This window comes from Lentzea pudingi (genome assembly GCF_014646255.1).
GTDB classification, from domain to species: Bacteria; Actinomycetota; Actinomycetes; order Mycobacteriales; family Pseudonocardiaceae; genus Lentzea; species Lentzea pudingi.
The window spans coordinates 1-54,965 of sequence record NZ_BMNC01000024.1; the positions used below are offsets into that span (position 1 = coordinate 1).

Genomic DNA, 54,965 nt, shown 5'->3' on the forward strand with positions numbered 1-54,965 from the left:
GGTGTGGCCCGCTCTTGGCTCGGCTCGTGATGGGACCCCACCGCCAACGCAACCCTCGTACGCAACCGGCAGCCGCTCAAAGCAACAGGCGTGCCATCTACCCGCAGGCAGCGCGGGCCCCCTGATCAGATTGCCGGGGGTCTGGGGGCAGAGCCCCCAGGGGAAGCACGCAAGGAGACCGGGCCGCCCGCAAGGCGACCACCCGCCAGGCCGCGTACCGCAAGGCAACCACCCACCAGGCCAGCCCACCCACCCCCCGATTACCACCCCCACCCCACACTCACCTACACTGGTCGGGTTGCCTCGGCGAGGGCGAGCTATCCAGCTCAACGTGATCGACGCGGTGGCTCGATGCCGCGCGTGTTGAAGTCATCCGCATGCTGCTCGCCACCGCAGGCCACCCCCAAAGCTGAACCGCTGAGAACTTGTGCACCGCCCCGACGTACAAGGCCAGACTTGTAAGGAGTACCCCACCGTGTCCGAGGTCCGTCTCGCCGCTGAGCAGCGCTCTGAATTCGGCAAGGGCGCAGCCCGCCGTACCCGTCGCGCCGGCAAGATCCCCGCGGTGCTCTACGGCCACGGTTCCGACCCGAAGCACCTGGCCCTGCCGGCGCTCGAGTTCGCCCGTGTCATCCGTGAGCACGGCCAGAACGCCGTCCTCACCCTCGCCCTCGGTGGCGAGAGCGAGCTGGCGCTCACCAAGACCGTCACCACGCACCCGATCAAGAACTACATCGAGCACGTCGACCTGCTGCTCGTGAAGCGCGGCGAGAAGGTCACCGTCGAGGTGCCGCTCGTCATCTCGGGCGAGCCCGCGTCGGGCACGCTGCTGACGCAGGACCTCAGCACGATCCAGATCGAGTCGGACGCGATGAACATCCCGGACCAGATCGAGCTGTCGATCGCCGGTGTCGCCGCGGGCACGCAGATCCACGCCAGCGACCTGACGCTGCCGGAAGGCGCCGTCCTGATCACCGACGCCGACGCTCTCGTCGTCGCCGTGAACGAAGCGCCGTCCGCGGCGCAGCTCGAGGGTGACGAGGCTGCTCCGGCGGCTGAGGCCACCGAGGAAAGCTGAGCCCCATCACGTCGGGCCGAAACGACGGCGCGTCGCCTCCTCACAAGGGGGGCGGCGCGCCGTTGCGGTACCTGCGGCCCGCCGACGTCCGGTCGAAGACCTTCCGCCGCAAGAAGCAGGGGTACGACCCGGCGCAGGTGCACGAGTTCCTGCAGATCGTCGCCGACGCGCTCGCGGGCCGGCTCCGGCTGAACCCGGACCACGTGCGCACCGTCAGGTTCGCCTCGGTCCCGAACGGCTACGACCCGCTCAGCGTCGACGGCGTCCTGCACCTGCTGGAGTTCCAGGTCCGCAACGGCATCGTGCCGCCGACGGGCCTGAGCACCGGCGAGGACCTGCACGCGCGCAAGCTCCCGAAGGCCGGCACCGGCTACGATCGCGCCGAAGTCGACGCCTTCATCATCCGTGCCGCGGCCAACCTGGACGGCCGGGGCGCCATGACCTCCACCGAGGTCCGCAACACCCGGTTCAGCACCACGTCCGGCCTGCTGGGCAAGGGCTACCAGGTGCAGGCCGTCGACACGTTGCTGGACGATCTCGAGCAGGAGTTGCGGTTCCGTGGACGCTGACCTCGCCCTCATCGTCGGGCTGGGCAACCCAGGCCCCAGGTACGAGGGCAACCGTCACAACATCGGCTTCCTGGTCCTCGACGAACTGGCCGCCCGCGTCGGCGGCAAGTTCAAGGCCCACAAGTCCGGCGCCGAGATCGTCGAGGGCCGCCTGTCCGGCCACCGCGTCGTCCTCGCGAAGCCGCGCAGCTTCATGAACCTCTCCGGCGGCCCCGTCGCGAGCGCCGTGAAGTTCTTCAAGCCCACCACCATCGTCGTGGTCCACGACGAGCTGGACCTCCCGTTCGCCCAGCTGCGCATGAAGCTCGGCGGCGGCGACAACGGCCACAACGGACTCCGCTCCATCACGAAGTCCCTGGCCACCAAGGACTACCACCGCCTGCGCTTCGGCGTGGACCGCCCGTCAGGCCGCCAGGACCCGGCGGACTACGTCCTGAAGGACTTCTCGACGGTCGAACGCAAGCAGCTCGCCCTGGAGATCGACCGGGCGGCCGACGCGGCCGAGGCCCTCGTCACCAAGGGCCTCGAAGCCGCGCAAAACAGCTTCCACTAGCGGGCACAATGGACGGCATGAGCAACCGAAAGGGCCGTGCCGCCTGAGCGCCGCGGCGGACTGGACGGCTTCAGCGACCGTTTCATCCGCGACATCGTGCGGCTCGAACTGAGCCGCGGCTACCTCTGGCCGACTGCTGTTCAGAGCTCGCTGGAGCACTGGGCCACGTTCGTCCGCCATCCCTACCGCCGTCTGCTGATCGACGACGGTAACGACGGCTGCGGTGGCTGGGAGTGCTGCGGGAACCCGTTGGTGGCCCGCGAACTCCTCGGGTTCGTCGCCCGCGCACTCCCCCGCGGGAGCGCGAGGGAGCTGCGCAAGCGACTCGACGAGCTCGACGCCCTCTACTAGACCAGAGCAGCCGCCGCAGACCTCCGCAGCTTGCCCGAGGGCGTCTTCGGCAACGTCCCAGGCGGCTGCACCACCACGGCGAACGGCCGCAGTCCCACGGCGTCCACGACCCGAGCCGTCACCTGCTTGACCAGATCCTTCTCCGCCTCGGCGTCCCCGGCGAGCTTCGACTCCAGCACCACGGCGAACCGCTCGCGCTGCGTCCCGGCGTCCAGCCGCACCGCGACGGCGTTCCCGGCACGCACGCCCTCCACGGAGCAGGCGGCACGCTCCACATCGGTCGGGTAGATGTTGCGCCCACCCATGATGATGACGTCCTTGCGGCGCCCGCAGACGACCACCTGGCCGTCCTCCACGACGTACCCGACGTCCCCGGTGGACAGCCACCCCTCAGCGTCCTGTGTGGCCAGTGGGCCGTCCACCGTCAGGTATCCGGGAGTGACGGCCTCGCCCCGGATCTGCAACTCGCCGACGTCCCGGACACCCAGGACCTCACCGGAGTCCGACACCACCCGCAGCTCCAGCCCCGGCAGCGGCGGTCCGAGCAACGGGAACGCACGCCCACCCTCGGTGGGCACCGCACGATGCTTGGCCTCCAACGCGTCCGCATCGACCACGTCCACCGACAGTCCGGTGAACAGGGGCGCGAAAGCCACACCCAGAGTGGTCTCCGCCATCCCGTAGGCAGCGAGGATCGACTCCGGCCGCAGCCCGAACCGGGCCCCGGCGTCCACGAACGACCGCACCGCGGCAGGGTCGATCGGCTCGGCGCCGTTCAACGCGAGCCGCAGGGACGACAGGTCGAAGGAATCGGACGAGGAAGCGAGCCGGCGGGCCACGATCGCGTAGGCGAAGTTCGGTGCGGCGGTGATCGTGCCGCGGTGCCGGGTGATCAGGTCGGCCCACAACGTCGGGCGGGACAGGAAGTCGACGGGTGTGACCTTCACCAATTCCAGGCCGAACAGCATCGGCACGGTGAGGAAGCCGACCATCCCCATGTCGTGGAACAGCGGCAGCCACGAAACCATGACGTCCGAGGTGGGATCCAGTGCCGCCGCGATGCGCATGCCCTCGGCGTTCGCCATCAGGTTGCGGTGCGTGATGCGCACGGCTTTCGGATCGGCGGTTGATCCACTCGTCAACTGCAGCAGTGCCGTGGCATCCTCGTCGGTGGGAACAGGAGCAGCGATCGGTTCCGCATCGAGTTCGGAGAGCAGCTTGTAGGGCACTCCGTGCTGGTCCAGGACGGCAGCCAGGGCGTCGAAGGGGCTGCCGAGCAGGACCAGGTGCGAATCGATCATGGCGAGCACCCGCAGCGTGTCCTCGGCCCACTCGGCCAGGTCGGTGCGTGGTGTGGGTTGATGCAACATCGTGACGCTGCCACCACACAGCCATGCGGCCTGCACGGCTGGGGCGATCACGGCTGGTTCGGCGGCGAGCACGGCGATCGCGGTGCCCGGCGCCACGTCGAGCGCACCGGCCATCCGCCGGGCGCGTTCGTGCACCTCGGCCCATGTCCGGCGGACAGGCGCGGCGGGTTCCCCCGTCGTCATGCCCCTGTCTCCACCATTGGAGGCCGTCGCCAGCATCACATCCACGAACTGACTCATGTTCGCGATCGTAGTGGCGCCGTTTGGTCCATCAGGGCGAAACGTTATGCCACGCGAAACGCGATACTCCCCAGTACAGGTACATAGGAGGAGGTCATTGGTGGATCGGGGCGGCCCCGGAGCGCAGCATTCCCTGCCCGCGCATCCGGCACCTCTGCTCTCCGCGCAGGACGTGGCCCTGGTCGCGTTCCACCGTCCCCCGCTGGGTCAGCGCGGGTACGACGCGGCTGAGGTGGACGCGTTTCTCGACCGTGTCGAGGGCACCATGAAGAGCAAGGACATCCTCACGCGCGAGGACGTGCTGGGCGTCAAGTTCAGCACGGCGACCCGAGACCCGGGCTACGACGTGAACGAGGTCAACGTCTTCATGGAACTCGTGGCGGACACGCTGCGGTCCACTCCGCAACGCCAGCAGGCCTCAGCACCCGCCAAGGGCGCGCACGCCACGTCGCAGGCGATGAGACCCGCGGTCCGGCTGTCCCCCGACGACGTGGCCGCTGTGCGCTTCCACAAGCCCAGACCGGGGACCCGCGGGTACCACGAGGGGCAGATCGACGCGTTCCTCGACCGCATCGAGCAGACCCTGCGCGGCAGGGACAACCTGACCGCGCAACAGGTGCAGGACGCCGTGTTCGGCGAGACCGCGCCCGGCACGTTCGGCTACGACGAGGAGGACGTCGACACGTTCCTCGACCTCGTGGTGCTGATGTTCGAGGTCGCGCCACCCCCGCGTGACGCGGGCCCGCCGACCACCGTGCTCCCGCCGCTCCCCCAGCAACAGCAGCGGCCGCAGCAGCGCAGCGCGCAGCCGGACCCACGGCCCCAGCAGCGCCCTCGGCAGTCCCCGCCGCAGAAACGACCGCCGGCGCAGCAGCCCGCGGCGCAGCCGTCCGTCGAGGCGGCGAAGTTCACCGCCGCGGACATCCGCAACATCGCGTTCCACCGCCCTCCCCGTGGCCGCCGCGGCTACCAGGAGTCCCAGGTGGACGCGTTCCTCGACCGCATCGAGGCGACGCTGCTCGGCCAGGACAACCTGACCGGCAAGGACGTCCGCGACGTCAGGTTCTCCCGCCCGCTGATCGGCAGGCGCGGTTACGACGAGACCGAGGTGGACGGCTTCCTCGGCCAGATCGAGCAGCAGCTCTCCGGCCCCGTCCGCAGCAGCATGCCGTCGGTGAAGTCGTGGAAGGACCTGCGCCAGCTGCGGATCCCGCAGGCGGCGTCCGGCCAGCGCGGCTACCGCACCGCGCAGGTCGACCGGATGCTGGAGGAGATCGGCGTCGCGCTCGACGGCATGCTGGGCGCCAGCTCGGACGAGGTCATGAAGGCCCGCTTCAGCTACGCGCTGCTCTCCGGCCAGGGCTACGACACGTCGTTCATCGACGAGCTGTTGCCCCAGCTCGCCGACGAACTGCGCCGCAAGGGCAAGTAGCGCGTCAGCCCTCGACGACCTCGGCCGCGACCATCCACTGGGCCTCCACGTCGGACTCCTCCGCCAGCACGGCGCGGAGCTCGGCGTCGAGCTTCAGCAACCGGCCGGAGTCCGTCGCGGCCTCCGCGAGCGCCGCGTGCAGCTCGGCTTCCTTCTTGTGCAGCACCTCGAGCCTGCGCTCCAGCCGGGCCAGCTCCTTGCGGGCGGCACGCTGGTCGGCGGCGTTGGACGGGGCCTTGTCCGCGGCCGGGGAGGCAGCGCCGGACTCCCTGTCCCGCAGCGAGTCGCGGCGCTTGAGGTACTCCTCGATGCCACCGGGCAGCTCGGTCAGGCCGCCGTCGCCGAACAGCGCGACGACCTTGTCGCACACGCGCTCGACCAGGTACCGGTCGTGCGAGATCACGACGAGCGTGCCGGCCCACGAGTCCAGCAGGTCTTCCAGCTGCTGCAACGTGTCGATGTCCAGGTCGTTCGTCGGCTCGTCGAGCAGCAGGACGTTCGGCTCGGCCATCAGCAGCCGGCACAGCTGCAGCCGGCGCCGTTCGCCACCTGAGAGGTCGGAGACCGGCGTCCACTGCTTCTGCGACGAGAAGCCGAACCGCTCGCCCAGCTGCGACGCCGACATCTCGTACTTGCCGAGCACGACGCGCCGCGCGACCTCCTCGATCGCCTCCAGCACGCGCATCGACCCGTTGAGGTCGAGCAGCTCCTGCGAGAGGTGCGCGATCTTGACCGTCGAGCCCTGGATCCGCTTGCCCGTCTCGGGTTCGCGCTCCCCCGCCAGCAGCTTCAGCAGCGTCGTCTTGCCGGAGCCGTTGACGCCGACGAGACCGATCCGCTCACCGGGACCGATGCGCCACGTCAGGTCGCGCACCAGCACCCGGTCCGGAATGGACAGTGTGGCGTCCTCGACCTCGATGACCGTGCGGCCCAGGCGCTTCTTCGCGAACGCCAGCAGCTCGACGTTGTCGCGCAACGGGGGCACGTCCGCGATCAACGCCTCGGCGGCCTCGATCCGGTAGCGGGGCTTCGAAGTCCGCGCGGGCGCACCGCGGCGCAACCAGGCGAGCTCCTTGCGCGCCAAGTTCTGCCGCTTCTCCTCCAGCACGTCCGCCAGCCGCTGCCGCTCGGCGCGGGCGAAGATCCAGTCGGCGTAGCCGCCCTCGTACTGCTCGACCTTGCCGTTCACCACTTCCCACGTGCGGTTGCAGACGATGTCGAGGAACCACCGGTCGTGGGTGACGACGACGAGCGCGCACTTGCGGGCCAGCAGGTGTTCCGCGAGCCACCGCACACCCTCGACGTCGAGGTGGTTGGTGGGCTCGTCCAGCACGAGCAGTTCGAGGTCCTGGATCAGCGCGGCGGCCAGCACGACGCGGCGCCGTTCACCACCGGACATCCGCGAGACCACGGAGTCGAGGCCCAGCGCGGTGATCCCGAGACCGTCCAAAATGGACCGGACGCGGGCGTCGGACGCCCACTCGTGCTCGGCGTCGAACCCGAGCGGGTCGATGACCGCGTTGCGCACGGTCGAACCCTCCGGCAGTTCGGTCCGCTGCGTCACGACGGCCATCCGCAGGTCGCGCGACCGCGACACCCGGCCGTCGTCGGCGGGCTCCACCCCGGCCAGCACCTCGAGCAGCGTCGTCTTGCCGCCGCCGTTCAGGCCGACGACACCGATGCGGTCGCCCTCGTTGACGCCGAGCGACACGCCGTCGAGCAGCGGCCGGACGCCGAACGACTTCGACACGGACTCCAGGTTGACCAGGTTGGCCATCAAAACCTCACGACTAGTAAGAAACTGCCCCGTGCAGGCTACCCAGGAGCACCAAAGCCCCTGACAGCTACGCGTGCACCTCGGGAGGGGTGGGCTTCGGCTCCTCGGTCGTGATCACGCGCGCTCCGGGCACGGGCCCGTGCGCCACGCGAACCGTCCGGCACACCCCGGCACCGGCGAGCTCGGCGGCCACCTTCACCGCCGCGTCGCCGTCCTCGCACAGGAAGGCCGTCGTGGGGCCGGACCCGGACACGATGCCGGCCAGCGCGCCCGCGTCGACACCCGCGCGGAGCGTGCGGCGCAGGTTCGGGCGCAGCGAGACGGCTGCGGCCTGGAGGTCGTTGCCGAGCAGCAGCGCGAGCTGACGGGGGTCTCCGGAGGACAGGCCCTCGAGCACCGCCTCGACCGCCCCCACGCGGGGCGGATCCCCCTCCGCGCGCAGGCGGTCCAGCTCGTCGAAGACGTCCGGAGTGGACAGTCCGCGGCGGTCGAACGCGAGCACCCAGTGGAACTGGTGGCGGCCCAGCACGGGCACGATCCGCTCGCCGCGGCCGGTGCCGAGCGCGGTGCTGCCGTAGAGGGCGAAGGGGACGTCGGCGCCGAGCTTCCCGGCCAGTTCGGCCAGCTCGTCGCGACTGATCTCCAGGCGCCACAACGACGACAGGCCGACCAGCGTCGCCGCCGCGTCGGCACTGCCGCCCGCCATGCCGCCCGCGACCGGGATGGCCTTGCGGATGACGACGCGGACCTTGGGGTCGTCCGGGTCCTTGCCGACGTGCGCGGCGAGCAGCTGGACCGCGCGCCACGCGAGGTTCGAGGCTCCGGTGGGCACCTGGTCGGCGCCCTCGCCGTAGACCTCGACGCCTGGCTCGTCGGCGACCGCGACCGTGACCTCGTCGACCAGCGACAGCGCCTGGAAGATCGTCACCAGGTCGTGGTAACCGTCCGGGCGCACGTCTCCTACGGCCAGGTGCAGGTTGACCTTGGCCGGGACGCGAACTGTGACCGGGGGAGGAACGACTGCGAGCACCACGTCAGCCTACGGGCGTTCTGGGGTTTCGGACTCCTCCCCCGGTCGGTGTCACGATCAGACCGGGATGACCGAACCGTCGAAGGTCTGCTTGATGTAGTCCTTGACCTGCTGCGACGCGAGAAGCTCCGCCAGGTCCCTGATGCGCTTGTCGTCCTTGAGCTCGGTGCGGGTCACCAGGCCATTGGCGTTGGGGTTGCCCTCGGCCTTCTCCAGCGCGAGCGAGTCGGTGGAGGGCTTGAGGCGCGCGTCGATCGCGTAGTTGCCGTTGATGACGGACGCGTCGGTGTCCTCCAGCGACCGCGGCAGCTGAGCGGCCTCCAGGGGCACGAACTGCAGGTTCTTGGGGTTCTCCGCGAGGTCGCGCACGGTCGGCTGGTCGACGGCCTTGAGCTTGATCAGGCCGTTCGCCTCCAGCAGCTTCAGGCCGCGGGCCTCGTTGGTGGCGTCGTTGGCGACGGCGATCTTGGCGCCGGACGGCAGCTCGTCGAGCTTCTTGACCTTCTTGGAGTAGAGGCCGAGCGGCTCGACGTGGACCGGCTCGACCCACTCGACCTTGGCGCCGCTCTCCTTGGTGAACGTCGCCAGGTACGGGACGGTCTGGAAGTAGTTGGCGTCGAGCGACCCGTCGACCAGCGCCGTGTTCGGCTGCACGTAGTCGGTGAACTCGACGACCTCGATCTTCAGACCCTTTGACGCGGCGAGGTTGTCGGCCACGTACTTGAGGATCTGGGCGTGCGGAACCGGGGAGACGCCGACCTTGAGCGTGTCGGAGGCACTGGCACCGCCCGACGAGCAAGCGGACAGAGCAGTCAAACCGGTCAAAGCAACTGCGATCAGGGCAGCACGAATACGCATGACGTTCCTTTTGAGAATTTTGCTACGGGTCAGACGGAGGCGTGCCGGCGCCGGTCGGACGCACGGGCGGCACGGGTGAAACCGAACTGGATCACGGTGGTGAGCACGGCGAGCCACGCCACGGTGCTCCACAGGATCCGGTCGTTGAAGCGCTGGTAGCCCTCGCGGATCGCCAGGTCGCCGAGGCCACCGCCGCCGATCACGCCCGCCATCGCCGAGTACCCGATGAGGGCGATCACGGTGACGCCGATGGCGTTGATCAGCGCGGGCAGCGACTCGCGGATCAGCACGCCGCGCACGATCCTCAACGTCGAGGCGCCCGTGGTGATCGCGGCCTCGACCACGGTCACGTGCACCTCGGACAGGATGTTCTGCACGAGCCTGCCCACGAACGGGATCGCTCCCACGGCCAGCGGCACGATGACCGCCGTGCTGCCGATGGAGCCACCGACGATGAGGCGCGTGACCGACGTGAGCGCGACGAGCAGCACGATGAACGGCATCGAGCGGCCCAGGTCGGTGACGAAGCCGAGGATCCTGTGCACCGCGGCGTTCGGCCGCAACCCACCCTGGGCGGTGAGCTGCAGCCAGACACCTACGGGAACTCCGAGAACTGTGGCGATGACGGTCGAGACGCCGACCATGTAGAGCGTCTCGCCAGTCGCTTCGAGCAGAAAGCTGAAGACGTCGGACCAGGGTGTTGCAGACCTCACGCAGCTACTCCTTGAGGGCCCTTCAAGGACCTCTGCACAGCGCCGCCGGCTTCGCCGATCCACTCGAGAGCGGAGTCGGAGCGTTCGCCGTTCAGCCCCAGGCGGAAGCGAGCGACCGGGGTCTCCCCCAGGCGCGTCAGGCCACCGCCGACGATGTTGAGTTCGACCCCGAACCGGTGTGCGGCCTCGGGCAGCAGCGCGCCGACCGCGGCGAACCCGACGAGCACGACGTCCGCGACGCGGTCGTAGCTGCTCTCGTTGATCGGGTTCAGGTCGACGGCGGGCAGCAGGGCGCTGCTCGTGCGGCTGATCGGGTTGTTGACGAGGTCGAGGACCTTGCCGTGTTCGACGACGCGGCCCTGCTCCAGCACGGCGACGTCGTCGCAGATCTTCCGGACCACGCCCATGTCGTGCGTGACGATGAGCACGGTCACACCCAGTTCGGCGCGCGCACGGTCGAGCACGGTCAGCACGGAACCGGTGGTCTCCGGGTCCAGGGCGCTGGTGGGCTCGTCGGCGAGGAGCACGGACGGGTTGGCGGCGAGGGCGCGCGCCACGGCGATGCGCTGGCGCTGCCCGCCGGACAGCTGGTCGGGGTACGAGGCGGCCTTGTCGGTGAGCCCGACGAGGTCCAGCAGCTCGCCCACACGGGTGCGGCGCTGCGGTCCGGGCACGCCCGCGGACTCGAGCGGCAGTGCGATGTTGCCGGCCGCCGTGCGCTGACGGAGAAGCGAATCCCCTTGCGGCACAACGCCGATCTGCCTGCGCGCGGCCCGCAGCGCGGAACCGTCGAGGCTGGTGATGTCGGTGCCGTCGACGCGGATCGCCCCGGAGTCGGGACGTTCCAGCAGCGCGACGCAGCGGGCGAGCGTCGACTTGCCGGCACCACTCGGGCCGACCACGCCGAGCACGGTGCCGGCCTCGACGTCGAGGGTCACGCCGTTGAGGGCGCTGACACCCTGAAAGGACTTGGTGAGGTTTTCGACAGTGATCACTTCTGCTCCACGGCTGCGCGCGACGGCACCTCGCCCGCTCGTGGCGGACGTGCGCGGTCGAAGTTCTTGCTCAGGGATGTGCGCCACTCTTCGGACGAGTGCGCGTCAAAGGACTTGGGAAAGGCGCCTTAGACGAGGTGGCGACGACATGCAGCAGACGAGCGACGGCACTGGTCGATGACTCGACGGCGCGTCAGCATTCGCGTGGTACCCATGGTGATCCTCCATCGGTCCTGGCGTTAGCACCTGCCCGCATCGAGCGGGTGGTTGCTGCGACGTCGTAGAGCCAGGTCTCTCAGTCGCTCCGGATGGCAAGTAAGAGTCAACCGGACGGACGTTCGGTTGCGCAAGCCAAAACCCGATTCGTTCGACAGATCACACTGATGGCCGATGGATCCCCGGTCTACTGCTCGGCGATCCGGATGAAGTCGATCACGCTCAACTGCTCGCCCCTGAGCTGGGGATCAACGCCCGCCTTGAGGAGCAGTTCGTCGACCTGTTCCGCGCCGCCCGCCCAGCCCTTGAGGGCCGCCCGCAGCGTCTTGCGGCGCTGCGCGAACGCGGCGTCGACGATCTGGAAGAGCCGCTTGCGGTCCACTGTGGACAGAAGATTCTCGTGGCGCAGGAACCACACCAGGCCCGAGTCGACGTTGGGCGCTGGCCAGAAGACGTTCTTGCCGATCGAGCCGGCCTTCTTCGCCTCGGCGTACCAGGCGAGCTTCACGCTGGGGACGCCGTAGATCTTGTTGCCGGGCTTGGCGGCCATCCGGTCGGCGACCTCCGCCTGGACCATCACCAGACCCTTGCGCAGGCTGGGCAGCTCGGCCAGGAGGTGCAGGACCACGGGGACGGCGACGTTGTACGGCAGGTTCGCGACGATCGCGGTGGGTTGTGCCGGCAGGTCCTCTTGGGTGACTTTCATGGCGTCTTTGAGGACGACGTGGAGCTTGCCCGCGTTCTCCGGGTCCATCTCCGCGACCGTCTGCGGGAGGCGAGCGGCCAGCGGGGGGTCGATCTCGACCGCGACGACCTGCTTGGCGGCGGGGAGCAGCGCGAGGGTCAGGGAACCCAGGCCGGGCCCGACCTCCAGGACGACGTCGTCCTCGGTGAGCTCGGCCGCCGTGACGATCTTGCGGACCGTGTTCGGGTCGTGCACGAAGTTCTGGCCCAGCTTCTTGGTCGGGCGGATGTCCAGCTCGGCGGCTAGACGACGAACTTCGGCAGGTCCCAGCAGGCTCACCGGTGCATTCTCGCACCAGGCGTTCCACAGGGGTCGCAGGGTAGGAAACGGCGAAGGCCGCCCATGGCGAACCACGGGCGGCCTTCGGCGGGGGACGCGGAGAGGTTTACGGCAGGCCGAGCTTCGCGCGGCAGCCCGGCCAGGCGCCGTACGTGCCGCCCGCGCGGTCGCGCAGCTTGGTCGCGGTGGCGATCTGCTGTTCGCGGGTCGCCTGGTGCGGCAGCTGCGCATAGGCGGTGCCACCGTTCGCGGCCCAGGTGCTGGCCGAGAACTGGAGGCCGCCGTAGTAGCCGTTGCCGGTGTTGATGGCCCAGTTGCCGCCCGCTTCACACTTGGCGAGGCGGTCCCAGACTTCACCGTCGGGCAGCGGCTTCGTGCCCACGGTGATCTTCTTGGGCTTCGGCTCCTTGGTGACCTTGGAGCTCAGCTTCTCGCGGCTGATCTCCTTGCCGTTCTTGACCGTCACGCGGTACTGCGAGGTCTGCTCGCCCGGCGCGCCGGGGTCGGTGACGGTCTGCTGGCCCGCGGTCATGTTGGGGTCGTTGGTCTTCTCGACCGGGGGCGCGACCGGCTCGTTCACGTTGATGACCGTGACGCCGGTGCGGGAGATGTAGACCTCGGCGCCGGTCGCGAGCTTCACGTCCGCGCCGGACGCGACGGCGTCCTCGGGGCCCAGGCTGAGGTTCTCCGCCTTGAGCAGCTCGTCGACGGTCAGCGCGGTCGTCCTGACCTCGCGGACCGGGTTCGCGCCGTCGAACAGCTTGATGGTCTTGCTGGTCTTGACCTCGAGGTTCATGCCCTCGAGCGGCACGGCGTGCGAGCCGGGCATCGACATCCACGCGCCCTCGAGCGGCACGCCGAGCTGCTTGGCGGCCTCCTCGACGGTGACGGAGCGGACCCAGTCCTCGCGGGCCTGGCCGTCGACGCTCATCTTGAGCAGGCGGCCGCGGTCGAGGCTGATCTTGCCGCCGTCGGAGATCGGGGCGTTCAGCGACGGCGAGAGGGCGTCGTGCTCACCGACGACGATGCCTTCCTCCGCCAGGACGTCGCCGACCGTGCCCTCGTAGGAGTGCACGGTCTGCATCGCGCCGTCGACCTCGACGGTCAGCGACTTGTCCATCGCCATGGCGGTCACGCCGCCACCGGAGATCGACACGAGGACCGCGGCGACGGTGCCCTTGAGGAAGCGGCGCTTCCACGTCGAGGCGGCCTTGACGAGGACCTGCGGGTCGTTGAGCTCCTCTTCCTCCGACGGGAGGACGAGCGGCGGCATGATCGTCGTCTCGGCGTTGATGAGACGGATCAGCTCGTCGACGTCGACGTTCGCCGTGGCGAGGAGGTCGTCGGCGTCCGGGCCGAGCACCTCGAGCACGTCCGCGGGCGTGATGGTCAGCGCACCGGCGGGGAAGCTCGGGTGGGGATCAGCGACGTCAACCGCCGTGCCGCCGACCGGAGTGAACCAGTCGGTGTCGTCGTTGAAGTCGTAAGGAGCGGCAGTTCTGTCGCTACCAGACAAGGGTCGATACCTCCATTGCGGAAGCTGTGAGGCCACCGCACAGTTGGCGTTGACAAGATCATTCGAGTTGGAGCTCGAAGGTTCCCGGCAACTCCTCCTACGTGGTCTCGCTTCTTCGCGCTTCTGGCTTCGGTCCCGCCCCGACTGCGGGCGTGCTCCGAACCGACAAGGTCGGCTCAGGTGGCACGGTCACGGGACAGTAACGGGGTAGCCGACGTTGCGCAAACACCCCCGCCAATGTTGTGACGTCAGTCACCCCATGGGGGTAGCAACCCTTTGCTCCGTTCGCTCTACGTCGCATTTCAGTGGTCCAGCCCGAACACTCGTTGAGCAGTACGGGTGACAGCGGCACAGAGTTCAGAAAGATCTTCGCCACGCAACGTAGCTAGATCGCGAACTGTGTAATTCACACAATAGGGTTCATTTGGACGTCCACGGAACGGATGGGGCGTCAGGAACGGCGCGTCCGTCTCGACCAGCAGCTGATCTTGCGGCACCAGCTGAGCCGCTTCCCGCAGCGCACGGGCGTTCTTGAACGTCACCGGGCCCGCGAACGACAGCACGTACCCCGCGTCGACGCATCGCCGGGCGAAGTCCGCGTCGCCGGAGAAGCAGTGGAACACCACAGTGGACGGTGCGCCCTCGGAGTCGAGGACCTTCAGGATGTCCTCGTGCGCGTCCCGGTCGTGGATCATCAACGGCTTCCCGACGCGCTTGGAAAGGTCGATGTGCCAACGGAAAGCGTCATGCTGGGCGGCCGGCGGCGAGTAGTCCCAGTAGTAGTCCAGACCGGTCTCGCCGATCGCGACCACGCGGGGCAGCACGGCCAGCCGTTCCAGTTCGGCCTTCTCCTCGTCCCCGAAGGACGACGTGCGCGTCGGGTGCACTGCCACCGCCGCGTAGACCCTCGGGTCCCAAGTGGACGCTTCGGCGGCCCACCGCGCGGCGGCCAGGTCGTCCGCCACGGTGATCACGTGCGAGACGCCGGCGGCCTCCGCCCGGTCGAGCAGGACCGCCACGTCCGCGGCGTTCTCGGCCCCACACGCGTCGAGATGGGTGTGGGCGTCGATCACCGGTGCCGGAAGAGCTTCCGGCACCGGCGGTCGTTCACGCTTGTCCGCCACTACGAGGTGACGATCGGGGCCCACTCGGGCCCGGTCTCGCCCAGCGTCACGTCGAGCTTCGCGAACAGCGGCGACGGCTTCTGCAACGGCCGGCCGACCTCGATCGGCGTGGACTCCCACTTGGCCTGCTCACCGGCGTAGTCACCGGTCAGCACCGGGTACGAGCGCTCGGGGATGTCCAGGTCGTCGACCTCGGTCAGCTGAGGCTGCGCGGCCCACACGCCCGTGCCGCCCAACGCCTCGTGCACCTTCTGCGCCGAGTGCGGCAGGAACGGCGTCATCAGGGTGTTCGCGTCCTGCACGACCTGCAGTGCCGCGTGCAGCACCGAGTCACGGCGGTCCGGGTCGTCCTTGAGCTTCCACGGCTCCTGGTCGGACAGGTACTTGTTCGCCAGGGAGATCACGCGCATGGCCTCGCCAGAGGCCTGCTTGAACCGCGAGCGGCGCAGGTGCGCGCCGACCGTCTCGAACGCCGCCTTGGACTGCGCGAGCAGCTCGTGGTCGGCCGGGGTGAGCGCCGTGGCCTTCGGGATCGCGCCGACGTTCTTGTGCGCCATCGAGATCGAGCGGTTGACCAGGTTGCCCCACTCGTTCGCCAGCTCGAAGTTCGTCCGGCGGACGAACTCCTCCCAGGTGAAGTCGGTGTCCTGGTTCTCGGGACCCGCGACGGAGATGAAGTACCGCAGCGCGTCCGGCCCGAACTCCTCCAGGAAGTCGCCGACGTAGATCACGGTGCCGCGCGAGGTGGAGAACTTCGAGCCGCTCATCGTCAGGTACTCCGACGACACGACCTCGGTCGGCAGGTTCAGCGTGCCGAACCGGCCGGGCTCGCCGCCCTTGTCGCCCGCGCCGTTCTGCCCGAGCAGCAGCGACGGCCAGATCAGCGAGTGGAAGACGATGTTGTCCTTGCCCATGAAGTAGTAGCCCTGGGCGTCGCCCGTCCAGAACTCCTTCCAGGCGTCGGGGTTCCCGGTGCGCCGCGCCCACTCGACGGACGCGCTCAGGTACCCGATCACGGCGTCGAACCACACGTAGAACCGCTTCATCGGCTGGTCGCTCCACCCGTCGAGCGGGATCGGCACACCCCAGTCGAGGTCGCGGGTGATGGCGCGCGGCCGCAGGTCCTTGATCAGGTTCTGCGAGAACTTGAGCACGTTGGGACGCCAGTCCGAGCGCGTGCCCATCCAGCTGCCCAGCGAGTCGATGAACGCGGACAGGTCGAGGAACAGGTGCTCGGTCTCGACGAACTTCGGCGTCTCGCCGTTGATCTTCGAGCGCGGGTTGACGAGCTCGGACGGGTCGAGCTGGTTGCCGCAGTTGTCGCACTGGTCGCCGCGCGCGCCCTCGTAGCCGCAGATCGGGCAGGTGCCCTCTATGTAGCGGTCGGGCAGCGTGCGGCCGGTCGACGGGCTGATGGCGCCCATCTCGGTCTTGGGGACGACGTAGCCGTTCTTCCACAGCGCGGAGAACAGGTCCTGCACCACCTGGTAGTGGTTGCCGGTCGTCGTGCGGGTGAAGAGGTCGTAGGACAGGCCGAGGCCCTGCAGGTCACCGGCGATGACGCGGTTGTACTTGTCGGCGAGCTCGCGGGCGGTGAGCCCTTCCTTCTCGGCCTGCACCTGGATCGGTGTGCCGTGCTCGTCCGTGCCGCTGACCATGAGCACCCGGTGTCCGGACATCCGCATGTAGCGGGAGAAGACGTCGGACGGGACACCGAAACCGGAGACGTGACCGATGTGCCTGGGACCGTTTGCATAAGGCCAGGCCACCGCGGTCAGTACGGAGGCACTCATGGCAATAGCCTACGGAGGCGGTGCCAGGGGGTTTTCACCGAGTGGGAGGTCTGTTTGTCCGCGACCAGAATGCTGGTGCTCGGCGTGGTGAAGCTCGTCGGCGAGGCCCACGGTTACGTGGTGCGCCGCGAGCTGAAGTCGTGGTCGGCGGACAGCTGGGCGAACGTGCAGCCGGGTTCGATCTACCACGCGCTGAAGGCGCTGGCCAAGGACGGACTGCTGGAGCCGGTCGGCACCGAGTCCGGCGAGGGCCCCGCCCGCACCACCTACCGGATCACCGCGGCCGGTGAGCACGAGCTCGACGACCTGCTCGGCCACGCCCTGGCGAACCCGGCCGCCGGCAACGACGAGGTCTCCGCGGGCGTGGCCATGCTCAACCTGCTCCCCCGCAAGCAGGCGGTCGTGCTGCTGAAGAACCGGCTCGCGGGTCTCGAAGGGCAGCTCACCCCGACCCGGCACGGCATCGCGTCCATGCCGGAGATGGGCAAGCCCGCGCACGTCAGCGAACTGTTTCGACTCTGGCTCGTCCACCTCGAAGGCCAGGTGCGCTGGACTCAGGAGCTGATCGAACGCCTAGAGGCCGGTGCGTACGAGCTGAGGGACTAGTCAAACTTGATTAGTTCTCGCTAGCCTCTAGTCAAAGTTGACTAGAGGGGGTCTCACCATGATCAAGGCACGCGGCCTCGCGCGCCGGTTCGACACGAAGGCCGGTCCCGTCGACGCGGTGCGCGGGGTCGACATCGACGTCGCGGAGGGCGAGCTCGTCGGGTTCCTCGGCCCGAACGGCGCCGGCAAGTCCACGACGTTGCGCATCCTCACCACGCTGCTGCAGCCGACCGCCGGCGAGGCGGTCATCGCCGGGCACGACCTGCTGAAGGACCCGGCCGGGGTGCGCCGCAACATCGGTTACGTGGGCCAGAAGAACGGCTCCGGCCAGGACCAGCGGGTCGCCGACGAGCTGGAGTTCCAGGCCCGTTTCTACGGCCTGTCCAAGCACGACGCCCGCAGGAAGGTCGCCGGCCTGCTCGACCGGTTCGACCTGACCGGCCTCGAGAAGCGCGGCGTCGTCACGTTGTCGGGCGGCCAGCAGCGCCGGCTCGACATCGCGATGGGCATGCTGCACGACCCGCGGCTGCTGTTCCTGGACGAACCGTCCACGGCGCTGGACCCGCAGAGCCGCCGCAACCTGTGGGACCACATCAAGCAGCTCAAGACCGACGGCGTCACGGTCTTCCTGACCACGCACTACCTCGACGAGGCCGACTACCTGAGCGACCGGCTGCTGGTCATCGACCACGGCTCGATCGTCGGCGAGGGCTCACCGGACGAGTTGAAGCACCGCGTCTCCGGCGACCTCGTCGTGCTCGGCACACCGCAGGCGTCGATCGTCGCCTCGAAGTTCGAGAACGCCGTGGTCGACGGTGAGAAGGTCAGCTTCCGGATCCCGAACGGCGACCGCGCGTTGCCCGGGCTGCTGCGCGACCTCGACAACATCGGCGTCGAGCTGCACAGCGTCCAGGTGCACCGGCCGACGCTCGACGACGTGTTCCTGACCATGACCGGCCGTTCCCTGCGGGAGGAAGCCAATGCTGCGTGACACATGGCTCGTGTTCTGCCGCGTGATGCTTCCCGTGCTGCGCAACCCCGTCGCGATCGTGTTCGGGATCGCCCAGCCGTTGCTCTACCTCGGCCTGTTCGGACCACTGCTGGGCGAGGGCGGCTGGCAGTGGTTCGTGCCGGGCCTGCTGGTGCAGATGGCGTTGTTCGGCACCGCCTACGCGGGCTTCTCGCTGCTGCCCGAGGTGCGCACGGGCGTGATGGAACGGCTGCGGGTCACCCCGGTCAGCCGAGTCGCGCTGCTCGTCGGGCGGGTCGGCAAGGACGTCGTGCTGCTGGTCGTGCAGAGCCTGCTGATCATGCTGGCCGCGATGCTGTTCGGCTTCCGCGCGTCGCCGGGTCAGATGCTGCTCGGTCTCGGGCTGGTGGCGTTGCTGGGCATCGCGATCGGCTCCGTGTCGTACGCCATCGCGCTGAAGGTGAAGCTGGAGTACGTCTTCGCGTCCGTGCTGTCGGCGTCGATCGTGCCGTTGATGCTCCTGAGCGGCGTGCTGCTGCCGATGTCGAACGGCCCGCAGTGGCTCTACTGGCTGTCGCGGATCAACCCGCTGGCGCACGTCGTCGACGCCGAGCGGTCGATCTTCAACCCCGGCTCAGTGCTCTACGGGCTGATCTCGGTCGCGGCGCTGGTGCTCGTCGGCGTGTTCTACGGCGTGCGCACGTTCAACAAGGAGTCAGCTTGACTTGATCGCCGCGTCGTAGAGCGTCTTCTTGCTGATCCCGGCCGCCTCCGCGACCTCGGCGGCGGCCGACTTCATCCGCTCCCCGTCCGCGACGCGCTGCCGGACCTCGGCCACGAGCGTGTCGAGGTCGGGAGCCTCCTGGACGGGCGCGGGACCGAGCACCACGGTGATCTCGCCGCGTGCGCCCTCCACGGCCCACTCGGCGAGCTCTCCGAGGCTGCCGCGCACGACCTCCTCGTACTTCTTCGTCAGCTCGCGGCACACGGCGGCGCGGCGGTCCGGTCCGAGCACCTCGACGGCGTCCTGCAGGGTGTCCGCGAGCCGGTGAGGGGCCTCGAAGAAGACGACGGTGCGTTGCTCGGTGGTCAAAGGGGCGAACCAGCGCTTGCGCTCACCGGACTTGCGCGGCGGGAAGCCGTCGAACGCGAACCGGTCGCTCGGCAGACCCGACAGGGCGAGCGCCGTCGTCACCGCGGACGGCCCCGGCAGGCACGTGACCGTGATGTCCTGTTCGACACACGCGGCGACGAGCCGGTAGCCGGGATCGGAAACCGACGGCATTCCGGCGTCCGTCACGAGCAGCACGGTCTCGCCGTTGTGCAGCGACTCGAGCAGCCCCGGGAGGCGCCCGACCTCGTTCTGGTCGTAGAAGCTGATCACCCGCCCGGACGGCTTGACCTGCAACGCCATGGCCAGGCTGTGCAGCCGGCGGGTGTCCTCGGCGGCGATCACGTCGGCTGTCCCGAGGGCCTCGATCAGGCGCGCGGAAGCGTCACGGATGTCCCCGAGCGGGGTGGCTGCCAGGACAAGACGGCCTGAACCGGATACAGGACTCACAAGCTTCACCCTACGATCGGCGGCGTGACAGTCCTCGTGCAGCCAGGAGAGGCGCCCGTCGTCGTCGAGGAGCCGCCTACGGATCGTGCGGCGGTACTCGACCCGCCTCCGTCCGGAGACCGCTTGCGCGGGTGGCTCATGACGGCCGTCGTGACGCTGGTCGGTGCCGTCGTGCGCTTCTGGAACGTCGGTTATCCGACGGACAAGGGCACGCCGATCTTCGACGAGAAGCATTACGTGCCGCAGACGGCGCAGGTGCTGCGCAACGGCGGTTACGAGGACAACCCGGGCTACGAGCTGATCGTGCACCCGCCGTTCGCCAAACAGCTGATGGCGATCGGCCAGGAGCTCTTCGGCTACGACGGCATCGGCTGGCGGTTCGCGTCGGCGCTCGCGGGCGCGATCACGATCCTGCTGATCATCCGCATCGCCCGCCGCCTGACCCGCTCAGACCTGCTCGGCGCGCTCGCCGGCATCCTGCTCATCGCCGACGGCGTCTCGCATGTCCAGTCGCGGATGGGCATGCTCGACATCTTCCTCGCGCTGTTCGTGGTGGCCGCGTTCGGCTGTCTGGTCGCGGACCGCGAACAGATGCGGGCGCGACTGGCCGTCGCGGTGCGCGAGGGCTTCATCAACAACTCGGCGTTCGGCCCGTCGATCGGCTTCCGCTGGTGGCGCGTCGGCGCGGGCGTGATGCTCGGTGCGGCGTGCGGCATCAAGTGGTCGGGCATCTGGTACATCGCGGCGTTCGGTCTGCTGACGGTCATCTGGAGCGCGCTGGCCCGCCGGGCCGCGGGCGTCGAGGAGCCGTGGCTGGGCGCGCTGGTGAAGGACGTCCTGCCGTCGCTGGGCGGCCTGGTCGCGATCCCCGTGCTCGTCTACGTCGCGACGTGGTTCCCGTGGATGGCCAGCGAGACCGGCATCGACCGCCACGTGGTCGGCACCAAGATCCAGGACGTCACGTGGATCCCCGACACGCTGCAGTCGCTCTGGTACAACGCGAAGAACGTCTACAAGTTCCACGTCGAGCTGGTCACCTCGGAAACCAACCGGCACCCGTGGGAGTCGAAGCCGTGGACGTGGCCGATGGGCCTGCGCCCGATGCTCTACTACTACGACAACTCCGTCACGGGCTGCGGCGCGGCGTCGTGCCTCGGCGCGATCATGCTCATCGGCACGCCCGCGATGTGGTGGCTCGCGTTCCCGGTGATCGGCTGGGCGATCTTCCGCACGATCGGCCGGATGGACTGGCGCTACGCCGGCGTCCTGGTCGGCTACGCCGCGGGCCTGCTGCCGTGGTTCCTCAACCTCGACCGGCAGATGTACTTCTTCTACGTCACGCCGATGGCGCCGTTCCTGGTGCTGCTGATCGTGCTGGCGATGGGCGAGGTCCTCGGCCGCAGCACCGCCGGTTCCGAACGCCGTGGCACCGGGATGCTGGTCGTGGCGCTGTACGTGGGCATCGTGGTGGCGAACTTCGTGTGGCTGTGGCCCATCCTGAACGGCAACCCGATCACACCGGAGATGTGGCAGCAGCAGCTGTGGCTGCCTAGCTGGCGCTGATCTCCAGCGCTTTCTCCTTGGTCAGGTCACCTTCGAGCCGGAAGGTGACCTGATCTCTTTGCCAGAGCAGGGTCTGCGCGGCTCTCTGCGGCTCCTCGGTGTGCCACTGGCCGTCGCGGTCGATGTAGAAGAACACGTGCGGGTAAGGGATCCAGACCTTGCCGTCGACCTGCTCGACGCCGTCCTGGTGGACGAGCTTGCCGATGGTCGAGCTGATGGTGCCGTCGAACTGGTCGAGTCTCAGGTCCCCGTAGTGCAGGGTCACGAACCGTCCTTCATGGACAGTGATCTTGTCCGGCGTGCCGAGCCCTCCTGGTAGGTGGATCTCGAACGGCATCTGCTTTTTCGCTTCTTCGAGCGAGACGTCGTTGCTGGGCAACGGAGGTGCGACTGTTTGTGGTGCCTCGGTGCGGAACTCGACGCCCGCGAACTCCAGCAGTTGCTGGACGCCCGCCCGGACGGCCGGGGACACCGCGAACGCGATGGCGAACGCGGTGATGGCTGCCACCAGCGCCTTGAGCCACCGCTTCCGGGGTGCGTTGATGCGGGTCAGCACCGCGGCCGTGACGTCCGGCGGCTCCGGCACGTGGAGGTGCCGGCCGAGGTCTCTCAGCGCTTCCGCCTGGTCATCGATCATGGGCCACCTCCTCCAGCATCGGACGCAGTTTGGCGAGGGCTCTGGACAGCCGTGACTTCACGGTTCCCTTGGCGAGGTTCAGGGTCTGCGCGGTCTCGGCCTCGCTCAGGTCCAGCAGGTACCGGCACGTGACAACCTGCCGGTCGTGCTCGGGCAGGCTCTGCACGGCCTTCAGGAGCTTGGCGCGGGAGTCGTCCACGAGCGTGCCGGGATCGTCGTGGTCGACGGTCTCCGTGACGGCCGCGAGCTTCAGCTCCATCAGGTTGCGCCGCCGCCGGCCGCGGTGCAGGTTCTTCGTCTCGTTGGCCACGATCTTGAGCAGCCACGGCTTGAAGTCCAGGCCTTCTTTGAACGTGCCGAGCTTCCGGTAGGCCTTCACGAACGCCTCCTGCACCACGTCACCGGCGTCCGCACCGGCTCCGAGCAGGTATGCCGTCCGGTGCGCGAGCGCGGTGTACCGGACGACCAGCTCGCCATAGGCCGCCTGGTCGCCTGCGATCGCCCGTGCCACCGCTTCGTCCGTGATGCCCTCTCTACACCGGGAACCACACTTCGGTTCCCGGTGTATTCGCGTCATGAGGATTCTGGCCTTGTTGTGCGCTTTCCTGCTGATCAGCGCACCTACTGCTGTCGCGGGCGGCTGGGCGGTCACGTACGTGGACCCCGTGCCGTCGATCCAGCCCGACACGACCCACACCGCCGGCTACTGGGTGCTGCAGCACGGCACCCACCCGTTCTCGGGCGATCTCGGCAAGACCGGCCTGCGGTTCCAGTCCGGCACGGACTCGCACGAGTTCCCCGGCGTCGCGCTGGGCGAACCCGCGCACTACGCCGTGACGTTCTCCCTGCCCGCCGGGACCTACGAGGTGTTCGGGGTGCAGGGGATGTTCCGGGAGCACCCGCTGGGCACGCTGACCGTGCCGGGCACGTTGCTGGTGAAGCCAGTGGACCCGCAAATGGTCCAGGGAACCGGGAACGTGTGGCCGTGGAAGACGATCGCACCGCCGTTGAAGAACCCCGCCGTGTCGGCCTCTCCCGCACCGGCTGCCGTGACGGTGCCGGACCCGCCCCCGGGAAAGCCCTTGCCCGTGTGGCTCGTCGGGCTGGTCGTGGCCGGCGCGGCCGGGGTGTTCCTGCTGCTGCGCAAGCGGTTGAGGCCTGCTGCCCGTAGGTGAGTGGTGAGGCGATCGGCGGAAACCGCCTCACCACTCTTCGCGTGGCATCCCGTGAGATGCCGAGGCTTCCGGGTGGACCACGGCTTAGGTCGTTGAACGGTGAATCACCGTTACGGACCGGTCCGACGTTCACCCGGTTCGCCTAGGCGTCGACCGGTACCTCGTGCGCGACCGGTGCGGCCTCATCGGCGTGAACCTCCTGCTCAGGCACTGCCGGCGGAGCCTGGAGGTCGGGTCCGTCCTGCGACGACGGTGCCGTGGACACGAGCGCCACCGGAACGTCCGCAGGCGGTACGAACGCGGCCTCTGCCCTGATCTTCGGCGGCGTGGCGGCCCACGGCTTGAGGTTCTGCACGATCTCCTCGTAGAACGACGAAACCGCGTTCAGCACGGAGTCGATGAACGAGTTGCGGCCGGTGCCGCGTTTCGATCCCATCTGGACCGAGATCTCGACGCGGAACCCGCGAATCTCCTTGTGCGGATCGGCGATCAGCAACGCGGGATTCACTCGGACGGCGCCCAGCAACTCCGTCGCGCCCGCTCCCCTGCCGTGCGCGACGAACGCTTCCAGCCGAACCGGGTCAGGCGCGTTCTTCAGCTGCCGGAGGAGCCAGTTGATCCGCGTCAACGGACGGCCCTCCCTGGGGCCCTCCACGTCCACACCGCAGATCACCCTGCCTGCCCGCAGATCGGCGGTGACGTGCAGCGTCCCGACCGTGTCGGGAATGCGGATCCCTCCGGAGAGCCTGCCGTCGGCCACCAGTTGCGCGAGTTGACGGGAAAGGCGGACCTGGGGCTCGGCGAGATCCTTGCGGGACAACGCGGGGGTGACGTCCGTGCCGAGGCGCCGGCCGAGCTGCAGTCCGGCGAACCGGAGCAGAGCCTCGAACCGGAGGATCACATCGGGTGCGATCTTGTCGGTCGTCCGCAGCGTGCGAGCCTCCACGGCATCACGCAGCGGCACCCACGACTGGCCCATGTCCTCGAACGCCATCGCTCCTGACCGCGGATGCTCGAGGTACCTGATCAGCTCGCCGAGGATCCACGCCTGCTCAGGGTCGGCCACCCCGCGGTGCTCCTTCTGCATCACGGCCTCGCAGAGCACCTCGCTCCACGACCAGTGGTGGATCGCCACCTTCTTGAGCTTCTTGCGGTCCACCGGGGTCGGGTGCTGACCGGGCAGAGGCGAGATCTCGTTCGAGATCGTGACGACCGCGTCGAACCCGAACTCGCGCGCGATGTCCAGGTAGTTCTCCAACTGCTCCACCTGGAGTTCGTTGGACCCGGTCTTCACCTCGACGAGCGCGGTCCACGACTTCTGCCCGCGGGTCACCCGGATCAGTCCGTCCGGAATCAGCTTGCGGCCGTCCAGCTCGAACGGGACCTCGATGAAGGTCTGCACAGCGGCAGTGGGCGCTCCCAGCGGCTGGGTCAACGCCCGGCCGAACTCGCGCACCGCTGACATGACGGCCAGCAATGCCGACGTCGCCCGCCGCTCTTGTTCTTCAGCGCCGTTGATGCCCGAAGTCGGAATCAGGCGTGCGGCATGCCAGCTCTCTTCAGCGGTCATAGTTCCTCGCATGGCGGCTTTGCGCGGTCAGGAAACAACGCTGTCGTCGCTTTGCCTTTTATGACCGTTAGCCGCCGTGCGAGGGTTCACCCGGTTCGCCTACATCGGCATGTGCCTCGTGGGCGGCGGGGTCGGCTTGCTGATCATCTTCGTGACAGGGCCTTCCTTGCTCATGCCCTGCTGGTCGAGGAACTGCGACAGCTGCCCGCGCACCTGCGCGAGCGACGGCCGGCGCCCCGGCTCCGGGTCCATCGCCGCGAGCAGCAACCGGGCGTGCGCGCTTTTCTGCGGCAGCTTGGTGATCGGTTCTCCCTGTGCGGCGGCCATCAGCGAGGAGATCGGGTTCTCGCGGGAGCCGCGCGGCGGGTGGCCCGTCAACGCGTACGAGACGGTCGCGGCCAGCTGCCACGAGTCCGATGCCGGGGACGCCGTCTCGCCGCGGGCCGTTTCCGGGGCGAGGAAGTCCGGCGTGCCGACCATCATGCCGGTGGCGGTGAGGGTGCTGTCGCCCTTGGAGCGGGCGATGCCGAAGTCGATCAGGTGCGCGGTGCCCTGGTTGTCGACGATCACGTTGGACGGCTTCACGTCGCGGTGCAGAACGCCGCGGTCGTGGGCCGCTGCCAGCGCGTCGGCCATGTTCAGCCACAGGCGGGCGGCGAGCTTGTCGTCGATCAGGCCGTTCTTCAGCACCGTCTCGGACAGCGAGGCGCCCTCGATGTACTCCATGACCAGGGCGAGGCCGTCCGGGTCCTGGACGATGTCGAACACGCGCACGCAGTTCGGGTGGCGGACCGCGGCCAGCGCGCGGGCCTCGCGGAGCATGCGCGCCTCGGTCTCGTTGTCCGGGGCGTGCGCGAGCTTCACCGCGACCGTGCGGTCGAGCTGCTCGTCGACGGCCAGCCAGACCGTGCCGAAGCCGCCGGAACCGAGCTGGCGGACGCGGCGGAACCGGCCGTTGCCGGGGTTCCAGACCTTGCCCGACTTCTGCACGGGCGCGGGCGACTCGGCGTTGGCCGCGCCCGGACCGAACGGCAGCGGGCCCGGCGTGTCCGCGAGCACCGCCGGGTTCGACGGCTGCGGGGCCTGGGGCTGCGGCAGGACCTCGGCGACTCGCGTCGGCGGGTACTGCCGCGGCGGCTGGTTCTGCGGGTGGTTCGACGGCTGCGGCTGCGTCACCGGTCGCATCGGCCGGTTCATCGGCGCCGGCTGGTACTTCGGCACCTGAGCGGGCTGGTACGGCGGTGGGTTCTGCCCCGGGTTCTGGGGCGGCGGCCGATGGGCAGAGGCGTCGATCGGCTTGGTCGGCGCCTTCTTCTGCGGCTGACCAGGCGGAAGCTGGTTGTTCTGGTTCTGCGGCTTGCGCGCCACCGGCTGCGGTGGCGGCGAGTTCTGCGAGTTCCGGTCCTGGGACCGGTCGCGGCCGGGGCGGTTCAGCATGGCGGTAGTCAACCCGAAAATCCGCACCACGAGGGAGCCGATTATCGCAATCGGCAGAAACCCGAGAAGGACGTGACCGACGAGCGTCACGGGGAATGCCGACGTCGTCACCAGAAGTACCAGGAACATCGGCCAGAACACCCGGCGCGGCCAGTTCGGCCCGAGCCGGAACGCCGAACCCGACTGCAGCATCACGAACAGCAGGCACAGCAGCGCGAGCGCCGCGGTGATGCCGGCGGCGGCCAGGAACAGGGGCTGCTCGGTCGGCCGCTGGATCACGCGCAGGATCGACGGCGCCCCGTCGACCAGGTAGCTGCCCTGCGAGAACGAGCCGAAGCAGGTTTCCTGGTCCAGCGAGTCGGCACCGGCGATGCGACGCTGGCCCAGCCCCTGGACGGTGCCGCGCATGATGAGCCACGGCAGCACCAGGCAGCTGGTGACGCCGAGCACGGTGAAGATGGCACCGGTCACGGGTCCGTAGGAGTTGCCGACCACCCGGCGCACCGCGATGGACAGCAGCGCCCCGATCGTCGGGAACAACCCGAGCACCGCACCGAGCGCCGTGGTGGTCCACACCCAGTCACCGGGGCAGACACTGGCACCCACGAAGCCGTGCAGCCACGTGAGCAAGGACTCAGCGAGCCCCACGACTCACACCACCCCTTCCGAGATCACCCCCAGCCTAGGCGACCTGTCACCCTGCGGTGCGTGATCGGTTTGCGGTGGATGCCACAGCAACCATTTCCTTGATCAACGCGTCGTGCTCCGCCCACCGCAGGTTGGGCCTCGTGGTTCTTACACGTCGCGATGGACGGCTTCGTTGACAGAAGTCGTCCGTTCTGCGCGATTCGTTATCGAGGGCAGCACGAACGGACACCTGCCGAACGGGTGGCGAATTCGACGTCAGCCGCCGTTCACCTGGTGATCGACGAAGGTGCGGGAACTGCCGTGACCCGCCGACGCGCTGGACGTCCGCGCGGCCGGATCGGGCGCCACCGGCAGGTCACCGAGGCCGGCGACGAACTCGATGGTCCACAGGTGCCGCGCGGCCGGATCGCGCTCCGTCAAGGAGTCGGACAGGCCGTAGGTGACGACGCGGGTGTGCTGGTCGTGCATCTCGACGGTGGTGTTCGAGCCGAGCAGGCCCTTCTCACCGGGTGCGCAGGCCAGTTCCAGGCGGACGCGGATCCACTGCGGCTCGGTGGCCGGGTCCGCTTCGAGCTCTTCGGAGACCGCGGTGCAGGACGTGCCGTGGGCACGGAAGGTCAGGGCGGCCCGGAAGACGACGAGCTCACCGGCCGTGCAGCCGGTGAGAACGCGTGCTTCTACAGCTGTCTCCGTGCTGGAGACGACAGGACGGGCGGCCGTGCACCGGGCGGCGGGGGCTTCGGTCGACGCCGCTGCACCGCTGGAGGTGACGGCCCCGAGTAATAACGCGGCGACCACAGATCTCATGAGAGAAAACTATTTGTGGACGCCGCGTTGTTCACTGAACTTCACCCCATAGATGGGTGAGCGAGAATCATGCGAAAAACCGTCAGTGGTCGTGATCGTGGTCGTGTTCCGGTGCGAACGGCTGGTAGAGGTAGAACATCGTCACCGGTTCGTCGCCCGCGATCGTCTCGTGGTCGACGCCAGGCGGCACGAACGCGTACGAGCCCGCCGTCGCCTCGACCCCGCCGATGCTCACGGTGCCGTCGATGACCCACGTGTGCTGCGTCGCCGACGGGTGGTTGTGGCCGACGTCGCGCGCGCCCGGCGCCATCTGGATCAGGCCGACGATGGTGTCGCCGTTGGGCGACTTCCACAGCAGCTTGTTCTGCAGCCGTTCGTCGCCGTGCAGCGGGAACGACTTCAGCTGGGCGAGGGCTTCTGCGGACAGGACCGTGACCTTGTCCTGCGGCGCGTCGCTCATGGGTACAGCCTTTCGGGAGCCGAACGAGCTTACGGCCGTTATATAGACGAAAGTGCCGTCCGCATTACGACCGGCGACCCGGAATCGCTCAGTTCAGACGCACTCGACCGCGAGGTCGAGCAGCATGAACGACGAGAGCTTCCCGTCGGTGAAGCGGAAACTCAGCACCCAGTCCTTCTGGTCCGGCACCGGAACCTGGAACGTCCTGTCGTCGATGCCGTTGGCGTTCGGGTAGGCGGCCTTGAACTGGTCGACCGTGGCACCCTTGCCGACGTTTTGCGCTGCCGTCGCACCCGGCGGCGGCAGGATGAACTGGATCGCCTCCCCGAGGAACCGCACGCCCCCGTTGGTCGTGAACAGCTCGGTCCGGTCCGCGGAACGCTTCGTCGACTCCACGGTCAGCTGGACCACCTTGTTGCTCGCCTCGGCGGAGGCCGCGAGCCGCTCGGCCGACGCGGCGTACTCGGCGGCGCCGGCGTTCGCGCCCGGAGCAGGCCCGATCGCCGCTTTGGCTGCGTCGGCGGCCTTCTGCGCCTCGACGATCTGCTGTTCGAGGGCCTCGTCCTCCGCCAATTTCTTTGGGTCCGGCGTGGGCGCGCCCTGGTAGAGGTAGTCCTCGCAGGTACCGAGCTTGCCCGCGCCCGTGGCGGCGAGCTCACCCGTGGCAAGGGCGTCCTTCTTGGACATCCCGGGCTTCAGCCCACCCCAGCCCGTGACGTCGAAGTGCTTCTCCTGCGGTGTCGCCTGCTGCTCTCCCGCACCCGGCGAACACCCCGCCACGACGAGTGCCACCCCCACGACGAACAGCGCTTTCAATCCCCCAAGTTTGTTCACGAGCAGAAGGTATCCGGCGGCGAGGCAAAGACCGACCGCTTTTCGGACACAAAGAAGAGAGCCGGTGGTCATTGACCACCGGCTCTCTTCTTACGTGGAGCTGAGGGGAATCGAACCCCTGACCTTCTCGATGCGAACGAGACGCGCTACCAACTGTGCTACAGCCCCTTGCTGTCTTACGTGGAGAACTATAGCAGTCCCGAGAGGGGGTGTTTCACCGCCCCCACCCATGACCCGCTACGCCCCGACAGCACCTCGGTACCGCAGCGACTCCAGTCCCTCTAACTCGACGAAGACCGGGTCCTCGTCGTCGGAGTCGACCGGGATCGTGCCCGGACGCACGTGGTGCTCGAAGCGCGGCAACGGCGGCAGCGCGGGCCTGTCTTCGACGACCTCGACCCTGGTGGTCTCCGGCTCCTCGGACACCACGGCCACCTGCCGGGGCAGGTCCGCGACGACCGCCGGGGTCTCCTGCTGCTGCGGGCCCGTCGCACGGCGGCGACGCACCTGCTGCAGGCGGGCGAGCCGGCGTGCGCGGATCTCCTCCTCGATCCGCACCTGCCGGCGCAGGTACGTCAGGTACCCGACGAGCAGCAGGTCGATCGCGGCGTGGCCGTACCAGAGCTTCGTGTAGAACACGCCGGCGACGATTCCCGACGCCACCGCGGCGACGAAGAGGAACGCCACCACCCTGCGGCGGAACGCGTACTTGGCCTGGGCGACCAGCGCGGCGGTCTCCGGGTCGTAGCCACCACGGCCACGCCGGAACGGGCGCTCGACGTACTCCTCCTCGTCGAAGAAGTCGTCGTCGATGTCGTGGATGTCGTCGTACTCGGCGTCTGGCATGGCGTCGTACTCCTCCCCCACGCTGCGCGCGCTCTCCTGGCGCTTGCGAGCCAACATGGGGACGAGGACCACCAACCAGGCGATGACCAGCGCAACGATGATCAGCGAACTCGGCATTCCCCGTACACCTCCCCCGGCCCACGCGTGGTGCTGTCAACCACGCTAGTCACAACAGTCACACCTGTCTCGGAGGCTCGCCGACTGCCGTACGTACGAAAGTGTGGTCTATCACCCACTTTTGGGGGAAGGCATTAGATCGAACGGCAGCATCTGTCAGGGAAGACGGGCCTCTCCGCGTGCGACCAAACGGCTCACTAGGCCATCCGGGATCTCTTCGGTGGTGAGCGCGAAGCAGAGGTGGTCGCGCCACTGCCCTGCAACATCCAGATAACGCTTGAAGAGACCTTCCTCGCGGTAGCCGGACTTCGTCAGCACACGGATCGAGGGGCCGTTCTCGGGCCGCACGGTGGCTTCGAGCCGGTGCAGACCGGCCTCGCGGAAGGCGTGGTCCGTGAGCAACGCGACGGCCGCCGTGGCGACGCCGCCGCCCGCCCGGTCAGCGGCTACCCAGTAGCCGATCCACGCGGACAGCAGCGAGCCGCGCACGATGTTGCCGACGGTGATCTGACCTGCGACTTCGCCGTCGACGAGGATCATGAACGGCAGCGAGGTGCCGCGCCGGGCCATGCCGCGCAACGACGACCACTGCGCGGGCCAGGACATCGCCGCGTTGCGCTCTTCCCAGCCCTCCTGGGCCGTGGGTTCCCACTGCTCGAGGTACGCGCGGTCACGGATGCGCAGCCTCGACCACTTACCGCCGTCGAAGAGCCTCGGTCCGCGCAGCTCGACGGTTCCCGCGCGCACCTGGAGAGGCCCCAGCCGGACCGGCCAGCCGGGGTGTCTGCCCAGATCGGCGAAAACGCTCATCCACGCTGCGCTAGGAAGCTGACCAGCACCTCTTCGCCGACGGAGACCTCGGTGACGTCCTCGTCGACCATGATCAGGCAGTTGGCCTCGGCCAGTGACGCGAGCAGGTGCGACCCGGACGTGCCGAGCGGCTGCACCAGGTACTCGCCGTTGTCCGCGTCGCGCAGCAGCTGGCCGCGCAGGAAGCCGCGACGGCCCTTGGTCGACTGCAGCGGCGACAGCAGGCGTGCGCTGACGGCGCGGCGGTACGGGTTCTTCTTGCCCAGCGCGGCCCTGATCAGGGGCCTCACCAGCACCTCGAACACGACGAGCGCGCTCATCGGGTTCGCGGGCAGCAGGAACGTCGGCACGGCGTCCGGGCCGAGCCTGCCGAAGCCCTGGGCGGAGCCGGGGTGCATGCCGACGCGGGTGACGTCCATGTCGCCCAGTTCCGTGATCGCGGCCCTGACCTCGTCACCGATCGCGCCGCCCACGCCGCCGGCGATGACGACGATCTCGGAGAGCAGCAGCCTGCCCTCGATCACCTCGCGCAGCCGGCGCGGGTCGGCGGACATGATGCCGACCCGGCTGACCTCGGCGCCCGCGTCCCGGGCGGCGGCGGCCAGCGCGTACGAGTTCACGTCGTAGACCTGGCCCTGGCCGGGCGTGCGGTCGACGTCGACGAGCTCCTCGCCAAGCGAGATGACGGACACGCGCGGACGTGGGTGCACGAGCACCTTGTTGCGTCCAACGGCGGCCAGCAGACCCACCTGAGCAGCACCGATGGACGCGCCGCGACGCACGGCGACGTCACCGGTCTGCACGTCCTCGCCGGTGCGGCGGACGAACCCGGCGGACGGCACGCTGCGGTTGACCGTCACCTTGGCCTGGTGGCCGTCGGTGTAGCCGAGCGGCACGACCGCGTCGGCCAGGGTCGGCAGCGGGGCGCCGGTCGCGATCCGCACCGCCTGGCCGGGCTGCAGTCTGCGCGGCTGCCGGGAGCCGGCCGGGATCTCCCCCACGACCGGCAGCTGCACCGGGCTCGCGTTCGCACCGGACACGTCGACGCTGCGCACCGCGTAGCCGTCGACGGCGGCCTGGTCGAAGCCGGGCAACGCGCGTTCCGCGACGACCTCCTCCGCGCAGAGCAGGCCCTGCGACTCGGAGATCGCGACTCGCACGGGTGCGGGCCGCACCGCGGCCGCGATCACCCGAGCGAGCTGCTCGTCCACTGACCTCATGTGATTGGTCCTCGCGCTCAGGAGTTGTCGAGGCGTTCCCGCAACCACTCACGCAGATCGGGTCCGTACTCAGGGGTCTCGAGTGCGAAGTCAACCGCAGCCCGCAGGAATCCGGCGGGATTGCCGAGGTCGTGTCGCCCGCCGCGGTGGACGACGACGTGCACGGGGTGACCCTCGTTGATCAGCAGCGCGATGGCGTCGGTGAGCTGCAGCTCGCCGCCGGCACCCGGCGTGATGCGCTTGAGCGCGTCGAAGATCGCCCGGTCGAGGAGGTACCGGCCGGCCGCCGCGAACGTCGACGGCGCGTCCTCCGGCTTCGGCTTCTCGACCATGCCGACGACCTGCTTGACGTCGTCGCTGCCGGTGTCGCGGACGTCGAACACGCCGTACGCGGAGATCTGCTCGCGCGGGATGTCGAACGCCAGCAGGACGCTGCCGCCCTTCTCCTGGCGGACCTCGGCCATCTTCTTGAGGGCACCGGTGGGCAGGATGATGTCGTCGGGCAGGAGCACCGCGACGGCCTCGTCCTCACCGGTCAGGTTGCCCTCGGCGCAGCCGACGGCGTGACCCAGCCCGAGCGCCTGGTCCTGGATCGCGGTCTCGGCCTTGATGAGCCGCGGTGCGCGCTGGATCTTCTCGACCAGGTCGGTCTTGCCCTTGGCGGTCAGGGACTGCTCGAGGTCGGGGTTCTCGTCGAAGTAGTTCGCGACCGACGCCTTGGTCGGCGACGTCACGATGACCAGCTTCTTCGCGCCGGCCTCGGCCGCCTCGCGCGCCACGTACTCGATGGCGGGGGTGTCGACGAGGGGCAGCAGTTCCTTCGGCACGGCTTTGGTCGTGGGGAGGAAACGGGTGCCCAGACCGGCCGCGGGCACGATAGCGGTGTGGAAGGCGCTGCTCATGGGCTGCGATGCTAACGACATACCGGGGGATACCCATCATGACGTCCGATCTTCGTGACCGGAAGGCCACGTTGCGTTCACGGTTGCTGGCCGCCCGGCGGTCTCTGACCACCGAAATCCGCCGCGCCGAAGCTGCCGCGCTGGCCGCGCACGTCGCCGCCCTGGAGGTTTCGGCTGATCAGACGGTCTGCGCTTTCATCCCGGTCGGATCGGAGCCCGGCGACGTCTCCTGGCTCGACGGGCTGCGGTGCCGGGTGCTGCTGCCGATCGTGACGGGCGACTCGCCGCTGGACTGGGCGGTGTACTCCGGGCCCTCGTCGCTGGCTCCTGCCGGGTTCAAGCTGCTGGAGCCGACCGGTCCCCGGCTCGGGGCCTCGGCGATCGCTGGAGCCTCGCTGGTGCTGGTGCCCGCACTGGCGGTGTCGGTGTCCGGCGTGCGGATTGGAAAGGGGCAGGGGCACTACGACCGCTCGTTGCCGCTGGTCAAGGCTTCTTTGGTCGGCGTCGTGCGAGATGCCGAGGTGCTGGCCGACGTGCCTGGAGAGCCTCACGACGTGCGGATGGACGGCGTGTTGACCCCCTCCGTCGGGCTGCGCTGGCTGTGACATTGACCTGGGGTGTTTGCGCTCCGGGAACGTCCTGGGCGAAAATCGTGTTGGCACTCACAACGGTCGAGTGCCAGAGCTAGGAGCAAACCCAGTGCCTACGTACCAGTACGCCTGCACCGCGTGTGAGCACCGGTTCGAGGCGGTGCAGTCGTTCAGCGACTCCTCCCTCACCGAGTGCCCGGAGTGCTCGGGCAAGCTGCGCAAGCTCTTCGGCGCCGTCGGCGTCGTGTTCAAGGGCAGCGGTTTCTACCGCACGGACAGCCGCTCGGGCTCGGCCAAGAGCACGTCGTCGGCCACGACGACCTCCTCTTCGGACACCAAGCCGACCTCTTCGGACTCCAAGTCCTCGTCCTCGTCCTCGGACAAGAAGTCGTCTTCGGACTCCAAGGCCTCGACGAGCGCTCCGGCGGCCGCGGCCTCCTGAAGATCGCGAGTTGTCCACAACTTGGGGCTGAGCCCCCTCTGACATGCCTCCGACCGTCCTACGGTCGGAGGCATGACCCTTTCCACGACCGTCCGGGACCGAGCTCGTTCGCTGTCGCGCCGCCGCCCTTCCGTTGCGTGGCGCCGCTTTCTCGCACTGGGCCTGACACTGCTGGCCCTGTCGACGTTCTTCTGGCCCGACGTTGGTCATCCGGCGGTGGTCGCCTCCCGCGATCTGCCCGCGGGCACGGCGCTGTCCGCTGCCGACCTCCGGCTGGTCTCGTTGGCCTCACCCGTACCGGGGACCTTTCCCGATTCCGGCGCGGTGCTCGGCCGCGCGCTGTCGGCGCCCGCGCGGGCAGGCGTCCCGCTGACGGACTTCGACCTCTCGGCCGTGGGCGAGGACCAGGCGGCGGTGGCCGTCCGGGTGGCTGACCAGGGCCTGGCCGGAGCCGTGCGGCTGGGCGACCGGGTCGACGTGGTGTCGGCGTCCGGTGAGGTGCTCGCGGAGAACGCGGCGGTGCGGGAGACGCACGGCCAAGTAGTCGTCGTCACGTTGCCGAGACTTAATGCAACTCGGGTGGCCGCGATATCACTGGATCATGCGTTAGCCGTTACTCTCCGCTGATGCTGAAGGGATTCAAAGACTTTCTGATGCGCGGAAACGTCGTCGACCTGGCTGTCGCCGTGGTCATCGGCACGGCGTTCACCGCGATCGTCACCGCGTTCACCACGAGCCTCATCAAGCCGCTCATCGCTTCGCTCGGCAGCACCGAGACGAAGGGCTTGGGCTTCTACATCCGCTCCGGCAAGGAGGACACGTACCTCGACTTCAGCAACGTCATCAACGCGGCGATCAACTTCGCGATCGTCGCCGCTGTCGTCTACTTCGTCCTGGTGCTGCCGATCAAGAAGATCCAGGAGCGCCGCAAGAGGGGCGAGGAAGCCGGCCCGGCAGAGCCGACGAACGTCGAGCTGCTCATCGAGATCCGCGACCTGCTCGCGGCTCAGCAGAACAACCAGCCGCAGACCACCGTGGTGGCACCAGACCGCCGCGGCCCCGCAATCTGATCTCCGCCCGTCCCCGCCGAGACGAAGCGCGCAGCGGTCGCTCGACCGCGGTCCAGCGCGCTTTGTCCTGGCACAGCGCGCATCGGGCGGCGGGCAGCGCACGTGGGACCGCGTGTCCGAGGTGGGTGTGGTGGAGCGTCGCGGCTCGACGGCCGTGACACCGGGCACCGACTCGCGTCCTTCGCGGCTCGACAGAGGTAACGCCGGGCGCCAACTCGCGCCTTTCGCGGCTCGGCGGCGGTGACACCGGGCACCGACTCGCCCTTCGCGGCTCGACAGTGGTGACGCTGGGCGCCGCTCGCGCCTTTCGCGGCTCACCGCTGACCCTGGACACACCGGAGCCCGCCCGCAACGCGTCCGGAGCCACACCGCCGGGACCACGCGGACCCGCAGGGCGTCCGAGCCCTGAACTCACCCGGCGGCGAACCACACAGGCCCGGCAGCACCCACCGGCTACGTCAGCAATCTGTGTCAGCCGCCGTGGTGCGGCAGCCTGTCCTCGCGGCATTAGGCCTCGCGGTCGTCCGCAGACCTCCACCGCCGCGCCCAGCAAGCCCGCGTCAGCAATCCCCCATCAGCCGCCGTGGTGCGGCGGCCTGTTGTCGCGGTACCAGGCCTCGCGGTCATCCGCCGACCCTCCACCGCCACCGCGCTCGTCCGATGTCGTCTCCGGGAGCACGTCGCCGAACACCTCCGCCAACCGGCGACGACGCGCAACGGCGTCGTCGTCGGCCGGCTTCGGTGGATCACTCTTCGTCAAGACCGCTCAGCTGCTCGATCACGTAGGGCACCAACGCCGACAACGTCGCCATGCCGTCGCGGACCGCGGAGCGCGACCCGGCGAGGTTGACGACCAGGGTGCTGCCCGAGACGCCGGCGAGGCCGCGCGAGATGCCCGCGTCGACCGCGCCCGCGGCGAGGCCGGAGGCGCGGAGTGCCTCGGCGATGCCGTGGATCGGGCGGTCGAGCACGCCCTGCGTGGCGTCGGGGGTGACGTCGCGCGGGGACACGCCTGTGCCGCCCACGGTGACCACGAGGTCGACGCCACCGATGACGGCCGTGTTGAGAGCGGCCCGGATGTCGACCACCTCACCCTCGACCGCGACGGTGCCGTCGACGATGAAGCCCACTTCTTCCAGGAGTTCGGTGACGAGAGGCCCGGAGTTGTCGTCCTGCTCGCCGTGCGCCACCCGGTCGTCCACGATCACGACCAAAGCGCGGCCAAGGCGCTGCGCGCTGCGTTCCATACCGATCACCGTAGCGGGAGTCTGACTTCGAAGCGGCAGCCAGGACCGTGGTTCTGGACGCCGATGCTCCCGTGGTGGGCGTCGGCGAGGCCTCGCGCGATGGAAAGACCCAGTCCGGCGCCGGACGGATTGCGGGCGGACGAACCGCGGAAGCCCACGTCGAAGACCTGTGGCAGCACGTCATCGGGTATGCCGCCGCACGCGTCGTCCACCCGCACCACGGCTTCGGGTCCGTCCACATCGACCTGGACGGCCACCGTGCCCCCCTCCGGTGTGTGGCGGATGGCGTTCGACACAAGGTTGCGCACGACACGCATCAGCTCCGGATCGGAGCCTCGGACGACCGGCCACGAGCGGGCGTCCGCACGGAGTTCGACGCCCTCGCGCGAGGCGACCGGTCGCGAGGCGGCGACCACGTCGCTGACCACGTCGGCCAGTGCCACGTCGTGCATCGGCAGGTTCAGCGCGCCCGCGGTGATCCGCGAGAGCTGGAACAGGTCGTCCACCAGCTTCGCCAGGTGGTCGGCCTCGTGGGCGATCTGCTTGGCGTAGACGGCGACCTCGCCCGGCTCCGACACGACGCCGTCCTCCAGCGCCTCGGTCATCGCCCGGATCCCGGCCAGCGGCGTCCGCAGGTCGTGGGAGATCCACGCGACCAGTTGCCGCCGGGACGCCTCGGCCTCGCGCTCCCACATCGTCCGCCGTGCGATGGCCCGGCCCAGCATGATCGAGAACGGCACCGTGACCAGCCCGACGACCAGGCACGCCATGAGCGTGGCGTTGAGCATCGGCGTGAACATGAACCCGCTGACCACGAGCACCCCGGCGATGGTCGCCACCACCGGCACGATGACCATGACGGTCATCGCGGTGGTCAGCGACACGCGGCTCAGCCGGTCGAACACGGGTCGTACCGGTAGCCGACGCCCCAGACGGTGCTGAGGCGGCGGGGCTTCGCGGGGTCTTCCTCGATCTTCTCCCGCAACCGTCGCACGTGGACGGTCACGGTCGACTGGTCGCCGAACTGCCAGCCCCACACCCGTTCCAGCAGCTCCGCGCGCCCGAACGCCTTGCCGGCGTTGCCGATGAAGAACGCCAGCAGGTCGAACTCGCGGGTGGTCAGCTGCAACGGCCGCCCGTCCAGGGTCGCGGTGTGCGCGGCCACGTCGAGCACCAGGTTCCCGTCCCGCACCACCCGCGGCTCGTAGGCCCGATGAGCCCGCCGCAGCACCGACGAGACGCGCAACGCCAGCTCACGCGGGCTGAAGGGCTTCGTGACGTAGTCGTCCGCGCCGATCTGCAGCCCGGCGATGCGGTCTTCCTCCTCGCCCAGCGCCGTCAGCATGACGACGGGCGTGCTGCCGCGTTCCCGAATCCGCCGGCACACCTCGAGACCGTCGATGCCGGGCAGCATCAGGTCCAGCACCACGATGTCCGGTTCCTGCGCGGCCATCAGGCGCAACGCCTGCTCACCGTCACCGGCCAGCTCGACCTCGTACCCGGCGTGTTCGAGGTAGCGGCGCACCACGTCGCGCACCGTCGTGTCGTCGTCGACGACCAGCACCCGTTCCACCACGTCACCACGCTAAGCCAAGAACACCTGCGAGGCCCGCATCGTCACACGGACGTAAGAAGAGGCCCGTTCCTGTGTGCGGGGCAGGTGCTCACAGGAACGGGCCTCTCCGGGGTCGTCACGACCGGTTTCCGGCGGGCGGCGGATGCCGGAACCCGGTCGTCCCCCGACCTATCCCACCTCGACGCCGTCGAGGGTGGCTTCCACCGTCCTGTTGTCGGACAGCGTGATCGTGACCTTGTCGCCGGGTGCCTTGGACCGGACGGCGGCCACCAGCGTGTCCGACTCGTCGATGCGGCGGTCACCGAACTTCGTGATCACGTCACCGGCCTTGAGCCCGGCCTTCTCCGCCGCTCCGCCGCCGGTGATCTCGGAGATGCGCGCACCCTGCTCGGTCGACTCGACCTTCACGCCGAGGACGGTCTGCCTGGGCTTGCCGTTCTTCACGATCTCGTCGATCGTGCGGCGCGCCTGGTCCATCGGGATCGCGAAGCCGATGCCGACGGAACCGGCCTGGCCCTGTCCCTGGCTCGGGCTGTAGATCGCGGAGTTGATGCCGACGACCTGGCCCTGCATGTTCACGAGCGGCCCGCCCGAGTTGCCGGGGTTGATCGCGGCGTCGGTCTGGATGGCGTTCAGCACGGTCGCCTGCGAGTTGCGGTCGCCGCCTGCGGAGACCGGGCGGTTCACCGAGCTGACGATGCCCGAGGTGACGGTGCCGGACAGCTCGAACGGCGAGCCGATCGCCACGACGGCCTGGCCGGTCCTCATGTCGCCGGAGTTGCCGAGCTGCACGACCGGCAGGCCGGAGACGCCGTCGGCCTGGATGACGGCGATGTCGGAGCTCGGGTCGCGGCCGAGGATCTTGGCGGACGCCGTCCTGCCGTCGTGGAAGACGACCTTGATGTCGCCACCGCCGGCCGCGGCACCCTCGATGACGTGGTTGTTCGTCACGATCTGGCCGTTGCCGGAGATGATGAAGCCGGAGCCCTCGCCGGCGCCGGAGCGCGTCGTGACCTGGATCTGGACGACGGACGGCAGCAGCTTGTTCGCCACGTCCTCGACCGAGCCCGCCGGGGCGTTGGAGGCCTGCGAGGCCGGTCGGGGCGCGTCGAGCGCGCTCACGGACGACGAGTCGTTCGCGAAGTTGTAGCCCAGGTAGCCGCCGAGGCCACCGGAGAACCCGCCCACGATCAGCACGAGGGCGGTCACGCCCGCCACGACCTTGCCACGGCCCTTGGGGCGCGGCGGGGCGGACGGCTGGTAGCCGGGCGGGAGGTAGTACTGACCCGTCTGAGGGCCCTGCGGCGGCGCGGCGAACGGGTTGGCCCCGGGCTGCTGCTGCGCGAACGGGCCCGAGTGCGGTCCGGAGGCCGGTTCCGCGCCGAACTGCGCGGTCGTGGCACCGAGGCCGAGCGGGTGGGGTTGGCCGGACCCTGGAGGGGGAAGCTGCTGGCCGGGTCCGGACCCGCCGAGCTGCGTCTGGCCCGCGTCAGGTGAGGACACCTGCGGCTGGGCCGAAGTGAAGGAGGCGGGCACGTCGCCCAGGCCTGCGGGAGTGTCGAGTGCCCCAGCCTGGCCGGATCCCCCCTGCAAAGGATCCGGCTGGCCGGGATCCGGCAGCGACGGGCCCTGCACCCGTGCGCCGGAGTCTGTCTGACCGGCGCTGGAAGGCACGGAGTCGGTCTCTTCCGGCTGCTGCGCTGGCTGGTTGCTCTCGGTCATGGACCTAGTGTGTCGGCCCGTCCTGAGAGAACCCTTAAGCGAGCCTGGGAGCTACTTGTGTGTTCCCCGGAGGCGCTCGGCGATCTGTTCCGGGGTCACGTCGTTGATCCACACGGCCTCGCCGGACTCGGAGCCCGCGAGGTACTTGAGCTTGTCCTTCGTCCGGAGCACCGAGAAGACCTGCAGGTGCAGCCACATCTCCTCGCGGCCGACGTTGACCGGTGCCTGGTGCCAGGCCGCGATGTAGGGCAACGGGCGGTCGTACAGCGCGTCCAGCCGGTGCAGCACCAGCAGGTAGAGCGACGCGAAGTCGTCACGCTCCACTGAGGACAGTGCGGCGATGTCGGGCACCTGCCGCCGCGGCGCCAGCACGACCTCGACAGGCCAGCGGGCGGCGGCGGGCACGAACGCGACCCAGTGCGCGGACTCCTCGATCACGCGCGCGCCCGCGCGAAGCTCGGCCTCCAGCACGTCGCCGAACAACGGCCGCCCGTGCTCCGCGTAGTACGCCAGAGCCGCGTCGAGCATGCGTTCAGTACGAGGTGTCACGAACGGGTACGCGTAGATCTGGCCGTGCGGGTGCGAGAGCGTCACGCCGATCTCTTCGCCGCGGTTCTCGAACGGGAAGACCTGTTCGACCCCTGGCAACGTTGACAAGAAGGCGACACGGTCCGCCCACGCGTCCACGACGGTGCGCACACGTGACTGGGAAAGCTCGCCGAACGACTTGTTGTGGTCCGAGGTGAAGCACACGACCTCGCACCGCCCACGTCCCGGCGCGCGCACGAACAGCTCCTCGCCATCCACAGTGGACGGCACGTCCGGCACGTTCTGCGCCAGCGACGGGAACCTGTTCTCGAACACCACGACGTCGTACTCGGCCTCGGGGACCTCCGTGGGCCGGCCCGGTGTCGACGGGCACAGCGGGCAGAGGTCCGCCGGCGGCTTGTACGTGCGCGTCTGGCGATGGGCCGCCATGGCGACCCACTCGCGGGTCAACGGGTCCAGCCGGACTTCGGACATCGGCTGGGTCTCGGGAAGGTCCCGGGTGTCCACCGCAACTCTCGGTGGCGCCTCAGCGCTGTCGTCGAAGTAGATGATCTCCCGGCCGTCCGCCAGCTTCCCCGCGGTACGCCTCACGCCAACTCCTCGCCACTTCCCGGTACATGAGCCAACACCAACTCGCCGACCTGCTCGCTGAGGATCGCCCGCGCGTCGTCCGGCAAACCCTCGTCCGTCACCAGCACGTGCGCCTCGTCGAGGTCGGCGATCGTGGAAATGCCCACGGTGCCCCACTTCTCGTGGTCCGCGACCACGACGACACGGCCCGCGGCGTCGACGAGCGCGCGGTCCGTCTCGCTCTCGTTGAGGTTCGGGGTGGTGAAGCCGGAGCGCTCGGCCATGCCGTGCACGCCCAGGAACACCACGTCGAGGTGCAGTGATCGCAACGCCTGCACGGCCACGGGGCCCACCAGCGCGTCGGACGGCGTGCGCACGCCACCGGTCAGCACGACCGTGCGGTCCGTGCGCCCGCTCTGCTGCAGCACGTCCGCGACGCGGATGGAGTTCGTGACGACGGTCAGGTCCGGGATGTCGTCGAGGAAACGAGCTAACGTCCACGTGGTCGTGCCGGCGGACAGACCGATGGCGGTGCCGGGCCGGACGAGGCCCGCGGCGGCCGCCGCGATCGCCTCCTTCTCGGGCAGCTGCCGCACCGACTTGGCCTCGAACCCGGGCTCGTCGGTCGAGCGCCCGACGACGGACGTCGCACCGCCGTAGACCTTCTCCACCAGGCCACGCGCGGCGAGCACGTCGAGATCGCGGCGCACGGTCATGTCCGAGACGCCGAGCCGCACGACGAGGTCGCTGACGCGCACCGCTCCCGTACGACGGACCTCTTCGATGATTACCGCTTGCCGTTGACGTGCCAGCACCTCACACCTCTTCCCTGAGGACGACGACGTCCCCGGCGCGCACGGTGAGGCGTCCGGAGACCTGCTCGCCGGACAACACGTCGACACCGGACGCTTCGATCTCCGCGTCGGCGCCGGTGTGGTTGACGGCGAAGAGGAACGATACGTCGCCCCTGCGCCGCACGAGCTCAATCGGCGAAGGCGACACCACGACGCCCGCACTGGAAAGCGCGTTTTCCACCGTTCGGCCGAGACCACCCTCGTCGAGATCACACGCCACGTACCACGCGACACCGTTGCCGAACGCGTTGCGCGTCACCGCCGCCACGCCTGGCAACGGCCCGTCGACGTAGGAGACAACGGTGTCAGCGGTGCGCGTGTGCAGGTGCTCCGTCCACAACGAGGCGGTCGAACCGTCGCTCAACGAGACCGTCTCGTTCTCCCGCAGCGGGTGGAACTCCTCGGACCACACGCCCAGCAGGTCGCGGAACGCTCCGGGGTACCCGCCGAGCCTGACGCGCGTGTGCTGGTCGGCCACACCGGACAGGTACGAGACGACGACATGACCGCCGCCCGCCACGTAGTCCGCGAGGACGGCGGCGTGCGCGTCGGACACCGCGTAGAACGCCGGCACGACCACCAGCGAGTACGCCGAGAGGTTCGTGCCCGGCGCCACGAAGTCGACCGTGACACCGGCGTTCCACAGCGCCTTGTAGTACCCGAGGACGTGCTGCCAGTAGTCGAAGTCGTTCGTCGGGTGGGCGTCCTGGCGCAGTGCCCAGCCGGACTGGAAGTCGAACAGGACCGCGACGGAGGCGTCCACAGTGGAACCGATGACCTCACCGAGCTTCGCGTACTCGGCACCGACCTCGCAGACCTCGCGGTACACCTTGGTGTCCGTGCCGGCGTGCGGGACCATCGCCGAGTGGTAGCGCTCGCTGCCGCCGCGCGACTGCCGCCACTGGAAGAACAACGTGCCGTCCGCGCCGCGGGCGATGTTCTGGAACGAGTTCCGCCGCTGCTCGCCCGGCAGCTTGGCGATGTTGCGCCGCTGCCAGTTCACCGCGGACGTCGAGGCCTCCATGAGCAGCCACGGCTTGCCGCCGGCGAGACCGCGCACGAGGTCGGCGGACATGGCGAGCTCGATGTGCTTGTCCGGTGACTGACCCTCGGTGTAGTGGTCGTTCGAGACGAAGTCGACCTCTCGGGCCCACTTCCAGTAGTCCAGGTCGCCGAACGTCCAGTTGACCATGAAGTTCGTGGTGATCGGCACGTCCGGCGTGATCATGCGCAGCACGTCCCGCTCGGCCTTGTACAGCTCCAGGATCGCGTCGTCGGAGAACCTGTCGTAGTCCAGCACGTGCGCCGGGTTCTGGAACGTCGGCGTCACGCGCGGGGGCAGGACCTGCGCGAGGTCGGTGTAGCCCTGGCTCCAGAACGCCGTCGACCACGCGTCGTTGAGCTGGTCGAGCGTGTAGCGGGCGGCCAGCCACTCGCGGAACGAGGCCGCGCACGTGTCGCAGTAACAGCGCTTTACGTGGCACGCGTACTCGTTGCCGACGTGCCACGCGGCCAAGGCCGGGTGGTCGCGGTAGTGCGAGGCCATCTCGGCGGCGAGCGCCGTCGCCCGGTCGCGGTAGATGGGCGACGACGGGCAGTACGCCTGCCGCGAGCCGTGGGAGAGCCTCACGCCGTCCGCGCGGACGGGCAGCATCTCGGGGTACTCGGTCGTCAGCCACGGCGGGGGCGCGGCGGTCGCGGTCGCGAGGTCGACGCGGATGCCGCCGGCGTGCAGCAGGTCCATCACGCGGTCGAGCCAGTCGAACCGGTACTCGCCCTTGCTGACCTCGATCTTCGCCCAGCTGAAGATGCCCAGGCTGACCATGGTGACGCCGGCGCGCCGCATGAGCTCGACGTCCTCGGCCCAGACGTGCTCGGGCCACTGCTCGGGGTTGTAGTCGGCTCCCCAGCCGAGCCCTGGCAGGTCCGTTGGCCATGTCGTCACGAGCGCAAGCGTGGCCGACAACAACCCCCAACGTCAACACAAGCAAACACAACTCTGCGTTCAGGTCTGTTCGGCGGTTGACCGGGAAAGTACCGGGAACTGGCCGGACACCGGCTGTGCTGCGGTTTAACAGCTCCGTAACGGGACTTGACAGGATGTGTGCCTGGGACCACATTATGCGCAACTTTGTTGGAGTCCTGTTCGGTTCACCTGAGCGAGCGTCACCTGTAGGAGCGATGATGGTTCTGCACACGCCTGGTTCCACTCCGTTACCGCACCTCGGTCGGCGCGCGATGCTGCGGATCATGCTGGCCGGTGCGGGCGTCGCCGCGACCGGTGGTCTCGCGGCGTGCGGCGGCGGTTCGAGCACGGGCGGCGACTCGAAGGTCGTCACCTTCGGCAACAACCTGTCCGACCAGGTGCCGAAGGACGCGATCACGGCCGCGATCAAGGCGTTCGAGGGTCAGTCCGGCGGCCTGTCGGTCACCATCAACACCAAGCAGCACGAGCAGTACCAGGAACAGATCAACAACTACCTGCAGGGCAAGCCGGACGACGTGCTCGCGTGGTTCTCCGGCTACCGCATGCGGTTCTTCGCGGACCAGGGTCTCACCGGCGACCTGACGGACCTCTGGGGCAAGGTCGGCGGCAACTACTCCGACGCGCTCAAGCAGGCGTCGACGGCCTCGGACGGCAAGCAGTACTTCGTGCCGTTCACCCAGTACGCGTGGGGCATGTTCTACCGCAAGAGCCTGTGGCAGGAGCGCGGCTACGCGGTCCCGAAGACGCTCGACGAGCTCGTCGCCCTCTCGACGAAGATGCAGTCCGACGGTCTGATCCCGATCGCCTTCGCACAGAAGCAGGGCTGGCCGGCCATGGGCACGTTCGACCAGTTGAACTTCCGCATCAACGGCTACCAGTTCCACGTGGACCTGCTGGCGGGCAAGGAAGACTGGCAGGACAAGCGCGTCAAGGACGTGTTCGACACCTGGAAGCGGCTGCTGCCGTTCCACCAGGAGAACGCGCTCGGCCGCGAGTGGCAGGAAGCCGCGCAGTCGTTGCAGCAGAAGAAGTCCGGCATGTACCTGCTCGGCGCGTTCGTCGGCCAGCAGTTCCCGGACGCGGACAAGGCGGACCTGGACTTCTTCCCGTTCCCCGAGATCAACCCCGCGCACGGCACCGACACGGTCGAGGCGCCGATCGACGGGTACATGATGGCGAAGAAGCCGTCCAACTCGGACGGTGGACTCAAGCTCCTCGAGTACCTGGCCTCCGCCGAGCCGCAGCTCGCCTACCTGAAGGCCGACCCGACCGCGGTCGCGACCAACCAGAAGGCGGACCAGTCGAGCTACAGCCCGCTGCAGAAGAAGGTGGCGGACACCATCAAGACCGCCAAGCACATCACGCAGTTCCTCGACCGCGACACGGACCCAGGTTTCGCGAGCGAGGCCGCCACCAACGGCTTCATCGCGTTCATCAAGGACCCGAACAGCGTCGACTCCGTGCTCAAGGGCATGGCTGACCAGGCGAAGAACATCTTCAAGTGACCGCGGTGCAGGAGAAGCCGAAGGCGGCGGCCCCCAGCGGGCCGCCGCCTCGTCGGCGTGGAAAGCGTGCCACGGCCCTCGCCGGCACGGACAAGCTCGTGCTGGCGCTCATGCTCGGCATCCCCACGTTCGTGCACCTGCTGTTCGTGTGGATCCCGACGCTGGGCTCGGTCGCGTTGTCGTTCAGCAGGTGGAACGGCATCGGCGGCTTCGAGGACATCGAGTGGATCGGTGTCGGGAACTACGTCGAGATCTTCACCGAGTACCCGCGGTTCTGGCCGGCGGTGCAGCACAACCTGATCTGGCTGGCCTTCCTGCTCGTCGTGCCGACGGCGGCGGGCCTGCTGCTCGCCGTGCTGCTGGACCGCGAGCTCAAGTTCAGCCGGGTCTACCAGAGCGCGCTGTACATGCCGATGGTGCTGTCGCTCGCCCTGGTCGGGTTCATCTGGCAGCTGATCTACACGCCGGACGGCGGGCTGCTGAACTCGGTGCTGGGCCTCGACGAACCGGTCGACTGGATCGGCGACTCGGACATCAACCTCTACGCGGTGCTCGTCGCGGCGGCGTGGCGGCACACCGGGTACATCATGCTGCTGTACTTGGCGGGCCTGAAGTCCGTCGACCCCGCGTTGAAGGAAGCCGCGTCACTGGACGGCGCCTCCGCCTCGCAGACGTTCTTCCGCGTGACCTTCCCGGTGATGAAGCCGGTGAACATCGTCGTCGCCGTGGTGACGGTGATCGAGGCGCTGCGCGCGTTCGACATCGTGTACGTCATCAACAAGGGGCGCAACGGTCTGGAGCTGCTGTCGGTGCTGGTGACCGACAACATCATCGGTGAGGCCTCGCGGATCGGCCGGGGTTCCGCGGTCGCGGTGATCCTGCTGACGATCTCGCTCGGCGTCATCATCCCGTACCTGTACCAGGTGTTCAGCAAGGAGAACCGGACGTGACGGCCACGCTGGAACGGCCTACGGCGCCGGTGAAGAAGAGCAGGCCGGTCACCCCGGCACGGATCGCGCTGCACGTCTTCCTGGTCCTCACGTGCCTGATGACGCTGACGCCTCTGCTGTGGGCGGTCTACGCGTCGCTGCGGACCTACGACGACACGTCGGTCAACGGCTACTTCTCCATCGCGAAGGCGCTGACGTTCGAGAACTTCGCGAAGGCGTGGGAGATCGGCGACCTGCCGCACTTCTACTGGAACACCTTCCTGATCACCGTGCCCGCCCTGATCATCACGCTGGTCCTCAGCTCGATGGTGGCGTTCGCGGTGTCGCGGTTCAGCTTCAAGTTCAACATCGCGCTGCTGATGCTGTTCACCGCGGGCAACCTGTTGCCGCAGCAGGTGATCGTTACGCCGCTGTGGAGGCTGTACCGGCTGATCGAGCTGCCGGCGTGGATGTCGGAGAGCGAGTCGCTGATCGACTCGCCGCTCGGCGTGATCCTGATCCACATCGCGTTCCAGATGGGCTTCTGCACGTTCGTGCTGTCGAACTACATGAAGACCATCCCGTACGAGCTGACCGAGGCCGCCCGGGTCGACGGCGCCTCGGTGTTCCGGCAGTACTGGCAGCTGACCCTGCCGCTGTGCCGGCCGGTGCTGGCCGCGCTCGCCACGCTGGAGTTCACCTGGATCTACAACGACTTCCTGTGGGCGTTGGTGCTCATCCAGGACGGCGACAAGATGCCGGTGACCTCGGCCCTGCAGAACCTGAGGGGCACGTTCTTCACCGACAACAACCTGATCGCAGCGGGCTCTCTCCTGGTCGCGCTGCCCACCCTGGTCGTGTTCTTCGTGTTGCAGCGGCAGTTCGTGGGCGGACTGACGCTGGGGTCGACGAAGGGCTGAGGACCACAGCGAGAAGGGGCGGCGACCACGTGGTCGCCGCCCCTTCTCGTCTGAAGTGCTAGTTCCCGCCGGTCTGCGGGTTGAAGTCCGAGATCGAACCCCAGCGCCCCACGGGGATCACGATCACGCGGGCCTTGCCCACCACGTTGTCGACCGGGATCGCGCCGTCGGCCGGCGTCGGGTCGCCGTGCTTGCGCGAGTCCGACGAGTTGTTGCGGTTGTCGCCCATCACCCACAGCTTGCCCGCGGGGACGGTGACCTTCTCGAACGAGTCCTGCTGGCGCGGGCCGCCGCCGAAGTTCAGGTACGGCTCGTCGAGGGGCTTGCCGTCGACCATCACGCGGCCCTGGTCGTCGCAGCACTCGACGGTCTGGCCACCGACGGCGATGACGCGCTTGATGAAGTCCGTGCCGCTGGGCTCGGAGAGGTTCACCATCGAACCCAGGTCCTGCAGGGTGCCGACCACGAAGTTCGGGGGCTCCTTGCCGCCGGTCCAGTTCGGCGGGCCGCGGAAGACGATGACGTCGCCAGGGCGCGGGTCGTTGAACAGGTACGTGATCTTCTCGACCAGCACCTTGTCGTTCACGCAGCCCGTGCAGCCGTGCAGCGTCGTCTCCATCGAGGCCGACGGGATGACGAACACGCGCGCGACGAACGTCTGGATGACGACGGTCAGCAGCAGCGCGACGCTGAAGATGACCAGCAGTTCCTTCCAGAACGGCTGCTTCTTCTTCGCCTTCTTCTTGGAGAACTTCGGCGTACCGTCCTCGTCGTAGGAGGAGCGGCCCTCGTACGACGACGAAGAGGACGAAGACCGCGAACCGGACGTCGAGAAGCGCGTCGTGGGTTCTGCGGGGCCGTCGCCCGAGGAAGGGGTCGTCTCCCAGGTCGACGAGGAATCGTCGTTCACGCGATGACTCACACGGCCTACCTTACGGACGTCCGGGTAGGCGCAACGTGAACAGGGCTCCACCCTCGGGGGCTCTGCCCGCCGTGGCCGTGCCGCCGTGCCGCTGCGCCACCTGCTTGACGATGGCGAGTCCCAGACCGGAACCCGGCAGGGTCCGCGCCTCGGACGAACGGTAGAACCGCTCGAAAACGTGAGGTAGATCGGCGTCCGCGATGCCGGGACCCGCGTCGGCCACCTCGACCACGGCGCTGCCGTCGCCCATCTGACGGAGGTTCAGCCGCACCGACGAGCCCGAGGGACTGAACTTCACCGCGTTGTCGAGGAGGTTCAGCACCGCGCGCTCCAGGGCGCTCGAATCACCCAGAAGTGTCCACGGTTGCAGCTGCACGTCGAACGTCACGGCGTTCGAGGCGCGGCGGCGGGCGCGGTCCAGCGACCGTTCCACCACCTCGTTGAGGTCGACCGGCTCGTGGATGACCTGCGGCGCGTCCTCGCGGGCCAGTTCGACCAGGTCACCGATGAGCGTGGTCAGCTCGTCGATCTGAGCGCGCACGTCGGCCTGGATCTCCGTCTTGTCCTCTTGCGACAACGTCGGGGCGTCCGGGCGTTCCGAGGCGAGGAGCAGCTCCAGGTTCGTGCGCATGGACGTCAACGGCGTGCGCAGCTCGTGACCCGCGTCGGCGACCAGGCGGCGTTGTCGTTCCTGCGACTCGGCGACGGCGCCGAGCATCGCGTTGAAGCTGTGCGTCAGCCGTGCCAGCTCGTCGTCGCCCGCGACCGGGATCGGGGTCAGGTCGCCGGTGTTCGCGACCCGTTCGGTGGCCTCGGTGAGTCTCTGCACGGGCCGCAGACTCGTGCGGGCCACAGCCGTGCCCGCGATGGCCGCGAGCAGCACGCCGGCGCCGCCGATCAGCAGCAACACCACGCTGAGCTTCGCGAGCGTCGTCCGCTGCGGCACCATCGACTGGGCGATGATGATCGCCTGGTTCGGCTGGTACGGGACCGCGATGACCCTGGTCTCGGTCTTGTGGTCGGTCCAGATGAACTCGGGGCGGTCGCCGTCCGCGACGTCCCAGGCCTCCTGGACGCTCGGCGGCGGGGTGGAGTCCTTCGGGTAGATGATCTTCCCGGAGTCGGCCAGCAGCACGCCCATCTTCACGTCACCCGCCGCGAGGAACGCCGCCGGGTAGTTGGCGACCTCGTCCGGCGTGGTGACCTTCGTGCCGTTCGCGACGGTGGCGGCCCGCTGGCGCAGGCCGTCGTCGAGGGCGTCGTAGGTGCTCTTGCGCACCACCATGTACGCGCCGAGGGACACCAGCGCGACGGCTCCGGCGACGCAGAAAGCAGCGAGCCAGGTGACCCGAGCCCGCAGCGACGCCCTTTGCAGGCGTCCCTGGGGTTCGACGATCACGGAGGGGTCTCCCGCAGGACGTAGCCCACCCCGCGCACCGTGTGGATCAGCCTCGGCTCGCCCTCCAGCTCCGTCTTGCGGCGCAGGTACCCCACGTAGACCTCGAGAGCGTTGCCCGAGGTCGGGAAGTCGTATCCCCACACGTCCTCCAGGATGCGGCTGCGGGTGAGCACCTGGCGCGGGTGCGCCAGCAGGAGCTCGAGCAGCGCGAACTCGGTGCGGGTGAGGCTGATCGGACGCTCGCCGCGGCGGACGTCGCGGGTCGACGGGTCCAGTTCCAGGTCGGAGAACTTCAACGCGGCGGCGGACTTCTGGGCCGCGTCGTCGTCGTGGGCGGCCCGGCGCAGCAGCGCGCGCAGGCGGGCCAGCAACTCCTCCAGCGCGAACGGCTTGGGCAGGTAGTCGTCGGCACCGGCGTCGAGACCGGACACCCGGTCGCTCACGGCGTCACGCGCGGTGAGCACGAGGATCGGCAGGTCGTCACCGGTGCTGCGCAGCCTGCGGCACACCTCGAGGCCGTCGAGGCGGGGCATCATCACGTCGAGCACCATCGCGTCCGGCCTGGCGGCGGTCACCGACTCCAGGGCCTGCACGCCGTCTCCGGCGGTCTCGACCTGGTAGCCGTTGAACTGGAGCGAGCGGCGGAGTGACTCCCTGACCGCCCGGTCGTCGTCGACAACGAGGATGCGCATGAGGGCAGTCTTGCCGAGGGATCTGAGAGCCGCCTGAGAAGGGCCCTAACTGCGGGTGTGAGTTCGGCGTTAGCCTTCCAGGCCCCGCGCGACGGGTGCGTTCCACTTCCGCCAGAGCGCGATCAGCCTGATCGTGATGATTATTGACGCACCGGTCAGCGCGACCAGGCCTTTCGGAAATCCGGCCCACTCGCCCACCGCCACGACCACCGCTCCGCAGAGCGCTGCCACGGCGTAGATCTCTCTCCTCAGGACCAGAGGAATCTCACGGAGCAGAAGATCGCGGATCGCGCCACCGCCGATGCCCGTCGTCATACCGATCAGGCACGCAGCGTAAGGAGTCGCTCCGAGTGACAGCGCCGTGGACGTGCCGGACGTGACGAACAGGCCGAGCCCCACCGCGTCCAGCAGCAGGACGCTGCGGCGGAGCTTGGCGACCTGAGGGTGGAACCAGAACACGATCAGGCCCGCGCCACCGGCGACCAGCAGGTACGGCCAGTTCCGCAGGCTCGTCGGCGGGTGCACGCCGAGCAGCACGTCGCGGACGATGCCACCGCCCAGCGCCGTGGTGAGGGCCAGGATGATCACACCGAACACGTCGAGGCGGGCGCGGACCGCGGCCACCGCCCCGGAGGCGGCGAAGACCGCGATACCGATCAGCTCCAGGACGATGAGCAGCACGAGCGGGAAGAGTAGTGCCGTGACCGCCGACGTCCGCCCCGTATTCCGACGTTCAGACGGGTGTGTCGCGGTGCCGGCCCCGCGCCCTCATGTCGGCACATGGGGGTGCGGGGCCGGTGCCGCGAGACGCCCTGCTGAGCGCCGGAAGACGCGGTGGAGGTCGGCGGTCACGGCACTACCGGTTCAGCGCTGGGGCGCCGCGCGACGGTATCCGGCCTCCATCCGCCCGCCCGCGGACACCAGCACGGCCTCCACGACGGCGATGAACCGCTCGGCGCCCTCGCCCCGCACCAGCGCCCGGTAGGAGTCGACGAGCTCGTCCTCCTTGGCGTCGCGCAACCGGCGCAGCAACCACTTGCCGTGCCCGAGCCACCGGTTCTGCACCACCAACGCCAGTTCTCCCGCGCAGGTCAGCAGACGGGCCGCGACGAACAGACGCTCGTCCTCGTCCCGTGCGCCGATCAGGTCTTCGAGCAGGTCCGTGGTGCCGTAGCGACGGTCTTCCAGCTCGGTGACGGTCGCGGGCGGCGGACCTGCGTCCAGCCGAGCGCGCGCCTCGGACCGGATGCGCTGACCGGTGCCGTCGGCGTCGAGCATGAGGAACCCCTCGGCGCACATGTTGAGCAACGGGGGCCGCCGGCCCTCGATGTCCCTGGCCACAAAGTCCCAGAACGACTCGATCGTGTGGCAGAACAGCTCGACCGGCCAGCCGCGGTGCCGCAGCGTCTCGCGGAACGCGCCCGGCAGGTCGTCGACGATCACGATCATGTCCAGGTCGGAGTTCGCCGTGTAGGTCCCCGACGCCACGCTGCCGCCGAGGAACGCCGCCCTGGCCAGCGGGTACTTGGCGTCGAGCACGTCCCGTGCGACCTGCACCGGGTCCTTGTCCCAGTCCAGCGGGTGGCCGGTGACGTAGTAGTCCTCGTCGGGATCCAGCGGACCCAGCACGTGCTCGATGCACGGACGGATGGCGGGGACCACCTCGTTCAGGTCCACGAGCCACGGGTTGTCCTCGGCGTCGAAGAACGGTCTGATCATCAGGAACTGCTGCCGCGAGATCTCCCGCTCGCTGACCGGCGCCCCGCTGCGCCGCTTCGAATAGCCCTTCAGGCGCCAACCCATGTTGTCGCCGTAGGCATGCCTGACCTCGTCCTGGTCCCCCGACATCCGACCATTGTGACCGACGTGCGGGTGGGGATCACGTAATGAAAGCCGTTCGTCAGAAGAAGTCCGCGATCCGGGGCGTGCCGGACGAGGCCGTGAGCTGGTCGAGCAGCGCCGCATCGGCCGGGTCGCCCTCCAGCACACCGGCGCGCCGCAACGCATGCGTGTTCTGCGCGCCGGAGAACCACGGCCCGAGCGCCCGCGCGTGCAGCCTCACCGCGCCGGTGCCGCCAGGTTCGACGCGCACCGAACCGTCCTGCACCACGAGACGTTGCGGGCCCGCGTGCCACGGTGCGTGGTCGTCGACGACCTCGAGGTCGACCGTCGCGTCGGCGAGGCGCGGCCAGCCCCGTGCGGCCACGGCGGCGGGCAGGTCGACGACGCGCTGCATCCAGGTCGACGTCCAGACGGAGTAGCGCAACGGCGTGGCGGCCAGGAGGTTCACCGTCGCCGGGTCGGTGATCCGCAGGTCGACCGCCTCGAGCGCGCCCGCCCACGACGCCAGCGACGCGAGCAGGTTCAGCTGGGCCTCGACGTCGACGCCGATGAGGTCGTGGACCTTGAGCCGGCCCATGTCGCCGCCGGGCTCGCGCTGGGCCGTCAGGTAGCCGCGCAGGCCGTCCGGGCCGGGCAGCACGCTGACCAGGTCGATCTCGAGGACCTTCTCGACGTCGATCCGCGGTGGACGGCGGTCGAGCATGCCGTCGATCGTCCGCGCCACCTCCAGGTAGCACTCGTGCAGCGCGGGGAGGTCGCTCTTCTCGGCGGGACGCGAGGGGATCAGCTCCGCGGGCTTCGGCACCGACAGCAGCCTGTCCATCGGCAGCTCGACCCACTCGAACACCCCGGCGCGTTCCCAGCCGCGGCGCCGGTACAGCGTCGGCACGGTGGCGAACAGGACCGAGAGCGACTGGCCGTGCTCCCGCATGGTGCGCAGCGACGCGTCGAGCAGCGCGTTCGCGATCCCCCGGCCGCGGTACGCCCCGTCGACGGCGACACCGCCGATCCCGCCCATGGGGACCGCGGCGCCGCCGTAGAACTGCGCGTACGAGCCGATGCCGAGCACACCCGCGACCCGGCCGTCGATCTCGGCCGCCAGTCCGAGCGAACCCGGCCTCAGCAGCGGTCCCGACGGCTTCGTCCCGTTGAACGCGACCTTGCGCAACCGGAACACGGCGTCGCGGTCGTCCTCGGTGAACTCGCGGATGTGCACGGACATCTCTCTACCAGGTGAAGAAGCCCTGGCCCGACTTCTTTCCCAGCTCGCCGCGGGCGACCTTGTCCCGCAGCAGCGCCGGGGGCTCGAACCGGGGTCCGAGCCGCGCCGCGAGGTGCTCGGCGATGGCCAGCCGGACGTCGAGCCCGACCAGGTCCGTGAGCTCCAGCGGCCCCATCGGCCAGCGGTAACCGAGCTTCATGCCGGTGTCGATGTCGGCGGCGGAGGCGACGCCCTCCTCGACCATGCGGATGGCTTCCATACCGACGGCGACGCCCAGCCGTGAGGTCGCGAAGCCCGGCGAGTCGCGCACCTCGATGACGGTCTTGCCCATCTGCTCGGCCCACGTCCGCACCTTGGCCACGTTCGCGGGGTCAACGCCCTCGTGGTGGACGAGCTCGACGAGTTGCTGCACCGGGACGGGGTTGAAGAAGTGCATGCCCAGCACGCGTTCGCCGGGCAGTCCGGCGGCGATGTCGGCGATCGAGAGCGACGACGTGTTGGACGCGAGGACCGCGCCGGGGCACTTCTCGGCCGCGAACCCGAGCACCTCCTGCTTGAGCGGCACGTTCTCCGGTACCGCCTCGACGACGAGCTCGGCGTCGGCGGGCAGCTCACCCGTGCTCAGCTTCGCGAACGCCGCCTCGGCGTCGGCCAGCTTGCCCTTCTCCCGAGCCTTGTCGAGCGAGCGCCGGACGGCGGCTCTGCCCTGCTCGGCACGCTCCGCGTCGGCCTCCGACAGCGTGACGTCGTGGCCGTTCGCGAGCAGGAGGTGCGCGATGCCCGCGCCCATCGTGCCGCCGCCGATGACGACGGCCTTCACTTGTCGACCACCTCGGCGCTGAACATCGCGACGAGCTCCATCCCACCGATCTCGGCGAGGTTGGCGCCCGACGTGGCCCACTCCGGCGACTGCAGGGCGGCCTTGAACGACTCCTCGGACTCGAAGTACATCTCCGCCATCAGGTGCAGCACGGTGTCGCCGAGGAACCCGCCCAGGAACACCTGTTCCACCCTGGCGACCTCGGCGCGGACCAGGCCGGGAACCGAGCTCACGATCGGCAGGTGCGACTCGAAGTACTTCTGGTCGAAGCCCTCGGGGTCGTCGGGCTTCTTGTACAGCGCGATGTACTTGATCATGTGACACCATCCTCCTCGACTCGCCGAGCACTGTAACGCCCGGCGCACTCCCGGGGCTGAGGCACGATGGTGGGGTGCGGATCATCCTGCTGCGCCACGGACAGAGCCTCGGCAACGTCGACGAGCTCGCCTACTGCCGCATCCCCGACCACGCCCTGCCGCTCACCCCCGCTGGTGAGGACCAGGCACGCGCCGCCGGTCCGGTGATCGAGGAACTGGTCGGCGGCGGACCGGTCGCGGCCTACGTCTCGCCGTACACGAGGACGAGGCGGACGTTCGACCTGCTCGGGATCGACGCCGAGCGGATCGTCACCGAGCCGAGGGTGCGCGAGCAGGACTGGGGCAACCTCCAGGACCCGGTGCAGCAGGAGGTGCTCAAGCACCAGCGGCACGCGTTCGGCCACTTCTTCTTCCGGCTGCCCAACGGCGAGTCGGGCGCGGACGTGGACGACCGGGTCGCGGCGTTCCTCGACGGCCTCACCGTGCGGATGCACGAGGACGAGACGCACCCGAAGACGGTGCTGGTCGTGTCGCACGGTCTGACGATCAGGTTGTTGTGCCGCAGGTTCTTCGACTGGAGTATCGAGCTGTTCGAGTCACTGTCCAATCCGGACACGTGCGAGAACCGGGTGCTCGACCACGACGGCACGGGCTGGAGGCTGGACCGCCCGTTCGACCAGTGGCGCGACTCACCGGACGGAACGGTCCAGCAGCCCCTTTAAAGGAGCCCGCGCTTGTACGCCGCGACCAACCGGCGCGGCACGAGCAGCTCCTTGCCGTCCAACGTCCGCACGCGCACCAGGTCCGGCGCGGTGGCCTTCCACTGCGACCGGCGGTGCCGAGTGTTGGACCGGGACGTCTTGCGCTTGGGAACGGCCATCAGCGCTCTCGCTTTCCGTAGCGGCGGTTGAACTTCTCGACCCGGCCGGCGGTGTCCATGACCCGTTGCGTGCCCGTCCAGAACGGGTGCGAGTCGGCGGTGACGTCG

Annotated in this window: 58 protein-coding genes, 1 tRNA gene and 1 riboswitch (1 of these 60 running past the window's edge); of the genes, 18 read left to right on the forward strand and 41 right to left on the reverse strand. The window is 68.9% G+C overall.

What is annotated here, in order from left to right; all coding sequences use genetic code 11:
* Positions 1–475: 475 nt before the first annotated feature.
* From IEY88_RS40615 to IEY88_RS40630, 4 genes are all read left to right on the forward strand, one after another.
* Complete coding sequence (locus tag IEY88_RS40615) at positions 476–1,078, forward strand: 50S ribosomal protein L25/general stress protein Ctc (RefSeq protein WP_189160237.1); 603 nt, start codon at positions 476–478, stop codon at positions 1,076–1,078.
* 62 nt (positions 1,079–1,140) lie between these two features.
* Positions 1,141–1,647 (forward strand): DivIVA domain-containing protein, encoded by a 507-nt coding sequence (locus IEY88_RS40620; RefSeq protein WP_189160238.1) that lies wholly within the window; start codon positions 1,141–1,143, stop codon positions 1,645–1,647.
* The gene (pth, locus tag IEY88_RS40625) at positions 1,637–2,200 is read left to right on the forward strand and encodes an aminoacyl-tRNA hydrolase (RefSeq protein WP_189160239.1); all 564 of its coding nucleotides are present in this window, start codon (positions 1,637–1,639) and stop codon (positions 2,198–2,200) included. The genes IEY88_RS40620 and pth overlap by 11 nt, the downstream gene beginning before the upstream one ends.
* Before the next feature lie 36 nt (positions 2,201–2,236).
* A complete protein-coding gene (locus IEY88_RS40630; RefSeq protein ID WP_189160240.1) occupies positions 2,237–2,551 on the forward strand; it encodes a hypothetical protein in 315 nt (104 codons plus the stop codon).
* Here IEY88_RS40630 and IEY88_RS40635 read toward each other — a convergent pair.
* Positions 2,548–4,161: a fatty acyl-AMP ligase gene (locus IEY88_RS40635; RefSeq protein ID WP_189160241.1), complete on the reverse strand. Its 1,614-nt coding sequence runs from the start codon at positions 4,159–4,161 to the stop codon at positions 2,548–2,550. The two genes, IEY88_RS40630 and IEY88_RS40635, sit on opposite strands and share 4 nt — an antisense overlap.
* Before the next feature lie 100 nt (positions 4,162–4,261).
* On the opposite strand from IEY88_RS40635, the gene IEY88_RS45325 reads away from it, so the two are divergent.
* Positions 4,262–5,593 carry a DivIVA domain-containing protein gene (locus tag IEY88_RS45325; RefSeq protein WP_373294281.1) on the forward strand — a complete coding sequence of 444 codons (1,332 nt, stop codon included), beginning with the start codon at positions 4,262–4,264 and terminating at the stop codon, positions 5,591–5,593.
* A 4-nt stretch (positions 5,594–5,597) separates the two neighbouring features.
* On the opposite strand, the gene IEY88_RS40660 is transcribed toward IEY88_RS45325, so the two are convergent.
* From IEY88_RS40660 to metG, 9 genes are all read right to left on the reverse strand, one after another.
* Positions 5,598–7,370, reverse strand: coding sequence for an ABC-F family ATP-binding cassette domain-containing protein (locus tag IEY88_RS40660; protein WP_189160242.1), 1,773 nt, complete (start codon positions 7,368–7,370; stop codon positions 5,598–5,600).
* A 67-nt stretch (positions 7,371–7,437) separates the two neighbouring features.
* Positions 7,438–8,400 (reverse strand): 4-(cytidine 5'-diphospho)-2-C-methyl-D-erythritol kinase, encoded by a 963-nt coding sequence (locus tag IEY88_RS40665; protein ID WP_189160243.1) that lies wholly within the window; start codon positions 8,398–8,400, stop codon positions 7,438–7,440.
* 57 nt (positions 8,401–8,457) lie between these two features.
* The gene (locus tag IEY88_RS40670) at positions 8,458–9,258 is read right to left on the reverse strand and encodes a MetQ/NlpA family ABC transporter substrate-binding protein (RefSeq protein ID WP_189160244.1); all 801 of its coding nucleotides are present in this window, start codon (positions 9,256–9,258) and stop codon (positions 8,458–8,460) included.
* A gap of 29 nt (positions 9,259–9,287) precedes the next feature.
* Positions 9,288–9,971 carry a methionine ABC transporter permease gene (locus IEY88_RS40675; RefSeq protein ID WP_189160245.1) on the reverse strand — a complete coding sequence of 228 codons (684 nt, stop codon included), beginning with the start codon at positions 9,969–9,971 and terminating at the stop codon, positions 9,288–9,290.
* Positions 9,968–10,966 carry a methionine ABC transporter ATP-binding protein gene (locus tag IEY88_RS40680; protein WP_189160246.1) on the reverse strand — a complete coding sequence of 333 codons (999 nt, stop codon included), beginning with the start codon at positions 10,964–10,966 and terminating at the stop codon, positions 9,968–9,970. The genes IEY88_RS40675 and IEY88_RS40680 overlap by 4 nt, the downstream gene beginning before the upstream one ends.
* A 221-nt stretch (positions 10,967–11,187) precedes the next feature.
* Positions 11,188–11,281: riboswitch (SAM riboswitch) on the reverse strand.
* A gap of 88 nt (positions 11,282–11,369) precedes the next feature.
* Complete coding sequence (gene rsmA / locus IEY88_RS40685; RefSeq protein ID WP_189160300.1) at positions 11,370–12,200, reverse strand: 16S rRNA (adenine(1518)-N(6)/adenine(1519)-N(6))-dimethyltransferase RsmA; 831 nt, start codon at positions 12,198–12,200, stop codon at positions 11,370–11,372.
* A 112-nt stretch (positions 12,201–12,312) separates the two neighbouring features.
* Positions 12,313–13,722, reverse strand: coding sequence for a resuscitation-promoting factor (locus IEY88_RS40690; RefSeq protein WP_229694218.1), 1,410 nt, complete (start codon positions 13,720–13,722; stop codon positions 12,313–12,315).
* Between the two features lie 302 nt (positions 13,723–14,024).
* Complete coding sequence (locus IEY88_RS40695) at positions 14,025–14,819, reverse strand: TatD family hydrolase (RefSeq protein ID WP_229694219.1); 795 nt, start codon at positions 14,817–14,819, stop codon at positions 14,025–14,027.
* Between the two features lie 26 nt (positions 14,820–14,845).
* A complete protein-coding gene (metG, locus tag IEY88_RS40700) occupies positions 14,846–16,639 on the reverse strand; it encodes a methionine--tRNA ligase (protein WP_189160248.1) in 1,794 nt (597 codons plus the stop codon).
* A gap of 54 nt (positions 16,640–16,693) precedes the next feature.
* On the opposite strand from metG, the gene IEY88_RS40705 reads away from it, so the two are divergent.
* Genes IEY88_RS40705 through IEY88_RS40715 form a run of 3 tightly spaced genes read left to right on the forward strand, consistent with a single transcriptional unit; the run spans position 16,694 to position 18,939 of the window.
* On the forward strand, positions 16,694–17,245 hold the full coding sequence (locus tag IEY88_RS40705; RefSeq protein WP_189160249.1) for a PadR family transcriptional regulator: 552 nt from the start codon (positions 16,694–16,696) through the stop codon (positions 17,243–17,245).
* Between the two features lie 58 nt (positions 17,246–17,303).
* Positions 17,304–18,236, forward strand: a complete 933-nt coding sequence (locus tag IEY88_RS40710) for an ATP-binding cassette domain-containing protein (RefSeq protein ID WP_189160250.1) — start codon at positions 17,304–17,306, stop codon at positions 18,234–18,236.
* Positions 18,226–18,939: an ABC transporter permease gene (locus IEY88_RS40715; RefSeq protein ID WP_189160251.1), complete on the forward strand. Its 714-nt coding sequence runs from the start codon at positions 18,226–18,228 to the stop codon at positions 18,937–18,939. The genes IEY88_RS40710 and IEY88_RS40715 overlap by 11 nt, the downstream gene beginning before the upstream one ends.
* Here IEY88_RS40715 and rsmI read toward each other — a convergent pair.
* Positions 18,931–19,776 carry a 16S rRNA (cytidine(1402)-2'-O)-methyltransferase gene (gene rsmI, locus IEY88_RS40720; protein ID WP_229694220.1) on the reverse strand — a complete coding sequence of 282 codons (846 nt, stop codon included), beginning with the start codon at positions 19,774–19,776 and terminating at the stop codon, positions 18,931–18,933. The genes IEY88_RS40715 and rsmI overlap by 9 nt on opposite strands.
* Before the next feature lie 24 nt (positions 19,777–19,800).
* On the opposite strand from rsmI, the gene IEY88_RS40725 reads away from it, so the two are divergent.
* Positions 19,801–21,339, forward strand: coding sequence for a dolichyl-phosphate-mannose--protein mannosyltransferase (locus tag IEY88_RS40725; RefSeq protein ID WP_229694221.1), 1,539 nt, complete (start codon positions 19,801–19,803; stop codon positions 21,337–21,339).
* Here the strand turns inward: IEY88_RS40725 and IEY88_RS40730 are convergent.
* On the reverse strand, positions 21,326–21,976 hold the full coding sequence (locus IEY88_RS40730; protein ID WP_189160254.1) for a hypothetical protein: 651 nt from the start codon (positions 21,974–21,976) through the stop codon (positions 21,326–21,328). The genes IEY88_RS40725 and IEY88_RS40730 overlap by 14 nt on opposite strands.
* Positions 21,966–22,487, reverse strand: coding sequence for an RNA polymerase sigma factor (locus IEY88_RS40735; protein ID WP_229694222.1), 522 nt, complete (start codon positions 22,485–22,487; stop codon positions 21,966–21,968). The genes IEY88_RS40730 and IEY88_RS40735 overlap by 11 nt, the downstream gene beginning before the upstream one ends.
* Before the next feature lie 64 nt (positions 22,488–22,551).
* Here IEY88_RS40735 and IEY88_RS40740 point away from each other — a divergent pair, with 64 nt between their 5' ends.
* On the forward strand, positions 22,552–23,151 hold the full coding sequence (locus tag IEY88_RS40740; RefSeq protein WP_189160256.1) for a hypothetical protein: 600 nt from the start codon (positions 22,552–22,554) through the stop codon (positions 23,149–23,151).
* 142 nt (positions 23,152–23,293) lie between these two features.
* Here IEY88_RS40740 and IEY88_RS40745 read toward each other — a convergent pair whose 3' ends face one another.
* The 10 genes from IEY88_RS40745 to IEY88_RS40790 all read right to left on the reverse strand — a co-directional run bounded on the left by IEY88_RS40745 (position 23,294) and on the right by IEY88_RS40790 (position 32,802).
* Complete coding sequence (locus IEY88_RS40745; RefSeq protein ID WP_229694223.1) at positions 23,294–24,721, reverse strand: hypothetical protein; 1,428 nt, start codon at positions 24,719–24,721, stop codon at positions 23,294–23,296.
* A gap of 99 nt (positions 24,722–24,820) precedes the next feature.
* Positions 24,821–26,806, reverse strand: a complete 1,986-nt coding sequence (locus tag IEY88_RS40750; RefSeq protein ID WP_229694224.1) for a serine/threonine-protein kinase — start codon at positions 26,804–26,806, stop codon at positions 24,821–24,823.
* A 255-nt stretch (positions 26,807–27,061) separates the two neighbouring features.
* A complete protein-coding gene (locus tag IEY88_RS40755; protein WP_189160257.1) occupies positions 27,062–27,613 on the reverse strand; it encodes a hypothetical protein in 552 nt (183 codons plus the stop codon).
* An 82-nt stretch (positions 27,614–27,695) separates the two neighbouring features.
* The gene (locus tag IEY88_RS40760; protein WP_189160258.1) at positions 27,696–28,073 is read right to left on the reverse strand and encodes a cupin domain-containing protein; all 378 of its coding nucleotides are present in this window, start codon (positions 28,071–28,073) and stop codon (positions 27,696–27,698) included.
* A 93-nt stretch (positions 28,074–28,166) separates the two neighbouring features.
* Positions 28,167–28,907, reverse strand: coding sequence for a hypothetical protein (locus IEY88_RS40765; RefSeq protein ID WP_189160259.1), 741 nt, complete (start codon positions 28,905–28,907; stop codon positions 28,167–28,169).
* 95 nt (positions 28,908–29,002) lie between these two features.
* A tRNA-Ala gene (locus IEY88_RS40770) sits at positions 29,003–29,075 on the reverse strand.
* Positions 29,076–29,144: 69 nt separating this feature from the next.
* Positions 29,145–29,870 carry a divisome protein SepX/GlpR gene (sepX, locus tag IEY88_RS40775; protein WP_189160260.1) on the reverse strand — a complete coding sequence of 242 codons (726 nt, stop codon included), beginning with the start codon at positions 29,868–29,870 and terminating at the stop codon, positions 29,145–29,147.
* A 156-nt stretch (positions 29,871–30,026) separates the two neighbouring features.
* Entirely contained in the window at positions 30,027–30,680 is a 654-nt protein-coding gene (locus tag IEY88_RS40780) for a GNAT family N-acetyltransferase (RefSeq protein ID WP_189160261.1), read from the reverse strand.
* Positions 30,677–31,900 carry a molybdotransferase-like divisome protein Glp gene (gene glp, locus IEY88_RS40785; RefSeq protein ID WP_189160262.1) on the reverse strand — a complete coding sequence of 408 codons (1,224 nt, stop codon included), beginning with the start codon at positions 31,898–31,900 and terminating at the stop codon, positions 30,677–30,679. The genes IEY88_RS40780 and glp overlap by 4 nt, the downstream gene beginning before the upstream one ends.
* A 17-nt stretch (positions 31,901–31,917) precedes the next feature.
* On the reverse strand, positions 31,918–32,802 hold the full coding sequence (locus IEY88_RS40790; protein ID WP_189160263.1) for a UTP--glucose-1-phosphate uridylyltransferase: 885 nt from the start codon (positions 32,800–32,802) through the stop codon (positions 31,918–31,920).
* Between the two features lie 38 nt (positions 32,803–32,840).
* On the opposite strand from IEY88_RS40790, the gene IEY88_RS40795 reads away from it, so the two are divergent.
* The 4 genes from IEY88_RS40795 to mscL all read left to right on the forward strand — a co-directional run bounded on the left by IEY88_RS40795 (position 32,841) and on the right by mscL (position 34,904).
* A complete protein-coding gene (locus IEY88_RS40795) occupies positions 32,841–33,407 on the forward strand; it encodes a 5-formyltetrahydrofolate cyclo-ligase (protein ID WP_189160264.1) in 567 nt (188 codons plus the stop codon).
* Positions 33,408–33,501: 94 nt separating this feature from the next.
* A complete protein-coding gene (locus IEY88_RS40800) occupies positions 33,502–33,834 on the forward strand; it encodes an FmdB family zinc ribbon protein (RefSeq protein ID WP_189160265.1) in 333 nt (110 codons plus the stop codon).
* A gap of 72 nt (positions 33,835–33,906) precedes the next feature.
* Positions 33,907–34,461, forward strand: coding sequence for an SAF domain-containing protein (locus tag IEY88_RS40805; RefSeq protein WP_189160266.1), 555 nt, complete (start codon positions 33,907–33,909; stop codon positions 34,459–34,461).
* Positions 34,461–34,904: a large-conductance mechanosensitive channel protein MscL gene (mscL, locus tag IEY88_RS40810; protein WP_189160267.1), complete on the forward strand. Its 444-nt coding sequence runs from the start codon at positions 34,461–34,463 to the stop codon at positions 34,902–34,904. The genes IEY88_RS40805 and mscL overlap by 1 nt, the downstream gene beginning before the upstream one ends.
* Positions 34,905–35,478: 574 nt before the next feature.
* On the opposite strand, the gene IEY88_RS40815 is transcribed toward mscL, so the two are convergent.
* The 8 genes from IEY88_RS40815 to IEY88_RS40850 all read right to left on the reverse strand — a co-directional run bounded on the left by IEY88_RS40815 (position 35,479) and on the right by IEY88_RS40850 (position 43,367).
* Positions 35,479–35,664 carry a hypothetical protein gene (locus tag IEY88_RS40815; RefSeq protein WP_189160268.1) on the reverse strand — a complete coding sequence of 62 codons (186 nt, stop codon included), beginning with the start codon at positions 35,662–35,664 and terminating at the stop codon, positions 35,479–35,481.
* On the reverse strand, positions 35,651–36,151 hold the full coding sequence (locus IEY88_RS40820) for a MogA/MoaB family molybdenum cofactor biosynthesis protein (RefSeq protein WP_089909148.1): 501 nt from the start codon (positions 36,149–36,151) through the stop codon (positions 35,651–35,653). Before IEY88_RS40820 ends, IEY88_RS40815 begins: the two co-directional genes overlap by 14 nt.
* Before the next feature lie 5 nt (positions 36,152–36,156).
* Complete coding sequence (locus IEY88_RS40825) at positions 36,157–37,017, reverse strand: sensor histidine kinase (RefSeq protein ID WP_189160304.1); 861 nt, start codon at positions 37,015–37,017, stop codon at positions 36,157–36,159.
* 23 nt (positions 37,018–37,040) lie between these two features.
* Entirely contained in the window at positions 37,041–37,727 is a 687-nt protein-coding gene (locus IEY88_RS40830; protein ID WP_229694225.1) for a response regulator transcription factor, read from the reverse strand.
* Between the two features lie 168 nt (positions 37,728–37,895).
* A complete protein-coding gene (locus IEY88_RS40835; RefSeq protein ID WP_189160269.1) occupies positions 37,896–39,449 on the reverse strand; it encodes a S1C family serine protease in 1,554 nt (517 codons plus the stop codon).
* A gap of 51 nt (positions 39,450–39,500) precedes the next feature.
* On the reverse strand, positions 39,501–40,589 hold the full coding sequence (gene galT, locus IEY88_RS40840; protein WP_189160270.1) for a galactose-1-phosphate uridylyltransferase: 1,089 nt from the start codon (positions 40,587–40,589) through the stop codon (positions 39,501–39,503).
* Positions 40,586–41,383, reverse strand: coding sequence for a DeoR/GlpR family DNA-binding transcription regulator (locus IEY88_RS40845; protein WP_065914902.1), 798 nt, complete (start codon positions 41,381–41,383; stop codon positions 40,586–40,588). The genes galT and IEY88_RS40845 overlap by 4 nt, the downstream gene beginning before the upstream one ends.
* Before the next feature lies 1 nt (position 41,384).
* A complete protein-coding gene (locus IEY88_RS40850) occupies positions 41,385–43,367 on the reverse strand; it encodes a beta-galactosidase (protein WP_189160271.1) in 1,983 nt (660 codons plus the stop codon).
* 236 nt (positions 43,368–43,603) lie between these two features.
* Between IEY88_RS40850 and IEY88_RS40855 the strand changes: the two genes are divergently transcribed.
* From IEY88_RS40855 to IEY88_RS40865, 3 genes are read left to right on the forward strand one after another with little or no spacing between them, the layout of a single operon-like run.
* Entirely contained in the window at positions 43,604–44,914 is a 1,311-nt protein-coding gene (locus tag IEY88_RS40855; protein WP_229694226.1) for an ABC transporter substrate-binding protein, read from the forward strand.
* Complete coding sequence (locus tag IEY88_RS40860) at positions 44,911–45,864, forward strand: carbohydrate ABC transporter permease (protein WP_229694227.1); 954 nt, start codon at positions 44,911–44,913, stop codon at positions 45,862–45,864. Before IEY88_RS40855 ends, IEY88_RS40860 begins: the two co-directional genes overlap by 4 nt.
* On the forward strand, positions 45,861–46,763 hold the full coding sequence (locus tag IEY88_RS40865; RefSeq protein ID WP_229694228.1) for a carbohydrate ABC transporter permease: 903 nt from the start codon (positions 45,861–45,863) through the stop codon (positions 46,761–46,763). The genes IEY88_RS40860 and IEY88_RS40865 overlap by 4 nt, the downstream gene beginning before the upstream one ends.
* Positions 46,764–46,821: 58 nt before the next feature.
* On the opposite strand, the gene lepB is transcribed toward IEY88_RS40865, so the two are convergent.
* The 8 genes from lepB to IEY88_RS40905 form a co-directional block, all read right to left on the reverse strand.
* Positions 46,822–47,673, reverse strand: a complete 852-nt coding sequence (lepB, locus tag IEY88_RS40870; RefSeq protein ID WP_189160272.1) for a signal peptidase I — start codon at positions 47,671–47,673, stop codon at positions 46,822–46,824.
* A 22-nt stretch (positions 47,674–47,695) separates the two neighbouring features.
* Positions 47,696–49,084, reverse strand: coding sequence for a sensor histidine kinase (locus IEY88_RS40875; protein WP_373294284.1), 1,389 nt, complete (start codon positions 49,082–49,084; stop codon positions 47,696–47,698).
* Entirely contained in the window at positions 49,081–49,776 is a 696-nt protein-coding gene (locus tag IEY88_RS40880) for a response regulator transcription factor (RefSeq protein WP_189160273.1), read from the reverse strand. The genes IEY88_RS40875 and IEY88_RS40880 overlap by 4 nt, the downstream gene beginning before the upstream one ends.
* Before the next feature lie 69 nt (positions 49,777–49,845).
* Complete coding sequence (locus IEY88_RS40885; protein WP_189160274.1) at positions 49,846–50,457, reverse strand: trimeric intracellular cation channel family protein; 612 nt, start codon at positions 50,455–50,457, stop codon at positions 49,846–49,848.
* 183 nt (positions 50,458–50,640) lie between these two features.
* The gene (locus IEY88_RS40890; RefSeq protein ID WP_229694229.1) at positions 50,641–51,624 is read right to left on the reverse strand and encodes a nucleotidyltransferase domain-containing protein; all 984 of its coding nucleotides are present in this window, start codon (positions 51,622–51,624) and stop codon (positions 50,641–50,643) included.
* 52 nt (positions 51,625–51,676) lie between these two features.
* The gene (locus IEY88_RS40895; protein ID WP_229694230.1) at positions 51,677–52,840 is read right to left on the reverse strand and encodes a GNAT family N-acetyltransferase; all 1,164 of its coding nucleotides are present in this window, start codon (positions 52,838–52,840) and stop codon (positions 51,677–51,679) included.
* 4 nt (positions 52,841–52,844) lie between these two features.
* On the reverse strand, positions 52,845–53,660 hold the full coding sequence (locus IEY88_RS40900; protein WP_189160275.1) for a 3-hydroxyacyl-CoA dehydrogenase family protein: 816 nt from the start codon (positions 53,658–53,660) through the stop codon (positions 52,845–52,847).
* Positions 53,657–53,977, reverse strand: coding sequence for an EthD family reductase (locus tag IEY88_RS40905; protein WP_189160276.1), 321 nt, complete (start codon positions 53,975–53,977; stop codon positions 53,657–53,659). Before IEY88_RS40905 ends, IEY88_RS40900 begins: the two co-directional genes overlap by 4 nt.
* Before the next feature lie 74 nt (positions 53,978–54,051).
* Here IEY88_RS40905 and IEY88_RS40910 point away from each other — a divergent pair, with 74 nt between their 5' ends.
* Positions 54,052–54,699: a histidine phosphatase family protein gene (locus IEY88_RS40910; RefSeq protein ID WP_189160277.1), complete on the forward strand. Its 648-nt coding sequence runs from the start codon at positions 54,052–54,054 to the stop codon at positions 54,697–54,699.
* On the opposite strand, the gene rpmF is transcribed toward IEY88_RS40910, so the two are convergent.
* Positions 54,696–54,857, reverse strand: a complete 162-nt coding sequence (gene rpmF, locus IEY88_RS40915) for a 50S ribosomal protein L32 (protein ID WP_071812574.1) — start codon at positions 54,855–54,857, stop codon at positions 54,696–54,698. The genes IEY88_RS40910 and rpmF overlap by 4 nt on opposite strands.
* Positions 54,857–54,965: the 3' end of a type B 50S ribosomal protein L31 gene (locus IEY88_RS40920; RefSeq protein WP_189160278.1), read on the reverse strand. 143 nt of this gene lie beyond the right edge of the window; the window shows 109 of its 252 coding nt (coding positions 144–252); the start codon falls outside the window, past its right edge; the stop codon is at positions 54,857–54,859. Before IEY88_RS40920 ends, rpmF begins: the two co-directional genes overlap by 1 nt.

What these genes read in the sequence shown, in the direction of transcription:
- IEY88_RS40745 (WP_229694223.1), bottom strand. Translation starts at nt 24,721, where the DNA reads ATGACCGCTGAAGAGAGCTGGCATGCCGCACGCCTGATTCCGACTTCG.
- IEY88_RS40905 (WP_189160276.1), bottom strand. Translation starts at nt 53,977, where the DNA reads ATGATCAAGTACATCGCGCTGTACAAGAAGCCCGACGACCCCGAGGGC.
- IEY88_RS40825 (WP_189160304.1), bottom strand. Translation starts at nt 37,017, where the DNA reads ATGACCGTCATGGTCATCGTGCCGGTGGTGGCGACCATCGCCGGGGTG.
- IEY88_RS40635 (WP_189160241.1), bottom strand. Translation starts at nt 4,161, where the DNA reads ATGAGTCAGTTCGTGGATGTGATGCTGGCGACGGCCTCCAATGGTGGA.
- IEY88_RS40780 (WP_189160261.1), bottom strand. Translation starts at nt 30,680, where the DNA reads ATGAGCGTTTTCGCCGATCTGGGCAGACACCCCGGCTGGCCGGTCCGG.
- IEY88_RS40835 (WP_189160269.1), bottom strand. Translation starts at nt 39,449, where the DNA reads ATGACCGAGAGCAACCAGCCAGCGCAGCAGCCGGAAGAGACCGACTCC.
- IEY88_RS40895 (WP_229694230.1), bottom strand. Translation starts at nt 52,840, where the DNA reads ATGTCCGTGCACATCCGCGAGTTCACCGAGGACGACCGCGACGCCGTG.
- IEY88_RS40855 (WP_229694226.1), top strand. Translation starts at nt 43,604, where the DNA reads ATGATGGTTCTGCACACGCCTGGTTCCACTCCGTTACCGCACCTCGGT.
- IEY88_RS40760 (WP_189160258.1), bottom strand. Translation starts at nt 28,073, where the DNA reads ATGAGCGACGCGCCGCAGGACAAGGTCACGGTCCTGTCCGCAGAAGCC.
- rpmF (WP_071812574.1), bottom strand. Translation starts at nt 54,857, where the DNA reads ATGGCCGTTCCCAAGCGCAAGACGTCCCGGTCCAACACTCGGCACCGC.
- IEY88_RS40740 (WP_189160256.1), top strand. Translation starts at nt 22,552, where the DNA reads ATGAGGATTCTGGCCTTGTTGTGCGCTTTCCTGCTGATCAGCGCACCT.
- IEY88_RS40795 (WP_189160264.1), top strand. Translation starts at nt 32,841, where the DNA reads ATGACGTCCGATCTTCGTGACCGGAAGGCCACGTTGCGTTCACGGTTG.
- metG (WP_189160248.1), bottom strand. Translation starts at nt 16,639, where the DNA reads ATGAGTGCCTCCGTACTGACCGCGGTGGCCTGGCCTTATGCAAACGGT.
- mscL (WP_189160267.1), top strand. Translation starts at nt 34,461, where the DNA reads ATGCTGAAGGGATTCAAAGACTTTCTGATGCGCGGAAACGTCGTCGAC.
- IEY88_RS40710 (WP_189160250.1), top strand. Translation starts at nt 17,304, where the DNA reads ATGATCAAGGCACGCGGCCTCGCGCGCCGGTTCGACACGAAGGCCGGT.
- IEY88_RS40660 (WP_189160242.1), bottom strand. Translation starts at nt 7,370, where the DNA reads ATGGCCAACCTGGTCAACCTGGAGTCCGTGTCGAAGTCGTTCGGCGTC.
- IEY88_RS40820 (WP_089909148.1), bottom strand. Translation starts at nt 36,151, where the DNA reads ATGGAACGCAGCGCGCAGCGCCTTGGCCGCGCTTTGGTCGTGATCGTG.
- IEY88_RS40715 (WP_189160251.1), top strand. Translation starts at nt 18,226, where the DNA reads ATGCTGCGTGACACATGGCTCGTGTTCTGCCGCGTGATGCTTCCCGTG.
- IEY88_RS40670 (WP_189160244.1), bottom strand. Translation starts at nt 9,258, where the DNA reads ATGCGTATTCGTGCTGCCCTGATCGCAGTTGCTTTGACCGGTTTGACT.
- sepX (WP_189160260.1), bottom strand. Translation starts at nt 29,870, where the DNA reads ATGCCGAGTTCGCTGATCATCGTTGCGCTGGTCATCGCCTGGTTGGTG.
- IEY88_RS40890 (WP_229694229.1), bottom strand. Translation starts at nt 51,624, where the DNA reads ATGTCGGGGGACCAGGACGAGGTCAGGCATGCCTACGGCGACAACATG.
- IEY88_RS40755 (WP_189160257.1), bottom strand. Translation starts at nt 27,613, where the DNA reads ATGAGATCTGTGGTCGCCGCGTTATTACTCGGGGCCGTCACCTCCAGC.
- IEY88_RS40730 (WP_189160254.1), bottom strand. Translation starts at nt 21,976, where the DNA reads ATGATCGATGACCAGGCGGAAGCGCTGAGAGACCTCGGCCGGCACCTC.
- IEY88_RS40880 (WP_189160273.1), bottom strand. Translation starts at nt 49,776, where the DNA reads ATGCGCATCCTCGTTGTCGACGACGACCGGGCGGTCAGGGAGTCACTC.
- glp (WP_189160262.1), bottom strand. Translation starts at nt 31,900, where the DNA reads ATGAGGTCAGTGGACGAGCAGCTCGCTCGGGTGATCGCGGCCGCGGTG.
- IEY88_RS40805 (WP_189160266.1), top strand. Translation starts at nt 33,907, where the DNA reads ATGACCCTTTCCACGACCGTCCGGGACCGAGCTCGTTCGCTGTCGCGC.
- IEY88_RS40790 (WP_189160263.1), bottom strand. Translation starts at nt 32,802, where the DNA reads ATGAGCAGCGCCTTCCACACCGCTATCGTGCCCGCGGCCGGTCTGGGC.